Annotated in this window: 51 protein-coding genes, 16 tRNA genes and 3 rRNA genes (2 of these 70 running past the window's edge); 18 read left to right on the top strand and 52 right to left on the bottom strand. The window is 40.7% G+C overall.

Annotated elements, in window-relative coordinates; all coding sequences use genetic code 11:
- On the top strand, positions 1–978 hold the 3' portion of the coding sequence (gene serC, locus MKY07_RS16630; RefSeq protein WP_339263204.1) for a 3-phosphoserine/phosphohydroxythreonine transaminase. Its footprint begins 120 nt before the window's first position; the window shows 978 of its 1,098 coding nt (coding positions 121–1,098); its start codon lies off the left edge, out of view; it ends in the stop codon at positions 976–978.
- Positions 979–1,169: 191 nt separating this feature from the next.
- On the opposite strand, the gene yhaM is transcribed toward serC, so the two are convergent.
- Entirely contained in the window at positions 1,170–2,105 is a 936-nt protein-coding gene (gene yhaM / locus MKY07_RS16635) for a 3'-5' exoribonuclease YhaM (RefSeq protein WP_014822740.1), read from the bottom strand.
- A gap of 281 nt (positions 2,106–2,386) precedes the next feature.
- On the opposite strand from yhaM, the gene MKY07_RS16640 reads away from it, so the two are divergent.
- On the top strand, positions 2,387–2,572 hold the full coding sequence (locus MKY07_RS16640; RefSeq protein WP_008406474.1) for a YhzD family protein: 186 nt from the start codon (positions 2,387–2,389) through the stop codon (positions 2,570–2,572).
- Positions 2,573–2,708: 136 nt separating this feature from the next.
- Here the strand turns inward: MKY07_RS16640 and MKY07_RS16645 are convergent, their stop codons facing one another.
- The 3 genes from MKY07_RS16645 to MKY07_RS16655 all read right to left on the bottom strand — a co-directional run bounded on the left by MKY07_RS16645 (position 2,709) and on the right by MKY07_RS16655 (position 6,541).
- Positions 2,709–3,878, bottom strand: coding sequence for a hypothetical protein (locus tag MKY07_RS16645; RefSeq protein ID WP_339263205.1), 1,170 nt, complete (start codon positions 3,876–3,878; stop codon positions 2,709–2,711).
- Between the two features lie 127 nt (positions 3,879–4,005).
- Positions 4,006–4,788, bottom strand: coding sequence for an enoyl-CoA hydratase (locus MKY07_RS16650; RefSeq protein WP_339263206.1), 783 nt, complete (start codon positions 4,786–4,788; stop codon positions 4,006–4,008).
- 67 nt (positions 4,789–4,855) lie between these two features.
- A complete protein-coding gene (locus MKY07_RS16655; RefSeq protein WP_065216707.1) occupies positions 4,856–6,541 on the bottom strand; it encodes an FAD-binding dehydrogenase in 1,686 nt (561 codons plus the stop codon).
- 695 nt (positions 6,542–7,236) lie between these two features.
- Between MKY07_RS16655 and serA the strand changes: the two genes are divergently transcribed.
- Both serA and MKY07_RS16665 read left to right on the top strand, forming a co-directional pair.
- Positions 7,237–8,862 (top strand): phosphoglycerate dehydrogenase, encoded by a 1,626-nt coding sequence (gene serA / locus MKY07_RS16660; RefSeq protein ID WP_008406480.1) that lies wholly within the window; start codon positions 7,237–7,239, stop codon positions 8,860–8,862.
- A gap of 225 nt (positions 8,863–9,087) precedes the next feature.
- A complete protein-coding gene (locus MKY07_RS16665) occupies positions 9,088–10,350 on the top strand; it encodes a polysaccharide deacetylase family protein (protein WP_339263207.1) in 1,263 nt (420 codons plus the stop codon).
- A gap of 38 nt (positions 10,351–10,388) precedes the next feature.
- Here MKY07_RS16665 and MKY07_RS16670 read toward each other — a convergent pair whose 3' ends face one another.
- The 6 genes from MKY07_RS16670 to MKY07_RS16695 all read right to left on the bottom strand — a co-directional run bounded on the left by MKY07_RS16670 (position 10,389) and on the right by MKY07_RS16695 (position 15,687).
- Positions 10,389–10,763, bottom strand: coding sequence for a DNA polymerase III subunit delta (locus tag MKY07_RS16670; protein WP_339263208.1), 375 nt, complete (start codon positions 10,761–10,763; stop codon positions 10,389–10,391).
- Positions 10,764–11,087: 324 nt separating this feature from the next.
- Positions 11,088–11,876 (bottom strand): HAD family hydrolase, encoded by a 789-nt coding sequence (locus MKY07_RS16675; protein ID WP_339263209.1) that lies wholly within the window; start codon positions 11,874–11,876, stop codon positions 11,088–11,090.
- Positions 11,877–12,001: 125 nt separating this feature from the next.
- A complete protein-coding gene (locus MKY07_RS16680) occupies positions 12,002–12,247 on the bottom strand; it encodes a DUF3006 domain-containing protein (protein ID WP_008406484.1) in 246 nt (81 codons plus the stop codon).
- 259 nt (positions 12,248–12,506) lie between these two features.
- On the bottom strand, positions 12,507–14,009 hold the full coding sequence (locus MKY07_RS16685; protein ID WP_014822733.1) for a coproporphyrinogen III oxidase: 1,503 nt from the start codon (positions 14,007–14,009) through the stop codon (positions 12,507–12,509).
- Between the two features lie 165 nt (positions 14,010–14,174).
- Entirely contained in the window at positions 14,175–14,519 is a 345-nt protein-coding gene (locus MKY07_RS16690; RefSeq protein ID WP_008406486.1) for a YlbF family regulator, read from the bottom strand.
- Between the two features lie 22 nt (positions 14,520–14,541).
- Positions 14,542–15,687, bottom strand: a complete 1,146-nt coding sequence (locus MKY07_RS16695; protein WP_339263210.1) for a DUF445 family protein — start codon at positions 15,685–15,687, stop codon at positions 14,542–14,544.
- A gap of 108 nt (positions 15,688–15,795) precedes the next feature.
- On the opposite strand from MKY07_RS16695, the gene MKY07_RS16700 reads away from it, so the two are divergent.
- Both MKY07_RS16700 and MKY07_RS16705 read left to right on the top strand, forming a co-directional pair.
- The gene (locus MKY07_RS16700) at positions 15,796–16,005 is read left to right on the top strand and encodes a YheE family protein (protein ID WP_008406488.1); all 210 of its coding nucleotides are present in this window, start codon (positions 15,796–15,798) and stop codon (positions 16,003–16,005) included.
- Positions 16,006–16,443: 438 nt separating this feature from the next.
- The gene (locus tag MKY07_RS16705) at positions 16,444–17,754 is read left to right on the top strand and encodes a hemolysin family protein (RefSeq protein ID WP_173364530.1); all 1,311 of its coding nucleotides are present in this window, start codon (positions 16,444–16,446) and stop codon (positions 17,752–17,754) included.
- A gap of 75 nt (positions 17,755–17,829) precedes the next feature.
- Here MKY07_RS16705 and MKY07_RS16710 read toward each other — a convergent pair whose 3' ends face one another.
- The 3 genes from MKY07_RS16710 to MKY07_RS16720 form a co-directional block, all read right to left on the bottom strand.
- Positions 17,830–18,477 carry a response regulator transcription factor gene (locus tag MKY07_RS16710; RefSeq protein WP_008406490.1) on the bottom strand — a complete coding sequence of 216 codons (648 nt, stop codon included), beginning with the start codon at positions 18,475–18,477 and terminating at the stop codon, positions 17,830–17,832.
- 10 nt (positions 18,478–18,487) lie between these two features.
- On the bottom strand, positions 18,488–19,600 hold the full coding sequence (locus MKY07_RS16715) for a GAF domain-containing sensor histidine kinase (RefSeq protein WP_008406491.1): 1,113 nt from the start codon (positions 19,598–19,600) through the stop codon (positions 18,488–18,490).
- A 134-nt stretch (positions 19,601–19,734) separates the two neighbouring features.
- On the bottom strand, positions 19,735–21,276 hold the full coding sequence (locus MKY07_RS16720) for a bifunctional GNAT family N-acetyltransferase/carbon-nitrogen hydrolase family protein (protein WP_008406492.1): 1,542 nt from the start codon (positions 21,274–21,276) through the stop codon (positions 19,735–19,737).
- 153 nt (positions 21,277–21,429) lie between these two features.
- Here MKY07_RS16720 and MKY07_RS16725 point away from each other — a divergent pair, with 153 nt between their 5' ends.
- The 3 genes from MKY07_RS16725 to MKY07_RS16735 are packed head-to-tail and all read left to right on the top strand — an operon-like array spanning position 21,430 to position 23,214.
- Positions 21,430–21,855, top strand: a complete 426-nt coding sequence (locus MKY07_RS16725) for a disulfide oxidoreductase (RefSeq protein ID WP_339263211.1) — start codon at positions 21,430–21,432, stop codon at positions 21,853–21,855.
- A gap of 1 nt (position 21,856) precedes the next feature.
- Positions 21,857–22,324 carry a thioredoxin family protein gene (locus MKY07_RS16730; RefSeq protein WP_008406494.1) on the top strand — a complete coding sequence of 156 codons (468 nt, stop codon included), beginning with the start codon at positions 21,857–21,859 and terminating at the stop codon, positions 22,322–22,324.
- Positions 22,325–22,380: 56 nt separating this feature from the next.
- A complete protein-coding gene (locus tag MKY07_RS16735) occupies positions 22,381–23,214 on the top strand; it encodes an RluA family pseudouridine synthase (protein WP_008406495.1) in 834 nt (277 codons plus the stop codon).
- A 40-nt stretch (positions 23,215–23,254) separates the two neighbouring features.
- Here the strand turns inward: MKY07_RS16735 and MKY07_RS16740 are convergent, their stop codons facing one another.
- Complete coding sequence (locus MKY07_RS16740) at positions 23,255–23,803, bottom strand: acyl dehydratase (RefSeq protein WP_339263212.1); 549 nt, start codon at positions 23,801–23,803, stop codon at positions 23,255–23,257.
- A gap of 29 nt (positions 23,804–23,832) precedes the next feature.
- Positions 23,833–24,663, bottom strand: coding sequence for an aldo/keto reductase (locus tag MKY07_RS16745; protein ID WP_339263213.1), 831 nt, complete (start codon positions 24,661–24,663; stop codon positions 23,833–23,835).
- A 189-nt stretch (positions 24,664–24,852) separates the two neighbouring features.
- On the opposite strand from MKY07_RS16745, the gene MKY07_RS16750 reads away from it, so the two are divergent.
- Positions 24,853–26,466, top strand: a complete 1,614-nt coding sequence (locus MKY07_RS16750; RefSeq protein ID WP_339263214.1) for a long-chain fatty acid--CoA ligase — start codon at positions 24,853–24,855, stop codon at positions 26,464–26,466.
- Between the two features lie 225 nt (positions 26,467–26,691).
- Here MKY07_RS16750 and MKY07_RS16755 read toward each other — a convergent pair whose 3' ends face one another.
- Positions 26,692–26,868 carry a hypothetical protein gene (locus tag MKY07_RS16755; RefSeq protein ID WP_008406499.1) on the bottom strand — a complete coding sequence of 59 codons (177 nt, stop codon included), beginning with the start codon at positions 26,866–26,868 and terminating at the stop codon, positions 26,692–26,694.
- A gap of 368 nt (positions 26,869–27,236) precedes the next feature.
- Between MKY07_RS16755 and MKY07_RS16760 the strand changes: the two genes are divergently transcribed.
- Both MKY07_RS16760 and MKY07_RS16765 read left to right on the top strand, forming a co-directional pair.
- Positions 27,237–28,124, top strand: coding sequence for a VOC family protein (locus tag MKY07_RS16760; RefSeq protein WP_339263215.1), 888 nt, complete (start codon positions 27,237–27,239; stop codon positions 28,122–28,124).
- Between the two features lie 108 nt (positions 28,125–28,232).
- Positions 28,233–29,000: a sporulation protein gene (locus tag MKY07_RS16765; RefSeq protein WP_339263216.1), complete on the top strand. Its 768-nt coding sequence runs from the start codon at positions 28,233–28,235 to the stop codon at positions 28,998–29,000.
- 38 nt (positions 29,001–29,038) lie between these two features.
- On the opposite strand, the gene trmL is transcribed toward MKY07_RS16765, so the two are convergent.
- Both trmL and queG read right to left on the bottom strand, forming a co-directional pair.
- Entirely contained in the window at positions 29,039–29,512 is a 474-nt protein-coding gene (gene trmL / locus MKY07_RS16770; RefSeq protein ID WP_014822725.1) for a tRNA (uridine(34)/cytosine(34)/5-carboxymethylaminomethyluridine(34)-2'-O)-methyltransferase TrmL, read from the bottom strand.
- A gap of 16 nt (positions 29,513–29,528) precedes the next feature.
- The gene (gene queG / locus MKY07_RS16775; protein ID WP_339263217.1) at positions 29,529–30,662 is read right to left on the bottom strand and encodes a tRNA epoxyqueuosine(34) reductase QueG; all 1,134 of its coding nucleotides are present in this window, start codon (positions 30,660–30,662) and stop codon (positions 29,529–29,531) included.
- A gap of 99 nt (positions 30,663–30,761) precedes the next feature.
- On the opposite strand from queG, the gene MKY07_RS16780 reads away from it, so the two are divergent.
- Both MKY07_RS16780 and MKY07_RS16785 read left to right on the top strand, forming a co-directional pair.
- Positions 30,762–31,451 (top strand): phenylalanine--tRNA ligase beta subunit-related protein, encoded by a 690-nt coding sequence (locus MKY07_RS16780; protein WP_339263218.1) that lies wholly within the window; start codon positions 30,762–30,764, stop codon positions 31,449–31,451.
- Between the two features lie 13 nt (positions 31,452–31,464).
- Positions 31,465–31,974: a hypothetical protein gene (locus MKY07_RS16785; RefSeq protein WP_339263219.1), complete on the top strand. Its 510-nt coding sequence runs from the start codon at positions 31,465–31,467 to the stop codon at positions 31,972–31,974.
- Positions 31,975–32,208: 234 nt separating this feature from the next.
- Here MKY07_RS16785 and MKY07_RS16790 read toward each other — a convergent pair whose 3' ends face one another.
- Positions 32,209–33,120: an LD-carboxypeptidase gene (locus MKY07_RS16790; RefSeq protein ID WP_339263220.1), complete on the bottom strand. Its 912-nt coding sequence runs from the start codon at positions 33,118–33,120 to the stop codon at positions 32,209–32,211.
- Positions 33,121–33,247: 127 nt separating this feature from the next.
- On the opposite strand from MKY07_RS16790, the gene MKY07_RS16795 reads away from it, so the two are divergent.
- On the top strand, positions 33,248–34,126 hold the full coding sequence (locus MKY07_RS16795; protein ID WP_008406508.1) for a DMT family transporter: 879 nt from the start codon (positions 33,248–33,250) through the stop codon (positions 34,124–34,126).
- A 30-nt stretch (positions 34,127–34,156) separates the two neighbouring features.
- Here MKY07_RS16795 and nagB read toward each other — a convergent pair whose 3' ends face one another.
- The 21 genes from nagB to MKY07_RS16900 all read right to left on the bottom strand — a co-directional run bounded on the left by nagB (position 34,157) and on the right by MKY07_RS16900 (position 43,101).
- Positions 34,157–34,888 carry a glucosamine-6-phosphate deaminase gene (nagB, locus tag MKY07_RS16800; RefSeq protein WP_008406509.1) on the bottom strand — a complete coding sequence of 244 codons (732 nt, stop codon included), beginning with the start codon at positions 34,886–34,888 and terminating at the stop codon, positions 34,157–34,159.
- Between the two features lie 412 nt (positions 34,889–35,300).
- A tRNA-Leu gene (locus MKY07_RS16805) sits at positions 35,301–35,381 on the bottom strand.
- Between the two features lie 44 nt (positions 35,382–35,425).
- Positions 35,426–35,499, bottom strand: a tRNA-Cys gene (locus tag MKY07_RS16810).
- Positions 35,500–35,504: 5 nt separating this feature from the next.
- Positions 35,505–35,579, bottom strand: a tRNA-Gly gene (locus tag MKY07_RS16815).
- Positions 35,580–35,591: 12 nt separating this feature from the next.
- Positions 35,592–35,666, bottom strand: a tRNA-Gln gene (locus tag MKY07_RS16820).
- Positions 35,667–35,689: 23 nt separating this feature from the next.
- Positions 35,690–35,765 (bottom strand) — tRNA-His (locus MKY07_RS16825).
- 39 nt (positions 35,766–35,804) lie between these two features.
- Positions 35,805–35,880, bottom strand: a tRNA-His gene (locus MKY07_RS16830).
- Between the two features lie 32 nt (positions 35,881–35,912).
- A tRNA-Trp gene (locus MKY07_RS16835) sits at positions 35,913–35,986 on the bottom strand.
- 10 nt (positions 35,987–35,996) lie between these two features.
- Positions 35,997–36,080: transfer RNA gene (locus MKY07_RS16840), tRNA-Tyr, on the bottom strand.
- A gap of 6 nt (positions 36,081–36,086) precedes the next feature.
- Positions 36,087–36,162: transfer RNA gene (locus MKY07_RS16845), tRNA-Thr, on the bottom strand.
- 7 nt (positions 36,163–36,169) lie between these two features.
- Positions 36,170–36,245 (bottom strand) — tRNA-Phe (locus MKY07_RS16850).
- A gap of 22 nt (positions 36,246–36,267) precedes the next feature.
- Positions 36,268–36,343 (bottom strand) — tRNA-Asp (locus tag MKY07_RS16855).
- 3 nt (positions 36,344–36,346) lie between these two features.
- Positions 36,347–36,421: transfer RNA gene (locus tag MKY07_RS16860), tRNA-Met, on the bottom strand.
- 18 nt (positions 36,422–36,439) lie between these two features.
- Positions 36,440–36,515: transfer RNA gene (locus tag MKY07_RS16865), tRNA-Val, on the bottom strand.
- Positions 36,516–36,542: 27 nt separating this feature from the next.
- Positions 36,543–36,617: transfer RNA gene (locus MKY07_RS16870), tRNA-Glu, on the bottom strand.
- A gap of 17 nt (positions 36,618–36,634) precedes the next feature.
- Positions 36,635–36,726 (bottom strand) — tRNA-Ser (locus tag MKY07_RS16875).
- Positions 36,727–36,735: 9 nt separating this feature from the next.
- Positions 36,736–36,811 (bottom strand) — tRNA-Asn (locus MKY07_RS16880).
- Positions 36,812–36,825: 14 nt separating this feature from the next.
- Positions 36,826–36,941: ribosomal RNA gene (gene rrf / locus MKY07_RS16885) — 5S ribosomal RNA — on the bottom strand.
- Between the two features lie 120 nt (positions 36,942–37,061).
- Positions 37,062–39,990: ribosomal RNA gene (locus MKY07_RS16890) — 23S ribosomal RNA — on the bottom strand.
- 317 nt (positions 39,991–40,307) lie between these two features.
- Positions 40,308–41,864, bottom strand: a 16S ribosomal RNA gene (locus MKY07_RS16895).
- The 16S, 23S and 5S rRNA genes sit together here with 16 tRNA genes alongside, the layout of an rRNA operon.
- A gap of 343 nt (positions 41,865–42,207) precedes the next feature.
- On the bottom strand, positions 42,208–43,101 hold the full coding sequence (locus tag MKY07_RS16900) for a nucleotidyltransferase-like protein (protein ID WP_008405751.1): 894 nt from the start codon (positions 43,099–43,101) through the stop codon (positions 42,208–42,210).
- Positions 43,102–43,392: 291 nt separating this feature from the next.
- On the opposite strand from MKY07_RS16900, the gene MKY07_RS16905 reads away from it, so the two are divergent.
- Positions 43,393–43,734, top strand: a complete 342-nt coding sequence (locus MKY07_RS16905) for a YgzB family protein (protein ID WP_008405748.1) — start codon at positions 43,393–43,395, stop codon at positions 43,732–43,734.
- Positions 43,735–43,829: 95 nt separating this feature from the next.
- Here MKY07_RS16905 and perR read toward each other — a convergent pair whose 3' ends face one another.
- The 3 genes from perR to bcp form a co-directional block, all read right to left on the bottom strand.
- Entirely contained in the window at positions 43,830–44,276 is a 447-nt protein-coding gene (gene perR, locus MKY07_RS16910) for a peroxide-responsive transcriptional repressor PerR (protein WP_039966829.1), read from the bottom strand.
- Between the two features lie 176 nt (positions 44,277–44,452).
- Positions 44,453–45,400: a D-2-hydroxyacid dehydrogenase gene (locus MKY07_RS16915; protein WP_008405745.1), complete on the bottom strand. Its 948-nt coding sequence runs from the start codon at positions 45,398–45,400 to the stop codon at positions 44,453–44,455.
- 24 nt (positions 45,401–45,424) lie between these two features.
- The gene (bcp, locus tag MKY07_RS16920) at positions 45,425–45,892 is read right to left on the bottom strand and encodes a thioredoxin-dependent thiol peroxidase (RefSeq protein ID WP_339263221.1); all 468 of its coding nucleotides are present in this window, start codon (positions 45,890–45,892) and stop codon (positions 45,425–45,427) included.
- Between the two features lie 133 nt (positions 45,893–46,025).
- Between bcp and MKY07_RS16925 the strand changes: the two genes are divergently transcribed.
- Both MKY07_RS16925 and MKY07_RS16930 read left to right on the top strand, forming a co-directional pair.
- Positions 46,026–47,312, top strand: coding sequence for a glutamate-1-semialdehyde 2,1-aminomutase (locus MKY07_RS16925; RefSeq protein WP_339263222.1), 1,287 nt, complete (start codon positions 46,026–46,028; stop codon positions 47,310–47,312).
- Positions 47,313–47,380: 68 nt separating this feature from the next.
- A complete protein-coding gene (locus MKY07_RS16930; RefSeq protein ID WP_008405739.1) occupies positions 47,381–48,475 on the top strand; it encodes an aromatic acid exporter family protein in 1,095 nt (364 codons plus the stop codon).
- Positions 48,476–48,512: 37 nt separating this feature from the next.
- Here the strand turns inward: MKY07_RS16930 and MKY07_RS16935 are convergent, their stop codons facing one another.
- The 9 genes from MKY07_RS16935 to mutY all read right to left on the bottom strand — a co-directional run.
- Positions 48,513–49,403, bottom strand: coding sequence for an ABC transporter permease (locus tag MKY07_RS16935; protein WP_339263223.1), 891 nt, complete (start codon positions 49,401–49,403; stop codon positions 48,513–48,515).
- 16 nt (positions 49,404–49,419) lie between these two features.
- Positions 49,420–50,424: an ABC transporter permease gene (locus MKY07_RS16940; protein ID WP_008405736.1), complete on the bottom strand. Its 1,005-nt coding sequence runs from the start codon at positions 50,422–50,424 to the stop codon at positions 49,420–49,422.
- 83 nt (positions 50,425–50,507) lie between these two features.
- Positions 50,508–52,151, bottom strand: coding sequence for an ABC transporter substrate-binding protein (locus MKY07_RS16945; RefSeq protein ID WP_008405734.1), 1,644 nt, complete (start codon positions 52,149–52,151; stop codon positions 50,508–50,510).
- Positions 52,152–52,183: 32 nt separating this feature from the next.
- Positions 52,184–53,161 carry a dipeptide ABC transporter ATP-binding protein gene (locus tag MKY07_RS16950; RefSeq protein ID WP_014822717.1) on the bottom strand — a complete coding sequence of 326 codons (978 nt, stop codon included), beginning with the start codon at positions 53,159–53,161 and terminating at the stop codon, positions 52,184–52,186.
- Positions 53,136–54,155, bottom strand: a complete 1,020-nt coding sequence (locus MKY07_RS16955; RefSeq protein WP_008405730.1) for an ABC transporter ATP-binding protein — start codon at positions 54,153–54,155, stop codon at positions 53,136–53,138. Before MKY07_RS16955 ends, MKY07_RS16950 begins: the two co-directional genes overlap by 26 nt.
- Positions 54,156–54,307: 152 nt before the next feature.
- Entirely contained in the window at positions 54,308–56,032 is a 1,725-nt protein-coding gene (locus MKY07_RS16960) for an ABC transporter ATP-binding protein (RefSeq protein WP_339264665.1), read from the bottom strand.
- A 150-nt stretch (positions 56,033–56,182) separates the two neighbouring features.
- Positions 56,183–56,731, bottom strand: a complete 549-nt coding sequence (locus MKY07_RS16965; protein ID WP_014822714.1) for a DUF402 domain-containing protein — start codon at positions 56,729–56,731, stop codon at positions 56,183–56,185.
- 264 nt (positions 56,732–56,995) lie between these two features.
- Complete coding sequence (locus MKY07_RS16970) at positions 56,996–57,283, bottom strand: hypothetical protein (RefSeq protein WP_008405726.1); 288 nt, start codon at positions 57,281–57,283, stop codon at positions 56,996–56,998.
- Positions 57,284–57,329: 46 nt separating this feature from the next.
- A protein-coding gene (mutY, locus tag MKY07_RS16975; protein ID WP_339263224.1) for an A/G-specific adenine glycosylase crosses the window boundary here: on the bottom strand, positions 57,330–57,671 show its 3' portion. The gene runs 717 nt beyond the window's last position; the window shows 342 of its 1,059 coding nt (coding positions 718–1,059); its start codon lies beyond the right edge, outside the window — the gene reads right to left on this strand; its stop codon occupies positions 57,330–57,332.

Consider the following 57,671-nt stretch of genomic DNA (forward strand, 5'->3'; position numbering starts at 1 on the left):
ATGGAATTAAGTCACCGTAGTGCTGAATTTGAAGGAGTACATAATGAAGCGATAGCAAATTTACGCGAGTTATATGATATCCCTGAAAACTATGAAGTACTATTTTTACAAGGCGGAGCAAGCCTACAATTTTCAATGATTCCAATGAACTTCGTAAAAGAAGGACAGAAGGCAAGTTATATCCAAACAGGGGCATGGTCAGAAAAAGCCTTTGCAGAAGCGAAGTTATTCGGGACACCTGTAGAGGCAGCAAGCTCAAAAAGCAATAACTACAAAAATATCCCGGCTCTATCGGAGATCCAAATCGATGAAGAGGCTGCATACCTTCACTTAACATCGAACAATACAATTTTTGGTACTCAATGGAAAACGTTCCCGACTACTGGGGATCTTCCATTAATTGCAGACATGTCTTCTGATATTTTATCGAAGAAAATTGATGTATCAAATTTTGCCATGATTTATGCGGGTGCACAGAAAAACCTAGGACCTTCAGGTGTAACGGTAGTCATCATCCGCAAAGAGTTTCTTGAAAAAGCAAATTCAAATATCCCGACAATGTTGAAATACGCAACACATTCTAAAAATAACTCGCTGTACAATACCCCTCCTACTTTCGGAATTTATATGTTAGGTGAAGTATTGAAATGGGTGAAAGCTGAAGGTGGCTTAGAAGCAATCGAGCAGCGTAATGAAGAAAAGGCGAAGTATATTTATGATGTGATCGACAATTCCAATGGTTTCTATTACGGGCATGCAACTGAAGATTCTCGTTCATTGATGAACATTACGTTCCGTGTAGCAGATGAAGAGCTGGAGAAGAAATTCCTTGCTGAAGCAAAAACAGCCGGGTTTGTCGGTTTGAATGGTCACCGCTCTGTAGGAGGCTGCCGCGCTTCTACTTACAATGCGGTCCCACTTGAAACATGTAAAGCCCTAGCTGATTTCATGGTAAAATTTCAGCAGGATAATCAATAACAATTAAAGCCAAAATAATCCTCCCCATAATTAAAGGCCGTTCAAATTTACTCTGAGTAAAATTGAACGGCCTTGTTTTTATATCTGTCTTGTAGATGTTGTTCTCCGTTACGGAGGATGCTTTTCTTCGGACCGGGGTCAAAATACCTGTTGGTCACAAAACGTGAGCCACAGGATGGAACCGAGGCACCTTAAATCGTCGGCTTGTAGAATGAGCGGTTATCTAACGGGAATAGACGCTCTGTAAATTCACCAGGTTTTGTTTTATCAAGGGCACGAGTCAGCATATTCATCTTCGCATCAATATTATCAATATAATGTAAAATTTCCGCTTCTTGAATCATAGGTTTTTTCGGGCTGCCCCACTCTTCTTTACCGTGATGTGACAATACTAGATGCTTAAGCAGCATCACTTCTTCTCCTTCGATTTTCAGCTCATTGGCAGCTTGACCAATTTCATTGACCATAATGGATATATGACCAAGCAGGTTGCCTTCCACCGTATACATTGTACCTACTGGACCACTCAGCTCAATGACCTTACCGATATCATGTAAAATAACCCCAGCATACAGTAAATCACGGTTTAATGTAGGATATAGATCACAAATCGCCTCACTTAATTTAAGCATTGATACAACATGGTCAAGTAAGCCTGATGCATAGTCGTGGTGATTTTTGGTTGCTGCAGGGTAAATCAGTATTTGGTCTTGATATTTTTTTGTAAGATTGCGTGTAATACGCGATATATTCGGATTTTGAATTTGAAAGAAGTACTGTGTCAGCTGTTCAAATAACTCTTCCTTTGGTACCGCAGACGTCGGTAAAAGATCGCTGATTTGAACGCCTTCCTCTTCACGTGCAGGTCGGATTTGCTTCACACGCAGTTGGTTTTTTCCACGGTAGTCGTGAATCTCTCCCCCAACTTTTACAATTACCTGTGCACGGTATAAATTTTCATGTTCCTCGTTTGTATCCCATAGCTTGGCTTCAATATCGCCGCTACGATCCTGTAAAATTAGTGACATAAAAGGCTTGCCGACAGTCGTTACACCTTTTTTTGCTTCTTTAATCAATAAATATTGGTCCACTTGTTCACCAGGTTGGAGTTTTGTAATTCCATTCACAAGTAATCGCCCCTTTATAACTCTATTACAATTTATTGTAACATGTATATGCGATATTTACCGTTTAAAAGACTATCAATTGCGACTCCCGCTAACGAATGCTAAATTTTTTCGCGAAATAGCGTTTAACAAAATAAAGATTCGGGTATATATTGAAGGATTAAAATGTTCATGAGCCGTTCATAAACTGCAAATATTTCTTGAATTATGTTAGCTGCTTCGTGAATTATCGGAAAATTTCTAGTATAATTATATTATCTTGCTTATAAAGGGTGGTTTAAATGGAGAATTATCGTTTTACTGCATTTGAAAAAACTGGGGAAACATTATTTGATGAAGTGTGGAATTTCGCAAACGATGACGCAGCAAAAATCGAAGGTCAAAAGCAAATCGAAGAAAAAGGTATTGCTGAAAAAACTCACCGACTAGTAAATTCATCTGGTAAATTAATTTTATTCCACGTTTAAAAACGTACATAAAGCGTAACTTCAATTGGTGCGGCGGGGGTCCTTCCTCTGCCGCTGTGCTATCTAGAATACTAAATTACTCCCCGTTAATTTGGGGTAAATGAGAAGGTGCCCTGAAATTCAGGGCACCTCTTTTTTATACTAAACGTTTTATTGCCTCATATAGTTCTTCATTTGTTGGCACTTGCAAATACATGCGCAGCCGAACGATACGATTCAATTCCTTTTCGATCATAGTTCTAGCATAGGCAACACGATCCTCTGTTGCATACATCTTCCGAAACTCTTCCTGCATATTATACATTTCATTAAAATCGCTTAACACTAGTTGAAGCTCTTTTTCATTCAATAAATATTGCTCTACTAAATTGATAAGCTCCTCATTAAAAATTTCCAGCATTTTAACAGCATCATCTTTTATAAATAGATCAAGTACTTTTTTGACAAGAGTTGTCGTCAATATACTCCCTATAATAAGACCTATGATCCCGCCTATTAAACTGATGACCGTTGTACTAACATTCGGAATCGATAAGCCGATTCCTCCGCCAACGATTAAACCAATAATACTCCCTGCAACACTTGCAGCTGTTTTGGAAATATTTTTAAATAGTTGTGCCGGGGACATCTGATTTTTAATCGCACGGACAATATCGACGCTCGACATGACACCTGTTACGATGGCTCCTGTTACAACATTTGCATTTAGTAATGTGATGGCTTTTTTAGCGATCACAGAGCTGTACATCGCCTTTTTCGTCGCCGTACTAGCCATCCTCTTCACTACTGCCTTTGCACCGTTTTTCTTTACTGCACTAGCAATACCTTCATCCAGCTCAATATGGTCCACAATATTCAGATTATCAATTTGCTTTTCGATTATTTCTTCAGCAAACGGTTCTCCTATTACTGTTAGACCTGTCAGAACTGCATTTTCAACTGCGGTACTTCGTTCTGCACCATTCCATTTACTTTGGGCGAAAGAAATTGCGGTACTCATTCCGATTATTTCTTTCTTAAAATCGATACAACCTCTTTCATCAATTACTAGATTGTGGATATTACCAGCATCTAATATATGACGGACTTGCTCATATGTGAAAGCACCTTGTTTAATAATATCGCTATTATTAAAATGTGCATGTATTTCATGATATTGCTCAAAAGGCACTTCCAAATAATTACTCTGTTCCTGATCTAGCTGTTTTAGTTCAATTTCGCAAATTGCAATCGCATCATTTATATTGGGACAATACACATTGTGCACAATTTGTCGCCGGTTATTTGATAGCCAAATTTGGTCCATGAAGGTACCTCCATTTTTCGTCTTTCCCTATCATATAAGCATTCGGTAATGTTGTACAGTAAATATTTTATAGCCCAATAAAAAAGGAGGAGCCAGCGATGTTTCACTAGCTTCCTCCGACATGTATCTATTTTCCTTCAAATTGCGGCATTCTCTTTCCGACAAATGCCTGAATTCCTTCTATATGGTCCTGTGTTTGGCGCATTTTCACTTGCCCTGCAGATTCGCCTTCCAAAACTTTCTCTAAATGAGGCAAATTCGAATTATGCAAAATCTGCTTTGTTTCAATCATCGCCAAAATCGGTGATGCCAGCAGCTTACCTACAAGTTGATCCACTGTTACAGATGCCTGACCATCTTCCACGTTATAATCAATGAGTCCTAATGCTAACGCTTCATTCCCGTTTAACACTTTTCCTTCCCATATCATTTGCTTCGCTTTTGGTGTCCCTAGACGTTCCTTCATAAAGAAGTGTCCAGCACCGTCCGGAACCAAACCGATTCCAATAAAGTTCATCGCTAATTTACTCGATTGCTCCGCAACAATGATATCGCTTCCTAGTGCCAGGCTGAAGCCTAAACCAGCTGCAGCACCATGAATTTGTGCAATCGTAATCATCGGAAGTGTATAGTAAGCCTTCACTAAACGTGAAATGTCTTCCATAATCGTTCCAAAATCAGAAAAGTCGTCTGATGATACCATCATTTTAACATCGCCACCCGCTGAGAAGACTCTCCCCTCTCCTCTAATGATAAGAATTTGAACATCCGTTTCATTATGTAGCGATTCAAAGCAATCCGCCAGCTCTCGCATCATTGTAAAATCCATTGCATTCATAGCATTCGGGCGATTTAATGTTAATGTTGCTTTTCGCTCCGCAATTTCCAAGTTAATTGTTTCAAAGTTCAATTGTATACACCCCTTATTTATGAATAATCATTCATTTCGACAAATGCCTTCATATCTCCTTTATTTTTCATACTTCTATCGCTTTCGCTTTGTTCGGTACAGGCTTTAAAGTGCCTAAATATTTACCGACCTTCATTCCTGTAAATAAGCAACCGCCTAAAAATGTTCCTTCCAATGAACGGTAACCATGTACGCCGCCCCCGCCAAAGCCACTGACTTCCCCTGCTGCAAAGAGGCCTTGAACAGGGTTGCCCTCATCATTTAGTACTTGCCCGTTTAAGTTGGTTTGTAATCCTCCTAACGTTTTTCGTGTAAGGATATTTAAACGTACCGCAATTAACGGCCCGGCTTTCGGGTCCAAGATTTTATGAGGTGAGGCAGCACGAATCAATTTATCCCCTATATAGTTTCTCGCTCCATGCAATGCATTGATTTGTGCATCTTTTGAAAAGGGATTTTCGATTTCACGGTCGCGCGCCAAGATTTGCTCTTTAATGTGCATAAAATCAAGCATGTCATTGCCTGCCAGTTTGTTCATACCATCGACTAAATCTTTTAAACTATCTGCAATGACAAAGTCTTCTCCGTTTTCTTTGAATGCCTGAACAGCTTTAGGCGGCCCAGGTAAAACACGCTTCAGCACGTCCTTTATACTTTTATTTGTCAAATCCATATTTTGCTCAGAACCGGATAATGCAAATTCTTTTTCGATTATTTTTTCCGTCAAAATAAACCAGGAATAATCATAACCGGTTTTTTGGATTGCTTCGAGTGTGCTGAGTGTATCAAATCCAGGAAAATTTGGAGCTTTAAATCGGTCTCCTCTTGCATCAAACCACATCGATGACGGTCCGGGCAATATACGTATTCCATGGTTTTTCCATATTGGATCCCAGTTTTTTAAGCCTTCCGTATAATGCCACATACGGTCTCGATTGACGATCCGCCCGCCTGCTCGCTCGGTAATTTCGAGCATTTTCCCGTCGACAAATGCAGGTACGCCAGACACCATATTTTTTGGTGGCAGTCCTAGTCGTGATGGCCAATTTTCTTTGACAAGTTCTAAATTAGCTCCGATTCCACCACTAGCCACTACGACTGCATCTGCCGTATATTCAAATGTGCCAATGACTTCTCTGGAACTTTCTTCCCCGCGGCGAATGATACAGTTTTCTAAAATATTACCTTGAATACCAGTTACCGCCCCATCCTCCGTCAATAAATCCGTTACTTGGTGGCGCGGCAAGTAATCGATTAGACCGCTTTCCGAAGCTTGTAATACTTTACTCGCAAAAGCTTCTACAATTGCGGGCCCAGTACCCCAAACGATATGAAACCGAGGAACCGAATTCCCATGCCCGCCTGCTAAAGCACCCCCACGCTCCGCCCAGCCAACAACCGGGAAAAATTGAATGCCCTGTAATTTTAGCCATTGATATTTTTCTCCCGCTGCAAAATCTACATAGGCCTTTGCCCATTCATATGCCCAGTAATCCTCATCCTCTAATCGGTCGAATCCAGCAGAGCCGCGCCAATCTTGCCATGCGAGCTCCTTACTGTCTTTTATACCTAACCTCCTCTGTTCAGGAGTATCTACTAAAAATAGTCCCCCAAATGACCAAAATGCCTGACCCCCGATTGAATTTTCGGGCTCCTGATCAACAAGCAATACCTTTTTTTGCGCATCTATAAGCTGACAAACTGCAGTTAACCCTGCCAGCCCTGCTCCGATAACAATTGCATCATAATGCATTTCTACTCCCCCTTTGTCAGTGCACCTGTTATACAATTTCGTGTTATTTTTTATTTCCCCTTCTAATAATTTTTCTTTAAAGCACCGAAAATTTAAATTAAGGCAAAATTTTAGCGAAATAGTAAAACCGTTATTTTCCGATGAATGCGCTGAATCATAATTTTTCTGTAAATTCAAACAAATCCCTTCAAATCAATATCGTTAGCGCTTTCATACTTTTCCTAAATTACGAACATTAATATTAATAAATTTGAATATAGTTCGTAAAACAACCACATATTAGCTCATTAATTCACTAATTATTTATTAATTTTGAAAATTTCGTTGACAAAGATGAACAATCGGGTTTATGATGTTATCAAATTTAAAAACGACAAACTATTGTGATAGAGACATACTGTTTAGTTTTGTATAGCAAAGAGAGCTGGTGGTCGGTGTGAACCAGTGTATACACTAAATACGTTCCACTCTTGAATAGAATAGCCGAAAACCCCAAGTAAGTTATTCCGTCCCATGCACGTTACGCATATTGATAAGGTTGTATGACTATTTTTTCTATTAGTCGGCAACGAATAAGGGTGGTACCGCGATTTGTTTATTGAATGCCTTTCGCCCCTTACGTTATTCGTAAGGGACGGAAGGCTTTTTTTGTATAGATTTTTAAAAATAATAGTGAATTTTAAGGAGAGATTATTATGACAGCGACACAATTAATCGAAAAGGCGACAAAAACAATTAACGTATTTATTGCAGATCCATTAAGTGATGACGGTATTTTTCCGCTTCGTCAAGAAACAGAATTAGATTTAAATATCATTGTTGATACAGGGCTGGCACCTGAACAATTAATCGCTCGTATTGCGGATGTGGATGTATTACTTGTCCGCTCTCAAACAACGGTTACACGCGAAGTCATTGAAGCAGCGAAAAACCTGAAATTAATCGGGCGTGCGGGTGTCGGTGTTGATAACATCGATTTAAATGCCGCAACAGAGCACGGAATTATTGTTGTAAACGCTCCAGACGGGAACACGAACTCTGCGGCTGAGCATACAATTGCAATGATGACATCTCTTGCCCGCTTTATACCACAAGCATTCAATACATTAAAAAATGGAAAATGGGATCGTAAGTCTTATGTTGGGGTTGAACTTAAAAACAAAACATTAGGTGTTATCGGAATGGGCCGTATCGGTGCCGAAGTGGCTTACCGTGCAAAAGGTCAACGTATGGACGTAATTGCCTATGACCCATTTTTAACTGAAGAACGTGCAAAAGAATTAGGTATTACAAAAGGTACTGTCGACGAAGTATGTGCAGCAGCAGACTTTGTAACGGTTCATACACCACTTTTACCTGAAACACGTAATATCATTAACAAAGAACGTTTTGCCATTATGAAAGACGGTGTACGTATTATCAACTGTGCTCGCGGCGGAATCATTAACGAAGATGATCTATACGACGCGATTGTTGAAGGCAAAGTAGCAGGTGCCGCACTTGATGTATTCGTACAAGAGCCTGCAACAGACCATAAACTATTAACTTTGCCACAGGTGATTGCAACACCTCACTTAGGTGCATCTACAGTAGAAGCACAAGAATCAGTAGCAGTCGATGTATCAAATGATATTATTAAATTCTTTAAAACAGGTACTGTAACAAATCCAGTAAACATGCCATCTATTCCGAAAGAAAAGCTTGCTGAAGTAGAGCCGTTCTTCGCATTAGCTGAAAAGCTTGGTAAGTTTTTAATCCAAGTTACTGAAGAAAGCATCAAACAATTAAATATTTCTTATGCTGGTGAAGTTGCAAACTTTGATGTACGTCCATTAACGGCAAATGCCATTAAAGGACTGCTTTCAACGAACCACGGCTCTCACGTAAATGACGTAAACGCACGATACTTGGCTGAGCGTATTGGCATTCAAATTAATGAACATAAAACAACAACTGCTAAAGGCTTCACAAATTTAATCACGGTTGAAATCGTAACAGAAACAGAAACACATACAGTTGCTGGTACGTTATTAAATGGTCTTGGTGCCCGCATCGTTAAAGTAGAAGGCTTCGTGGTTGATGTCATTCCAAACGGCAACTTGCTTTACATTAAAAACCAAGATAAGCCAGGTTCAATCGGCCGTGTTGCTACTAAGTTGGCCGAAAAAGATATTAATATCGCAACAATGCAAGTAGGTCGCGATCAAATTGGCGGCTCTGCAGTCATGATGCTTGTCGTTGATAACGAAGTAACAACAGAAGATTTAATTTTTGTAGCACAACTTGAAAATATCGATGAAGTAAAAGCCATTACACTTTAATTATTCCCGCTACTGCTGAACGGAAATTTCATTCAGCAGTAGTTTTTTTGTTTTAACATATTTTCTATTCGCATACATAAGTTTAAAGGATGATTTTATCTCTTATTATTTGAAACTTCGATCGGATAAAATCTTACATAAAACTTGGCGAAAGTGAAGAATCCTACCCGATTCCCATCAACAGTTCACTCTATTCGCTCACTTTTAACTAAAAGGAGAGTTTAGTTGAGAAAAATACTTTATTTCATATTAATTGTTTTCTGTATCATTGGTGTTTCTCTAGTAAATAACGAGCGTGTTCATGCAGCAGCCCCTTCTGCCAAAATTAAAATTACAACAAAAGAGACCGAAGTGTTCGATGAGACGTTACAAAAAAAATTGATTATTTTGTCAAAAGCAACGCCCGTTATCGTACTTTCAGAAGCGGACGGATGGACTGAAATCCAATACAAAACGGTGATCGGCTATATTCCAAGTGAATATTTAAAGTCTGCATCCCCTCAATATATGCTCGTACAAGCGAAAGAAGAGCCACTTGTGCGTGTGACGAATAATCTACAGAGCGAAATTAAAGGAAAACTCCATTTAAATACAATTGTAGAGCTTTACGGGTCTGCAACAGCCGACTTTGTTTTCGTAAAATACGGAAAGCTTGCGGGCTTTGTAAATCAGCAGGCTCTTGTAAAACCTGTTTCAAAAGCAATGATAGTCAAAAGTTCAGCCGATTTAGTTGTAAGGGAAATCGCTAGTTCTTCGAGTCAGGAAATCGGTGTGTTACGTAAAAACAGCCCTGTTACAATGCTCACAAATTTAAAAGGCTGGGCATTTGTCACAACGGATAAATTATCAGGTTATGTGCTGACCAATGGACTGATTACACCGCCTGTCGAAAAAGAAAAACCGGTAAAACCAGTCACTCCTAAACCAGCAACCGATAAGAAAATCGCCTTAACCTTCGATGATGGACCCCATCCAAAAGTGACAAAACAAATTTTAAAAACATTAGAAAAATACGATGCAAAGGCAACATTTTTTGTTGTGGGGCAAGAGGTGAAGGAACATCCTGAAATTTTAAAAGCGGTCTATAACGCAGGCCATGAAATTGGCAATCATACATTTAATCATGAAAAACTGACAACATTGCAACCAGAGGATATGAAGCAGCAAATCCAGTCAACCGATGCAATTATTAAATCGACTATCGGTCAACGGGCAACCGTCTTCCGCCCGCCATATGGAAGCTATGACGAAACGATTACTGACCAATTAAATGTTCCGAATGTGCTGTGGACAATTGATACACTTGACTGGAAGCATCGTGACCCGAAAAAAACGGTACTTGCAGTAAAAGAAGGTGCAAAAAATGGCAGTATCGTATTAATGCATGATATTCACCAGACGACTGCCGATGCATTGGATGAGATTCTCGCTACACTCCAAAAACAAGGCTATGAATTTGTGACCGTCTCCGAACTGTTAGGGAAATAAATAAAAGGACCTGGTGAATGTTTCAACAGGTCCCTAACTTATTGATATTCTTTTAATTGTAAAAAGCTTAAGTGCTCATTTATTAGCATGGAGTCAGCTTCAAAAAGTGGCAATGTGACAAGTTCCGTGCTTTGCGCTACCCCTAATGCTGCAATCGCAACAAAAAATAAGACACCAACTGCAATAAATGCAGACAGTATACGGTGTATTCTTTGCATCTCAGGATTGGCCTGTTTTCTGTTTTTGCTGCGTACAAGGCTGAAAAATCGTTTTTTGTTTTCAGGTAAATGAAGCACATGTTCACATGCCAAACAAAGGTATGCTGTATGATGGTCAATCGTAACCCGATTGATCTGAACTAAGTTGTTTGTGCGGCCGCAGTTTTCACAGCGACAAGTATTATTATTTACCATAAAAAAACCTCTTTCATCCCTTTCATACACTTATTATAGCATGAATTTTTAGAAAATTCATTCATTTAATACAAAGAGGGTGGGACATAACCCAGAAATGCCATTTTTCTCTTAGAGAAAAATGGCATTTTTTTGCTGAGCGTAAAAATTGATTTCCATTCCGGGACGCTTTCCGCGGGCGTGGCCTGAGCCTGTAGTCTCAGGCGTCACGCTATTCCCGCAGGAGTCGCCCTCCATTCCAATCAATTTTATAAAATATCCGTTTCTTAATAAGGTTTTCTCCTTAGTTTATGAAATTTCTACTTCTGTCCCAGCCTCGCTAGTTTATAATGTTTTCACTAACTGTAAAAATTCTGTAAGCGAAGTTACTTCATATGTCGGGACAATATCCGGATTGTGCGGCTTACTTTCGCGGTTAATCCATACATTGCGCATACCGACACGCGACGAGCCTAAAATATCGGTCATTAAATTATCGCCGACCATTATCGCTTCATCTTTAGTAACCTGTGCTTTTTCCATTACAAATTCAAAAATAGAAGCATCCGGTTTCCCCTTACCAAAATCACCTGAAATAATGATATGGTCAAAATAAGGTACAATCTCCGGCGTAATCTCCAACTTTAAATTTTGTAAGCTCGGTGCACCGTTCGTTAATAAAACAAGCTCGTATTTCCCTTTTAATTCATCCAATACCGCAAATGTATCGTCATAGAAAAACGGTGCTTTTTTACGTTCCTCTACGAAACGCTCCCCTAGCTCTGCGCCTAATGCTGCATCTTCAATTCCGACTGCCGCTAAACCTTTTGTCCAAGCCTCAGTCCGATACGCAGGCACAATTTCTTTCATCTGCTGAAATTGTGGTGTCGGATCATCAAACGTCCCCCAAAGACCTTCAAATGGGTTAATGCCGATTAAGACTGTGTAGTCATATGTAGGGTAACTTTCATAAAGACTGCGTGCCGCTGATCTAACCGCCTCTTCCAATTGCTGAGAGTTGACGCTTGTCTTAGTCGCAGCATAGTCACATGTTTTTTCAAATGCCGTTTTTACCGAAAGTTGATCGAATAATAATGTATCATCCAAATCGAAAATAATTGTTTTGATAGCCATTGTTACGCTCCTAAAATTAATATATGTACCCATATATTTTACCATACTAAAGCGTAAAATTTCCGATACTTTTTTGACTTTTCAAACTTTTCGAGGTTAACTTCAATTTAGAATGAGAAGCACTTTTATTCTTTATTTCGTAATTGCTGCAACAGATTATTGACACGCTGTTTTTGGTTTGCCGTTTCTTCTCTCAATAATTCAATCTTATAGTCGAAACCATCGTCCTGAATACTTACAATATCGCCTTCTTTTAGCTCTGATGGAATTTCAGCATGATGGATCAGGAGCTGCTCCGTTTCGTTTGAGCGTTTTAAAAAAATCGCGTATTCCCCATCAAATCGGTCTAGCGTGTATTTATTGTAGTTCATTTACACCTTCCCCTTTCGCATTGACTAATTGACTGTGCATCTATTTCATATGTTACCCTATCTGCTTTGATCACAATCGTTCCCGCTTCGGCAGTACTAATATTTCACTATTTACATGTTGCCATATATCGATTACTTCCGCATGCGGGTGACCATACCTGTCCATTTAATCTGATATAAAAATCTTCTTCACAAAAAAGTCAAATAGCACATACCAATTGTTTGGCTGTGCTATTTGGTGATGTTTGAAGACTAACGATTAAGAATAAAGCTCATCTAAAATGGCGATTTTCTTGGCGATCGATTCTTCAAATGTCAGGATATATGCTGCTGGATCTTTCGGATTATGGAACTGTGTAATTTTGCCGGTCGTTGGATGTACGAACTTTGAAGAAGCCCCGCAGCCGATACCTAAAATTGTTTGCACTTCTTCCATAATGACAATATTGTAGATCGATTCTTCTTCCGGTTTACAATAGCCGACGTTTTCCAAGTTTCCTAAAATATTTTTCTGGCGGTACAAGTAATATGGAACATAGCCGTTTTCAGCTGTCCAGTCTGTTGCCATCTGCATCATTTTCCCTACTGTATCGCGGTCCGCTACTTTATATTTATCTTTGTTTCGCGTCATTTCTGATGCTCGCTTAAAGCTAAGTGTATGCACCGTTAAACTTTCAGGCTGCATTTTTGCCGATTCCGCTAATGAATGCTCGAATTCTTCGATACCTTCGTTGGGCAAGCCGATAATCAAATCCATATTGATATTATTCATACCGGAATTGCGTGATAGCCAAAACTTCTCGACCGTTTCTTCTACAGTATGGTGGCGTCCGATTGCTTTCAATGTTTCTTGTGTATAACTTTGCGGATTTACAGAAATGCGGTCAATGCCCCATTTTTTCAGCACTTCTATTTTTTCCGGTGTAATTGTATCCGGTCGCCCTGCTTCTACAGTAATTTCTCGAATGGACTCTGGATTCGGGAAAGCATCAAACATTGTTTTATATAATGCATCCATTTCATGTGCCTCGATTGAAGTCGGTGTTCCCCCGCCCCAGTAAATAGAAGTAATGCGCATATTCTTTTCCGTCAGCCATTTGCCCATTTCACGCAACTCGATATGCAGGCCATCGATAAATTTTTCTACACGACCCGCCTTACGATTTGACTGGATCGCATAGGCCGGGAATGTACAATAAGCACACATTGTCGGGCAAAACGGAACCCCAATATAAATAGAAATTTCTTTTCCAAGCTCGTCCAAATCCGGAATAACCGTAAGTTGGCGCTCAACAATTGCCTTCATCAATGCGATTTTCTGATCTGAAATACGGTAGTCCTCTTTCAGTACAGCGGCAATCTGCTCATCGTTCATACCTTCTTTACGATATTTATGATAAAGCTTAGTCGGACGTACTCCTGTTAAAATCCCCCACTGCTGAGTCATACCGGAATATTGTTCAAGTACATCAAGCATGACATGTGACAGTGCCCGCTTCATGCGGATGTTTTGCTCTTTTTCCGTTCCTTCTGTCGAATACTTAATCGAATAGTCGCTTGTATATTCCTGGCCCTCGACGATAAGCTTGGCAAATGTGGAAATCGTAAAATTTTCATCGATAGACTTGTTAAACTCAATCGACATATCCGAACCGTCCTGCTCGATTTGAATAACGGAATCCTCGTAAAATAAATTGGCTATATGATTAAGAACACGTGTCCAGTCTTCTTTGAATTGCTCATTAATATGAATCGTTTTCATGTTATTCTCTACCTTCTTATGATATTAAATAAAAAATCTATCTCATTGTAACAAATATTAAGGTAGAAGAAAAAAAACATGTTTATTGTTAGTAAATTTAATTGGGATATTGCCCTCATTATCCTCAAAATAAAAAGGAGCCACACATAGTGTGACCCCTGAATCTTATAGTCCGTCGTACATTGCTTGGATTGGCTGTGTGATAATACGGTTAATTTCTTGAATTACTGCACTTAAAGCCATCTCCGCTTCCAGCATACCAATAATTTTTGGATTTTGCTGAGCTAACTGTGCTGTTTTTTGTAAAAATACATACTCTTCTTCTGTAATTTCTTCACCAGCATTTTGTTTGTCCTGCATCTTTAATTGAACATCGCGGAAGTTTGTGAATAATACTTTAGCTTCCTCATCTGCACGTACAGTTTCCACTGCGTTCTTTAAATTTTGAAACTCATCAGTCTTGCGGAATGTTGCTTCAAGTTTATTAATATCTTCATAAATATTAATCATGTAATATTCCTACTTTCTCTTTTTAGTTCGTCATAAAGACGATTAACGCTTGAATGATCCCGACAAGACCACCAATAATGCCGCCCAGCCATGTGATTAATTTCAGCTCTTTACTAATAATACCTAGTACAAGCTCTTCTAATTTGGCGATAGGGAAAGAATCTACTTGCTCTCGAACGACTTCCGCTAAATTCAGTCGCTTCAGTACGTCTTCGATTTTTCCTTCTGCTGCAATAAATGTTTTATCCATCATTTTAGGGAGCAGATCATTTGTAGCCCAGTCTTTTCCTTGGGGCCAATAGTCATTAATCGTTTTATCCAGGCGTGCCTCCAATGCCAATGCATTTTTTGCATAGCTTTGGATACTCATTTCAATCGTATCAAAGTTTACATCATTCATAAAGTCCATTGCCGGGCGATTTTTAATTTTTTCCCATTCTGTTGTGAAAATCCGATTTAAAAGTGCAGCTGTTCCTGGAGCTTTTAAAAACTTTATAAGTTCACGCTGTACTTTATCAACGAGTGATGTGGAGTCTCCTAAAAACATCTGGATCATGCCGCCAAATGAACCTTTTGTCGATAAGAAGTCATCCAGCATATTTTTGATTGTCATCGTACCTTCCGGCGACAGAAAATAATCTTCACCCTTTTGCAAAATCTGTACGACTGCCTCATCGATTTTCTGGTCCAATACAGGCTCCAAATCATTCGGTAATAGTTCACGAATGGCTTTTGTAGATAACGTATTTTTTACTTTATGGAACTGCACGTGAATAAGTTCATCCACTTTCCCTTCGACTGTTTGCGGTAATTGTGTGAATCCTGCCAAACGAATCCAGTCATTAATCGTTTTTTCATTTGTAAATATTTCTTGCGTCACTTTATTTTGCGCAAAGGTTAATACATTTTCACGTATTTCCTTTGATAAAAATTTTTTCTTAATTGTTTCAGGTGTCAGTAAATATTCTGTAACGGTTTTCCCTAACTGAATAGCCAAATCCTCGCGGCGTTTTGGGATCAGACCCGGTGTTAATGGCAACTTCCATTTTTTAAAGTAGATTGGCTTATAAGGTCTAAACAGCATTTTGATTGCCATATAGTTCGTCGCTGCACCAACGACAGCCCCTACAACACCCAGCAGGAATATTAGCGAAATAAATTCTCCCATTTTGCTCACTCTTTCTTCATCATGTCTATGTTCTATTATTAATTTCAAAAAAGAAAAATTGCAACAATGTACTACTTTCTTGTACGATAAAAATGGGAGGGGAGTTTCATGATTCAACATTTTAGCTATAAGCCATTATTTGAAAACAGTCAAATTCCGGGGTGGTCCATCCGCTTTTTCTATGAACAGAAACGTTATGTAGCTGAATATTACAAAGACGGAAGCATCAAATTCTTTGGGGAAAGCCCTGCTGAAGAACAGAAAGAACAGCTTGAGAAAATGATTCACGAGTTAATGCTCTTTCACGTTTATGAATAAATAAAAAGAAATGGGAGCAATCGAATTTTTCGATGCTCCCATTTTTATGCGCGTTTCGAGTTAATCATAATTTAATAGCTGGCTGCAGGAAATTATTGCTGGCGTTTGCTAATTTTCCTGCCTATTAAATTATCATTATCTACCATTTCACAGTATCATAAATCTATTGTAATTTCAATTTTCTATCAATTTACGCTCATCTACTAATTATTTATTCCTTCAATATTAAAATTCAATTATCGAATGGCTATTCCAATTTCACTCCAATATTTTTTTCCTCAAATTTCAAATTGGAAAATTGTTTTTTTTACGCAAATATTTTATGATTGTAGTATTAAAATTTTTTTAGGAGGTGTACTCTTTATTTGCCACGCTCATTTGCGCCGCAGATAGGGAATATAGTTGGACGTAGACATAGGAATCGAACTAACCATTAGGTTGATAGCATTTGCTATCTTAATTGCCGCTACGGCATTTTTCGTTGCAACTGAGTTTGCAATAGTTAAAGTAAGAACGACAAAAATTGATCAGCTCGTTGCAGAAGGAAATAAATCTGCAATCCGGGCAAAAAAAGTAATTTCAAACCTTGATGAGTATTTATCTGCTTGTCAGCTCGGAATTACAATTACGGCATTAGGACTCGGATGGCTCGGAGAACCGACTTTCGAAATTATTCTTCATCCAATATTTGAGTTCTTTAACTTAAGCGGTAATGTCACAACTGTTCTTTCATTTATTGTTGCCTTCTCACTCGTAACGTTCATACACGTTGTCGTAGGGGAATTAGCACCAAAAACTCTCGCTATTCAGAAAGCAGAAGCCGTAACATTAAATCTATCTGGATTTTTAATTCTGTTCCATAACATCATGTACCCATTCATCCGTGCTTTAAACGGATCGGCACGTGGATTAACTGGGCTTTTCGGCTTAAAAATGATTTCTGAATCTGAAGAAGCACACTCTGAAGAAGAGCTTCGCATGATTTTATCAGACAGCTTTAAAGGTGGGGAAATTAACCACTCTGAATACGAATATGTTAATAGTATTTTTGAGTTTTCTGATCGAATAGCGAAGGAGATAATGGTACCTCGAACTGAAATTATCAGTATTGAAAGAGGTCAAACGATTCGCGAAGTATTTGAAGTAATGGGCATTGAACAATATACACGTTATCCGGTTACAGATGGTGACAAAGACCATGTCATCGGCCTTGTTAACATGAAGCATTTATTAACAGCTTATATTAAAGATGCTGCAAATGGCGATAAGCTTGTTGATGATTATATGCAACCGGTTATTCGAGTAATCGAAACAATTCCTGTCAGTGATTTATTATTAAAAATTCAAAATGAGCGTATTCATCTCGCAATTTTAATGGATGAATACGGCGGTACTTCCGGTTTAGTAACAATTGAAGATATTATCGAGGAAATTATCGGTGATATTCAAGATGAATTCGATGAAGATGAAATTCCGGAAATTCAGGAAATCGCTGAAGACCACTACATCTTTGACTCTAAAATGTTATTGCAGGAAATGAATGATATTTTAGGTACAACAATTGAAGATGAAGATATCGATACAATCGGCGGATGGTTCATGACTCAACGCTTTGATGTTCAAGAAGGCGATATAATTGAATCAGAAGGTTATCAGTTCAAAGTAACTGAACTGGACGGTCACCACATTTTGTATATTGAAGTAACAAAACTTCCACCGTCTGAAACGACAGACGAGGAAATTCTATAATTGATACAAAAAACCACACTTTTTCTCCAGTAGGGAAAGTGTGGTTTTTAATTCCGGTTATTTATTTACCCTTATTTAGCTTTCGTTCGTCTCAGTCAAATTATGCTTTACTGCATATAAAGCCGCCTGAGTACGGTCCTGTACATGAAGCTTCGCAAAAATATTCGATATATGGGTTTTAACCGTTTTTTCCGTTACATATAACGAAGAAGCGATCTCCCTGTTGCTCTTGCCCTTTGTCAGTTCAGCCAATACATCCTGTTCCCTAGGTGTCAGTGGATTTAAAATATGGGGCTTATTCTCATCTTCACGCAGCCCTTCTTCCAATTGCGAAGTCGCATCCGGATGGATCGTATTTTCACCGCGCATAATTTGCCGGATCGATTCAACTAGATCATCCGGTTCGATATCTTTTAGCTGGTAGCCTGAAGCCCCTGCATCAATTGCCGGCAGCACATGGTCTTTATCCGAAAAACTTGTCAGCATCAGTACTTTAATATGCGGCCAATTCTTTTTTATTTTTTTAGTTGCCTGGATGCCGTCCATCTCAGGCATGACGAGGTCCATTAAAACAATATCGGGAGAAAGTTGTTCAACAAGCTCTACTGCCTCTAATCCGTTTTTCGCTTCCCCTACAACTTCGATATCTTTTTGGGTTTTTAAAAAGAATAATAACCCTCGTCTTACTACATGATGGTCATCTGCTATTAGTACCCGTATCATCAAATCCCCCCTAGTATGGTAAACGGACAAGTAATTCTGTTCCTTTTCCTATTTTACTTACCCAATCCGCGGTTCCTCCAACTGCATGTGCCCGGTCAATAATTGATTGCATGCCAATTGATGGTATGCGGCGATGTGCCTCCACATTAAAACCATGGCCTGCATCGTTTACAACGAGTAATACATCGGTAGCGGTCACATTTATATATATTTCCACATTCTTTACACCTGCATGTTTCCGTACATTATTCAATGCTTCTTGAGTAATCCGGAAAAGCGTTTCCTCTACTCTTGACGGGAATTGAATGACCCCCGAAACATTGACCGTTAATTTCAGGTTCAGCATTTCTGCATACACTTTAATCGCTTCGATCAGTCCGCTTTCCAACCCTTTTGGACGGAGCTGCCAAATGAGTGCACGCATTTCCGTCAAAGCTTCCTGTGTAAGCTCTTGAATATCTTTAAACGTTTCTTTAATATCCTGCTCATCACTCATCTCAACTCCTGCACGGGCTGTCAGTGTTACCGAAAAGAGCAGCTGGTTGACAGAGTCATGCAAATCACGTGCTAACCGGTTACGTTCCTGAACAAGTGCAATTTCCTGCTGTTCATTTGTCAGGTAAATACGTTTAATCGCAGAACCCATCTGAAAGGCAACCGATTCAAGTAAATCTAGCTCCTCATCAGAAAAGCGCACCGTATTTCTTGAAGCGACATTGAGCAACCCGAAGCGTTCCTGACCTGATTGCAATGGTACAGTCGCATGATGGGTAATTTCGTTATGATCACCTACATTTGCTGCGATGGCACTTTCGATGCGCTGACATTCAATAATATTGGAAGCTTTTTTTAACTCTTCATTGCGGAACCGTGATACACACCAGCATCCGCCCTTCTTTAAATAGTGGCACTCGTTATAGTTCAGCGCATCCGGCAGATCCTGCTTCACGACAAGCTCCGATTTCCCTTTTTCATCGATAAAGAAAATCCAGCCCGTTTCGAATTTTGTCCCGCTTAAAAATTTCGACAGCGCACCCTTTAGCATCGGAATCATCTCTGTTTCCTCGTTTAACAGCTCAGCAATTTCTTTTAAAATGGCAATATTAGATTGGTCTTTTGTCATACTGGCTCTTCCTTTGCTACTTCACTTTTCTCTATCATACCATTTCAATTAAATTGTACGCACCGCTATCCCTCTCATACTTTTGAATGAAAAAAATTCTGCTATCGTTTACAATAGCAGAATTTCCCTTTACGTTATTTTAAATATTCCACGCGGTATACGTCATGGCGTCTGTCTTTAAGATGCTTAACAGTACCGTCTTGGCGTTGTCGGCGCAATATTTCAAGATCGACATCCCCGATCAGTACCATTTCCAAGTTTGGACTCGTCTCTCCGACGATCCCATCACGTGCAAATTCAAAATCGCTCGGTGCAAAAATCGCCGATTGTGCGTATTGGATATCCATGTTTTCCGTTTCAGGCAAGTTGCCCACAGTTCCGGAAATAACCGTGTAGATCTGGTTTTCGATCGCACGTGCCTGTGCACAATAGCGCACGCGTAAATAGCCATGACGATCTTCTGTACAAAACGGTGTGAAAATAATATTCGCGCCCATATCTGTTGCAATACGCGCAAGTTCCGGAAACTCGATATCATAGCAAATCTGAATGGCAATCTTGCCGCAGTCGGTATCAAATACACGGACCTTATCGCCGTTACTGATTCCCCACCACTTACGTTCATTTGGTGTAATGTGAATTTTATATTGTTTTTCAATCGTTCCGTCACGTCTGAATAAATAGGCGATATTGTAAATCTCCTCATCTTCTTCCTCAACGAAATGCGAACCACCGATAATGTTCACATTGTAGCGGACCGCCAGACTTGTAAACAGTTCGATATATTCAGGTGTATATTTCGTCAATTTACGAACAGCCTGAGACGGTGATTTATCATTTAAGAAACTCATGAGCTGTGTCGTAAAAATTTCCGGAAAGACAACAAAATCCGAGCCTGCATCAGACCCGACATCAACAAAGTATTCACACTGCTTCGCAAAGTCCTCAAAGGAATCAATCGCGCGCATCATATATTGAACAACACAAATACGCACTGGATAACTTGTCTTGAAATGACGCTTGGACAGCGGTCGGTAATCGACGTTGTTCCATTCCATTAATGTCGCATACTTGCCTGAAGCTGTATCATCCGGTAAATAGTTTGGATTAATACGCATTAAAATAAAGCCGTTCATCATTTGGAATGTCAGCACCGGGTCATATATTTTATGGCGACTTACCGCATCCACATAATCACGTGGACTCATCTCATCCGAATGGACATGATAGTTTGGAATACGGCCGCCAATAATGATAGATTTCAAATTAAGTGTTCGCGCCAGATCTTTCCGCGCCTCGTATAGTCTTTGACCGACCTTCATACGGCGGTATTCCGGGTGTACCATTACTTCAATACCATACAAATTATAGCCATCCGGATTGTGATTAGTAATAAAACCATTGTCGGTAATATCATTCCATGTATGACGATCATCGTATTCATCGAAGTTAATGCGCAGGCTCGAGCAGGAACCAATTACCTTCCCATCAAGCTCGGCTACCATTTGTCCTTCAGGGAAAATCGTTAAATGGCTGTATAAATGCGCTCGTTCCCACGGCTCCATACCCGGAAAACATATACGCTGTATCTCTAGTATCGAGTCAATATCCTCTGTAGTCATATTTCTTATTATCATAGGTTTTTCAAATTTGGACATATCTAATGAATCTGTCATGCAAAACTCCCCCTCCATATATAGACTTTCCTTTTAATAGCGATCAATAAACGTAGTAATTTACTTTTTCTCGAATTCAAACTATAATCAATGAGAATAAATATGAAAAACTTCTGCTGATAGAAGTTAAATTTTGAATATCGAGGTAGCACTATGTCCAAAAAACTTGAAAATGCCTTGCTCATTATTTGGGTTATATCGTTGACAGCAACGCTCGGATCATTGTATTTTTCTGAAATACGAGGATACGAACCATGTACATTATGCTGGTACCAGCGCATTTTAATGTACCCTATTGTGCTGATTTCAACGATTGCCTACATCCAGAAAAATGCGAAAATTGCATTAACAACAGCCGTTTTTTCTACAATTGGCGCGGCAACATCTTTATACCATTATAGTCTACAGAAGTTAGTTTTTATGCAAGATGCAGCACCTGCTTGTGGTCGTGTAGCATGTACAGGTCAGTATATTAACTGGCTGGGCTTCATTACGATCCCATTTTTGGCGCTTACTGCCTTTATTATTATTGCGGCAGTTAGTTTTTATATGTTAAAAGTTTTAAAGGGGGAGAAATAATTTGAAGAAGTTAGCGATTGTCGGTGCAGTAATTGTGTTATTATTCGCAGCAATTATCGTCCTGACAAACATGAAGAACAATGAAAAACTAGAAAACAATCCGTACGGTACAGACAACTTAAAACAATCAACAATCGACTTATTGGACGATGAAAACTATCAAAATATCATTTTACCAGATGCATTGGCAGAAAAAATCGAGTCAGGTGAAGGCGTTGTCGGCTATTTCTTCAGTCCAGAATGTTCTCACTGCCAAAACTACACTCCAAAACTTATGCCGATTGCCGACGAACTTGATGTTCAAGTCGATCAATTAAACATTCTTGAGTTTGATGAATGGAATACTTATAATATTACATCAACACCAACACTTATCTACTTCGAAGACGGCAAAGAGGTTGCCCGTCTGGAAGGTGACGCACCAGATGAAACAACGCGTCAATTCTTTAACGATGTTGTGTTAAAATAAGACTATATTTAAATCGTGTTCTTTACGAGCACGATTTTTCATTTGGAGGAAAATTAATGTTCACATATATCATTCACGAAAACGGACAAACCGTAGAAGACCTGCTGCGCGATAAATGGCGGTTAGGCAAAAAGCTAGTTCACGAATTACGTATGGCTAAAGCAGTAACAATTGATGGAGAGCCCATTATGTGGAAGGAGCCGTTTGAAAAAGGGACAAAAATCGAATTTGCATTTGATATTCCCGCTTCGAACTATACTCCAACGGACAGCTGCGATGTAAAAATCCGCTATGAAGACGAGCACTGCCTTATTGTTTCAAAGCCTAAAGGAATGGCGACACATCCAAACGAGCCAACTGACAACGACACATGCATGAATCATGTCATGCGTTATATTATGGATAACGGCGGGCATTACGCGGAGCATGTTCACCGTTTAGATCAAGGAACAAACGGCTTACTGCTTGTCGCAAAGCATCCGGTTGCAAAGTCTATTTTCGACCGTATGATCGAAGAAAAAACAATCGTGCGTACGTATGCCGCAGAAGTTCAGGGCAACCTTCGTACAGACAGCGGTACGATCAACGCTGGTATTGGTAAAGACCGCCATCATAATACTCGCCGTGTCGTATCACCTACCGGCCAGCATGCAGTGACACATTACGAGGTAGTGAATCGCTATAAAGGTACTTGTGTTGTCCATGTTGTTCTTGAGACAGGACGTACACACCAGATTCGTGTGCATATGGCGCATCTGGGCCACCCGATTGTTGGCGATACAATGTACGGTGCACGTGAAACCGCGTCAGGTGATTATGCATTGCACGCCATTCAGCTAGCATTTATGCACCCGTTTTTAGACGAGCAGATCATCGTGAAAGATAACTAAAAAAGAGGCGTTCGTAATTAAAATACGGACGCCCTTTTTCCTATCTTTTTTCACGCTCAATATAAGTTACTTCATTCGCTCTTGAAAATTGATAAATCAAGCTTTTACCGGTTGAGTGCAATTCTTTTTCTTTAATGACAAACTGATCCCCTGTTTTTGTTGTAAATGTGATATCTCCCTTGTTACTGCCTACGACATATTCATAAACAACTTCATCGAAATCTTCCCACCGATATTGTTGTTCCTCAAATAAATGATGTCGCTCCAATTGTTCCTGGCTAATCAACAAATAATTTTGAGTCGATAAGTAACCAATGCCAACACTCAATATAAAGAGTAATAAGCCAATCAAATAAACCTTTATATTACGCCTGTACGCTAAAATCCACAGCATCACTATCGCAAAAAGACACGCCACCAGAACTAGTCTTAAATTAATTGGATTCGGAATAAACGTAGCGGCTGTGTTATTATACTGAAAAAACTCCATCTGAAAAATCGGATGGAAAATCATAATAAAAGGTGCAACAACTACAATCGTTACTGCAGCCATCGAGAAAAACAAACTCGGTGAAAAGTTTTTAAACACAGTTTCACTCCCCCTAAGTAAAAACGATGTTAGAAATCAAACTTGAAATTATCAGGATTTTGTCCAAAACGTTCATTACGGTTCAATGCATTTAACTGCTGCATCGTTTCATTCGTTAATTCGAAATGATATAGTTCACTATTTTCTTTTATGCGTGAAGCTGTAACAGATTTCGGAATGATGATGACATCGTTTTGCAAATGCCAACGTAAGATGATTTGAGCTGGTGATACATTATATTCATCTGCAATACGAATAATCGTTTCATCGTTTAAAACTTTTCCGCGTCCAAGCGGTGACCATGCTGTTACCGCAATTTGCTGCTGTTCACAAAATGCACGTAGTGGTTCTTGGGTTAAATACGGGTGGGCTTCGATTTGGTTAACCATTGGCTCGACGTTGCAAGTTGCCAAAATTGTCTTTAAATGATGTTCATGATGGTTTGATACTCCCGTTACACGGATGAGTTTTTCATCATATAAGCGTTCAATTGCACGGTACGTATCTACATATTTATGTTCGACCGGCCAATGTGTTAAATAAAGATCCACATAATCCATATCAAGCTTTTTTAATGATGTTTCGAATGCACGTAAAGTATTGTCATAGCCTTGGTCGCTATTCCAAACTTTTGTTGTAACAAAGAGATCCTCGCGTGGTACAGAAGAATGGCGAATGGCTTCCCCTACTTCTTCTTCATTGTAATAAAGCGCTGCCGTGTCGATTGCACGGTAACCTAGATCAAGCGCTGCTTCAATCGCCTCAAGTGTTTCATCACGGTCTGTCATTTTATAAACGCCTAATCCTAAATAAGGCATTTCTGCGCCATTGGCTAATTTTTTCGTTGAGTGTAAATTCATTTTGTTCACCTCTTAGATTTGATTGTACTTATTATAACATTCTAATTATTTGCCGTTTATTAATCGCTATCAATTATTAATGCTTACTGGCCAGTAAACTTATTATCTACTATATTCCCATTACCAGAATAATCTTCCAGATACAGGAGTATATATTATAATATATTCTCTTGGAGGAGCTGAAAAACTATGATGGATACACAACTAGTTTTGACAAAATTTTTGAAGCGTGCACAACGGTATTTCCCGAACAAACAAATTATCTCACGTACAAGCCCCACTAAGACACATCGTATTACATTCAATGACTATGTAAAAAGAACACATCGATTAGCGGATGCCCTAACAAAACTTGGGATGAAGCGCGGCACAAAAGTCGGTACATTTGCCTGGAATCATCATCGTCATCTCGAAGCGTATTTTGCGATTCCGAGCAGTGGTGCAGTTTTACACACGATTAACATCCGACTTGCCCCAGAACATATTGTTTATATTATTAATCATGCCGAAGATGAAATTTTATTGATTGATAGCGACTTATTCCCATTAGTCGAGCCTGCACTAGACCACTTAAAAACGGTCAAGCATATTATTGTCATGGGTGATGAATTGAGCGCTCCTCAATCCAGTTTTCCGAATGTATATAGCTACGAACAGCTTCTTCAGGAAGCGGATGAAAATTTCGAGTTTCCGACAGATCTGGCTGAAAATTTGCCGGCTGGGATGTGCTACACTTCAGCAACGACGGGTATGCCAAAAGGTGTCGTTTATACACATCGAAGCATCGTACTGCATAGCTTGGCACTGGGTCTTGCTGAATCCTTTGCCATTAAAGAAAGCGACACTGCCCTGCCGATTGTACCGATGTTCCATGCAAATGCATGGGGCTTCCCGTTTGCTGCATTGAATTTCGGCTCAAATATTATTTTACCGGGACCGATGATGACACCTGGCTTAGTTTTGGATCTGATTGAACAAGAGAAAGTAACGATTACAGCTGGAGTTCCAACGATTTGGCTTGGTGCACTTTCTGAACAGGAAAAACAGCCACGAGATCTCTCTTCTGTCCGTTTAATCATTTCTGGTGGTTCCGCTTCCCCGAAAGGTTTAATTCAAGCTTACAATGAAAAACTCGGTGTTCCGTATATCAACGCTTACGGTATGACGGAAACTTCACCGCTTGTAAGTATGTCGCATCTTATAAGTGAGATGAACGACTATACAGATGATGAACAGTTAAACATTCGTGTATCCCAAGGATTGACGGTTTCGCTAATTGAAACAGAGGTCGTGAACGAAAACGGTCCGGTTCCATGGGATGGCAAAACAATGGGTGAACTACGTGTCCGCGGTCCATGGATTGCCTCAGAATATTATAATGATGAGCGGACAAAAGAAGCATTCCGAGATGGCTGGCTTTATACAGGTGACATTGCGGTATATACAAAAGAAGGCTATATCAAAATTACCGACCGCACAAAGGACCTTATTAAATCGGGCGGTGAATGGATTTCGTCCGTTGATCTTGAAAATGCCCTCATGTCACATCCTGCTGTATTCGAAGCAGCCGTAATTGCGGTCCCCCATCCAAAGTGGCAGGAGCGCCCATTGGCATGTGTCGTTTTAAAAGAAGGTGCAACGGCATCTAAAGAGGAGCTCATCGAGTCAATTGAACTGGAGTTTGCAAAGTGGTGGCTTCCGGATGATGTTGTATTTTTAAACGAAATCCCAAAAACTTCTGTCGGCAAATTTCTAAAAGCAACGTTGCGAGAACAATTAAAAGACTACGAGGTTCAAATTTAACTTAAAAAGTAAAAAAACTTAGTAAGAAACGGATATTTTATAAAATTGATTGAAATGAAGGGCGAGTGTTCGTGCTGACGGTTTCACCTTTCGCACTGTGAAAACATTAGCTGACGGCTACGCCTTTCGCTACAAGCAAGCTTCCTACGGGATTATGCATAGCAAAAAGACGCCACTTTTCTTTGAGAAAAGTGGCGTCTTTGGATTATGTCCAAACTAACTTTTTTATTTTCCCTCTTCCTGCTGTTCATCCTCTTCATCATCAAACTGCTGCGGATCTGAAATGCGTTCCGCTTCTTCCAATTGTCCGCCGTCTCGCAAGTTCTCCATTTGCTTCCCGAGAATTTTCAGCTCATCCATCGTATTAGCCATATTTCCATTAACGATTTCTTCTCTTTTCATATAAATCCCTCCAAATTAATTTAGTATTATTTTTTTCCAATTTTGACTGATTTCTGTCATAAATAAAGTATTCATTCAAATAATTTATGCTATACTGAAAAAAGAGATAATTAAAACATGAGGAGGATTCTTCCATGAAATTACTTTTAATTCTTGGTGTCAGCATATCATTTTTAATCGCTATTTTCACAGCTGGCTATGATAGCAAACCATTCTCAAAAGAAAGATAATTCCACTAGCTTTCCAGTAAAGGACAATCGTTAATTAGCGGTTGTCTTTTTCATTTGACTTTTATTGTTGCATATTTTATATTAGTTACATAAAGTAAGTTGATTATAAAAAATAACCATTAAGGGAGATCATATATTATGGCTACACATTTTCATAAAAAACCAAATCTTTATCCTGCTCATGTTCAATTAAAAGTTTCTGACTTAGTACGTTCGATCGAATACTACACAACAGTTATCGGCTTTAAAGTATTACAGCAAACAGAAACGGAAGCATACTTGACAGCAGACGGACAAACAAGCTTAGTATCACTAGTCGAAGTACAAAATGCTCAGCCACTTAAACAAGGCTTTGCAGGTTTATACCACTTAGCATTACTATTACCCTCTCGCAAGGACTTAGGAAACATCGTACAGCATTTTGTTAATCTGAATGTTCGAATCGGTGCTGCAGATCATGATGTTTCAGAAGCACTTTACTTAAACGATCCGGATGGAAATGGTATCGAAATTTATATCGACCGTCATGAATCGGAATGGACCTGGAATCAGGACGAACAAGTCCATATGGTGACAGAACAGCTGAATTTCCAGCCGATTTTAGCAGCTGCAGACGGCAACTGGAACGGCTTGCCTGCTGACACTGTTATGGGGCATGTACACTTATCCGTAGTAAACTTGGACAAATCGGAGCAGTTTTATACAAATGTATTGGATTATAATGTCGTGACTCGTTACGGTGCACAGGCGCTGTTCGTATCAACAGGTAAATATCATCACCATTTCGGCTTAAATACTTGGAACAGCAACAACGGCCATGCTCCAACAAACGATATGGTAGGTTTAAAATCCTTTACAGTCGTGTTAAAAGATGCGAAGTATGCTGAAGAAGTAAAACAAAACCTGACAACTAACGGCTTCATCATTGAAAACTTTGCAGAAGCACCAGCACACGGTGGTACCCAGTTATTCTCAACAGTAGATCCAAACGGTTTACGTATCGTATTTACATTAGACGGTGAATAATTACCGTTAACCTAAAGCAAGAGCCCGAAAAATTTTTCGGGCTCTTTTTGAAACTTTCTTTTCTATCCTACGTATACATAATTAATTACAATAAACGGAGGAATTCATTTGTCACTATTTAATAAAGTTTTAGCAAGTGTTGGTATAGGAGCTGCAAAAGTTGATACGAAATTGCACAAATCAACTTACACGTTGAATGAAAATATTTCAGGTGTTGTAGAAATCATCGGTGGTAGCACGGAACAGCAAATTGATGCAATCTATCTAACACTTCATACAAACTTTATCCGCGAAATCGATGATAAAAAGATTAAAGATGAAGCGGTGCTTCACAAATACAAATTAAATGAGCCATTCACAATTCAGGCAGACGAAAAACGCCAAATTCCATTTTCATTCTCTCTGCCCCCTGTTGTTCCGGTAACGACCGGCAACTCGCGTGTATGGATTCAAACAGGCTTAGATATTAAAAATGCGGTCGATCCTAAAGATAAAGACTTTATCGAGATTCAGCCGACTCGTCTTGCGAACAGTGTGTTAACTGCCATTCAAAACATGGGCTTCCGGTTGCGTAAAGTAGATAACGAACAAGCCCCTTCTTATTTACGCCGCCAAACACCGATTGTACAGGAATTTGAGTTTACACCGACAAACAACACGTATCGCCGGTATCTAGACGAACTTGAAGTTGTCTTTTTACATCAATCATCAAACTCAGTCGAAATTTTAGTGCAAGTAGACCGACGTGCCCGCGGGCTTGGAGGATTTTTATCCGAAGCGCTCGATATGGATGAGAGCTTCATCCGTCTCACATTATCCGAACACGACAATATTCAGGCAAAGCTTGAGCAAGTAATTAAAACGAAGATGAAATAATCAAAAGGCAAGAAGCATCAGTCGCTTCTTGCCTTGTTTTATTTTAAACCTGGATAGTTTTGTTGTCTTAGTACTTCGTAAATCACAATTGCCGCTGTATTTGATAAATTCAGTGAGCGGATATGGTCACTTTGCGGGATGCGCAGGCACATATCGGCACGTTCTTTTGCAAACTCCTTTGGCAAGCCAGTCGTTTCTCTTCCGAACATAAAGTAAAGGTCACGCTCTGAATTGCTGAAATCATGTGTCGTAAACGGCTCATCACTATATGTCTCAATTAAATATACATCGCCATCTTTACTGTACTCGATAAAATCTTCTAAAGAATCATGGTAAACGACATTCACGTGTTCCCAATAATCCAATCCAGCACGCTTCAGCATTTTGTCATCTGTTGAAAAGCCCAATGGACGGATCAAATGTAATGATGTATTCGTTCCAGCACAAGTACGGGCAATGTTGCCTGTGTTTGCCGGGATTTCTGGTTGATATAATACGATATGGTTTGGCACTTCTGATCCTTCTCTCTTAATGATTTAACATTGCTAGCCCTTTATCAATCTCCGCCAGCACTTCTTCATCCTGCTCTGTTTTTTTTGCAGCTATTAAAATCTCCACTGCCCCATCCGTTCCGATTTTTCCGATTGCCCATGCAGCGGTCCCTCTTAATACAGGACGCTCATCTTTTTGCAGTACTTGAACTAAATCAGGCATCGCCGCTTCTTCTTTAAAGTGGGCCAGCGCTAAAATGGCATTGCGCTGAATCGGCTTTTTGCCGCGCCATGAGCCGGATACATGACCAAACTTTGCCTTAAATTCCTTATTGGAAATCGATAAAAGAGGCTGTAGTAAAGGTTTTGCGATTTCAGGATCGGGAGTGAATTCATCATGGATCCAGTTCAGCTTTCCTTTATTTTTCGGGCACACTGTCTGACATGTATCACAGCCATACAAACGGTTTCCGATTTTTGCCCGAAACTCATCCGGTAAAAATCCTTTCGTTTGAGTTAAAAAGGCAATGCACCGCTGTGAATTCAGCTGCCCAGGCGCAACGATCGCTCCAGTTGGACAAACATCAATACATAATGTACAGTCTCCGCATTCATCCTCCATCGGTGTGTCAGGGGCAAACGGGATATTTGTGATGATCTCGCCTAAATAGACGTACGAACCAAACTCCGGTGTTATGATCGAACAATTTTTGGCGCTCCAGCCGATACCTGCCCGTTCTGCAACTGCACGATCTACTAGTTCCCCAGTATCGACCATCGATTTCACCTTTACATTTGGCACACGTTCATGCAGCCATGCTTCAATGAGCTGCAGACGTTCACGAACAGCTGTATGATAGTCAATCCCCCATGAAGCACGGCAAAAAATACCGCGGCGCTCCCCTTTTTTTCCCTGCGGGGCATCTTGCATGCGTGAAGGATAGGCAATCGCGATCGCAATAATACTTTCTGCTTCATCTAATAATTTTAAAGGCTCTGTACGCAGCTCTATATTTGCTTCTTCAAAGCCTGATTGGTATGCTAATTGTTGCTGACGACGCAGACGGTTTTTCAATTCATGAAACGGAGCAGCGGTCGTAAATCCGATTTTATCAACACCAATAGATGCTGCGTATTTCACTAAATCTTCTTGAAGTTGATGAACTTTCATTTCACATACTCCTTTCAAATGATACAATAATTATAAACTTATTCCGTATTACATATTTTAGTATTTCTCCCATTAAAAACAATGTAAGTAGGTGTTCTCATGAATATTTCAATAAATGAAGCTCTTTTTTCTGTCAATGAGCAATTAAAAATTGGCCTTATCCATTATAGCAAAATTATCGTCGAAGAATCTCCTCAAATGATTAAAGGTCGCACACAACTTTATCAGGAAAATCTATATTTGGAATTACAGGAAACACCTGTGACAGAACGTCCTGGTATTAAAGAGTGGCGCCAGCTTTGGAAGGCTTTTGGCGGGGACCCGAACCGGTACCGTCACTCTGCGGAAAGCTTAATGCGCCGTATCGCCAAACAGCAATATTTAGCACCGTTCCATTCGGCTGTTGATCTAAATAACTTCTTCTCCCTGCAATACGAAATACCTGTTGGCATTTATGATGCAGAAAGTATTGATGGTAATGTGGAAATCAATGTCGGCAATGCATCGACAGGCTATGAAGGAATTAATGGACGCTTTAATTCATTGGATAACATCATCCATACCAAGGATGCAATCGGTCCATTCGGCAGCCCCTTTGTTGATTCAAAAAGAACGGCAGTGACAGAAGCTACGACAAATGCGCTGCAAATCTTTTATTTACGCCCTTCCCTCAGTGGAAAGGAAGCTGCTGAACTACTAGGCAGTGCAGGAAACATGTTTACACAAATTAGCGGTGGCGAATATGAAGTACATATTCTTTCAAAGGAAAATCCAAAAGTTCATATTTAAGGAGTGAAATCGTTTGACTATTAACTTAGCTGAGGCAGTAAAACTAAAAAGTATCATTACGAAAAGAATCCAGGAACGAACAATACAAGTACATTCATTAACACATGCTATCATTGAAAAAGGCGAACAGCCGAAAACACCTGATTATACACTCGAAATGCTTGAAGCCGAGTTAAAAGAGCTTCGTTATGATTCACGTAAACTTGATGCCCTGATCTACCGGGCTAATATCGACAATACTATTGTGTTTAAAGATGAGGAAATGCCTATTGTAGAGGCGATTGAACTTGCGAGTCAATTACGTGCAGAAGCACAATTTTGCAAAAACCTTGGTTCTGAGGAAAAAGAGGCTTTCTACCATAATTCCGGTGATGCCATACTTTACCGTGTAGCATTGTATGATCCAATGACATACCGAAACCGTGCAAATGAGCTTGAAAAGGAAGCACATCGCCTTTCCAATTTAATTAATGCCAAAAACTATCAAGTTGAAATTGAATTTGATGACAGCAACTATTTCTAAACCTAGGGCGGTGAGACTCCAAACTAGGTAATAACGGGCGATTTTTGCTTCGGCATCCCCAACTAATGGTCAAACCGATGACCCTTTACCGTTTACACTGTTACCTTTCACACATAACCAACTATAGTAAAAGCTAACACAATCGTAATTGAGTATTTTTGCTCGCCCGTTATTAAAAGACACCTGCTCACTTACACGTGAAAAGGTGTCTTTGCTTTTTATCTCATCTGAATCCTACTCTACACCCGGTAAAATGCTTAATGTCTTATCATCTGCATCTAATAATACGTCCACACCTAATGGAATCGCAATATTAGGCTCGCAATGACCAATTTTGAACCCTGCTACTGCCGGTTTGTTAAACGGCTTCAAATATCCTTCTATTACCTTCAGCACATCTTCATAGCTGTATGTATCATCCGGCATATTAAAGTCTGCTATTACAAAGCCTGCTGCAAGCTCCAGCTTTCTTGAAAGACGAAGCTGATTCAGCATTAAATCAATTTGCTCGATTGTTTCACCTAAATCTTCAAGTAGTAAAATTTTATTGCGCACATCAATTTCAAATTTAGTTCCAAGTGTGCTGACAATACGGTTTAAATTTCCGCCTGTCAATTCGCCGCGTACAGCTCCCGGTATAATTGTCGTAAGAGGTGAAATGCTTTCTGTATACTGAATTTCAATCGGCTGGAATAGCTGCTGGAACATTTTTTTAGAAAGAGGGTCCAGTTCCCCTTTTGGACTAGACAGCATCGGACCATGGAATGTCACTAAATTTGCAAACTCGTTTACTTGTGTATGTAAAGTCGTCACATCGGAAAAGCCCCAAATTATTTTCGGATTGTCCTCGATTAATGGATAGCTTATCTTATCGATGATTCTTGAGATTCCGTAGCCGCCCTTCACTAAAAAGACTGCCTTCACTTCCGGATCAACAATCATTTGGTGGAAGTCTTTAATCCGCTCCTCGTCGGAACCTGCCAAATAGCCTTCGTATGCCTGTACCGTATTACCAAGCTTATACTTTAAACCTAATTCCTCTAAAAACGCTAATTTATCCCCTACTGATTCTATATTAAGCGGACTACTTAAATTAACTAATCCTACTGTATCGCCATGCTGTAACCTTGCTGGTCGAATTTTCATGCTAATGACCTCCTTTTGCTTCTGTCGTTATTGTATCATAGCGTTTTATGTAAAGCGCATTGCAAATTCCATGTGGTTGTCCCTATAATAGATAAAATCAATTTCCAATATAAGGAGATGCTCAATAATGAAATTTCCACCACAGCTACTGCTCATTTTGGCTACTTTATTGTGGGGCGGCAACTTTGTAATTGGACGAGCTGTTTCAGGAGATATTCCTCCGATTACACTTGCCTTTTTACGTTGGATTGTTGCCTTTCTCGTATTTTTCCCAATCGCTTACAACCGGACGAAAAAAGAATGGCCTGCGCTGAAACAGCATTGGGGTGCTGTCATCATTTTAGCAATAACAGGAGTTGCCGCATTCAATACACTCGTCTACATCGGCTTGCATGATACAACATCCATTAATGCATCTTTAATGAATTCATCAACACCGATTATTATATACATACTGAGCTTTATCTTTTTAAAAGAACGGTTAACGAAGTTCCAAATGATCGGCACACTGCTTTCTTTAGCCGGAGTGCTCTTTATTATATCCGGAGGCTCATTACAAAGCCTGCTTTCATTTTCATTCAACAAAGGGGACTTGATCGTTTTGATTGCGGTAGTGTGCTGGAGTTTCTATTCATTACTCATTAAAAAGTACGCAGGTAAGCTGCCGGGTTATTCTACGTTTTTAGTGACGATTGCAATCGGAGCTATTATGTTACTGCCGTTCGCAGTATATGAACTACTAACAACATCACAAGCAATCGTATGGAACGCTTCGACAATTGGGGCGATTTTTTATGTAGGGATCATTGCTTCGATAGTTGCCTTTTTAAGCTGGAACAATGGCGTTGTCTCATTAGGAGCAAACAAAGCAGGAATCTATTTAAACTTTATTCCTCTATTTGCCACAATCTTTGCTGTACTGTTTTTAAATGAGCAACTCCTCATCGCTCAAGTAATCGGAGGCATTGCGGTAATTACAGGAGTATTTATTTCATCGATCAAATAAAGGAGTGCACAATGTATGCACTCCTTTACCTTATTTTACATCTGTATAAATAACCGTCACATCTGGATGGTTGTGCAGTGCGCTCGCAGGGAAATCTTCTGTTACGACACCGCTGCGTAAACGTTCAAATGCCTCCTGTTTTGATGCACCTGAAATTAATAATACAATCTTTTTAGAACTTAAAATTGTTTTGATCCCCATTGTAATGGCATGTGTCGGCACATCATCAATAGAATCAAAATAGACTTGATTCGCTTCACGTGTAGACTGTGCAAGCTCTACAATATTTGTACCTAAATCAAAAGGAGTTCCAGGTTCATTAAAACCGATATGTCCATTTACACCAATTCCTAAAAGCTGTATATCAATATTTCCCGCCGCATTAATCAATGCATCATATTCAGCGGCAGCTTTTTCTAAATTCGACTTATTACCAGCTGGTAAATAAATATTTTCCCGTTTCATATCGATATGATTAAACAGGTTATAGTCCATATAATAATGGTAGCTCGCTTCATTTGCCGGATTAATACCGATATATTCATCCAAGTTGAAAGACTTGGCTTGTTTAAAAGATACTTCGCCTGCCTTATACGCAGCTACAAGCTTTTTATAAAAGCCTTCCGGGGTACCTCCTGTAGCCATTCCAAATACCGTTGAACTATCCTTTTTTAATTGATCTATAAAAATTGTTGCAGCAATTTTACTCAACTCACCATAGTTTGCCGCTTCAATCCACTTAAAATTTGTTGCTACATTCATTTGTTTAATTCCCTACTTCCTCGCTATATTCCATAATTTATATCACTTAAATAAAATGCGTTTTTTTAAAATTCATTCCTAACATCACTATGTTAATTTTATAGTAAATAATTTTAATACGCCAGAAAAAACGTGCAGGATTTTCTGGAAAACATACTAATTTCCTTTGTATATAATATGATATTCTCCCATACTAATTTCCCAATATTCCGTACGCAGACTTTATTTTTCTCATTATCATATAAAAGAATCGATGAATCTATTCTTTCCTAATTTCACTTATAAATACCACTGTTGAAGTCGGATTCTATAATCTATTCTATGCTCTTTAAAAAGATTATGGGACTTTATATATCGATTATAAAAATAAAAAAAGACCTCACAGTATGAACTGTGAAGTCTTTTTTTCAGATACCGAGTGTGGGACTTGAACCCACACGCCTCGCGGCAACGGATTTTGAGTCCGTCGTGTCTGCCATTCCACCAACTCGGCAAAATAAGGTAAAAAAAAATCGGTTTCTCCGATTAAATAAAATATGGAGGCGGCAACCGGATTTGAACCGGTGATAAAGGTGTTGCAGACCTGTGCCTTACCACTTGGCTATGCCGCCATATTTGGAGCGGAAGACGAGGTTCGAACTCGCGACCCCCACCTTGGCAAGGTGGTGTTCTACCACTGAACTACTTCCGCAAAATAAAAAAATGGCTGGGGTACCTGGATTCGAACCAGGGCATGACGGAATCAAAATCCGTTGCCTTACCGCTTGGCTATACCCCAAATATTTAAATTATGATATAGAATGGGGCGACTGATGGGAATCGAACCCACGAATGCCTGAACCACAATCAGGTGCGTTAACCACTTCGCCACAACCGCCACTATATTATAATTTTAACACTTAAACCTAAATAAAAATGGGGCGACTGATGGGAATCGAACCCACGAATGCCTGAACCACAATCAGGTGCGTTAACCACTTCGCCACAACCGCCACTATATTATTTTAAGTATTTTTAAGTTATTTGGCAGGGGCAGTAGGAATCGAACCCACACTGACGGTTTTGGAGACCGTAGTTCTACCTTTAAACTATGCCCCTATCAAAAGGATGGTGGAGGGGGACGGATTCGAACCGCCGAACCCTAAGGAGCGGATTTACAGTCCGCCGCGTTTAGCCACTTCGCTACCCCTCCAGGTAATGGTGCCGGCGAAAGGAGTCGAACCCTCGACCTACTGATTACAAGTCAGTTGCTCTACCAACTGAGCTACACCGGCAAAAATATGGTGGGTTTGGACGGAATCGAACCGCCGACACTTAGAGCTTCAATCTAATGCTCTACCAACTGAGCTACAAACCCACAAATTAATTTTTTTAAAAAATGGCGGTCCCGACCGGGATCGAACCGGCGATCTCCTGCGTGACAGGCAGGCATGTTAACCGCTACACCACGGGACCATTTGGTTGCGGGGGCAGGACTTGAACCTGCGACCTTCGGGTTATGAGCCCGACGAGCTACCACTGCTCCACCCCGCGATAATACTATTTGTTTAATGGTGGAGGATGACGGGCTCGAACCGCCGACCCCCTGCTTGTAAGGCAGGTGCTCTCCCAGCTGAGCTAATCCTCCAATGCTGGATACTACTTATGTATCTTTTGGTGACCCGTACGGGATTCGAACCCGTGTTACCGCCGTGAAAGGGCGGTGTCTTAACCACTTGACCAACGGGCCTCTTTATAAATTAAGCCTGGCGGAGAGTAAGGGATTTGAACCCTTGATGCAGGGTTACCCGCATACACGATTTCCAATCGTGCTCCTTCGGCCACTCGGACAACTCTCCAAGATTTAATGGCTCCGAAGGCAGGACTCGAACCTGCGACCTGCCGGTTAACAGCCGGATGCTCTACCAACTGAGCTACTTCGGAATAATTCTATAACAGCCTAGCGACGTCCTACTCTCACAGGGGGAATCCCCCAACTACCATCGGCGCTAAAGAGCTTAACTTCCGTGTTCGGTATGGGAACGGGTGTGACCTCTTTGCCATCATCACTAGACTATTTAATCGAAAGACATTATTTATTATATCATACTTTTCTTATTTGTCAAGTATTTATATAATAATTTTTCATTCTTTCAAAACTGGATAAACGTTTCATTGAATTGAGCAATAAAATGTGGTTAAGTCCTCGACCGATTAGTATTCGTCAGCTGCATGCGTCACCGCACTTCCACCTCGAACCTATCTACCTGATCGTCTTTCAGGGGTCTTACTTACTTGCGTAATGGGAAATCTCATCTTGAGGGGGGCTTCATGCTTAGATGCTTTCAGCACTTATCCCGTCCATACATAGCTACCCAGCGATGCCTTTGGCAAGACAACTGGTACACCAGCGGTATGTCCATCCCGGTCCTCTCGTACTAAGGACAGCTCCTCTCAAATTTCCTACGCCCACGACGGATAGGGACCGAACTGTCTCACGACGTTCTGAACCCAGCTCGCGTACCGCTTTAATGGGCGAACAGCCCAACCCTTGGGACCGACTACAGCCCCAGGATGCGATGAGCCGACATCGAGGTGCCAAACCTCCCCGTCGATGTGGACTCTTGGGGGAGATAAGCCTGTTATCCCCGGGGTAGCTTTTATCCGTTGAGCGATGGCCCTTCCATGCGGAACCACCGGATCACTAAGCCCGTCTTTCGACCCTGCTCGACTTGTAGGTCTCGCAGTCAAGCTCCCTTATGCCTTTACACTCTACGAATGATTTCCAACCATTCTGAGGGAACCTTTGGGCGCCTCCGTTACTCTTTAGGAGGCGACCGCCCCAGTCAAACTGTCCGCCTGACACTGTCTCCTACCCCGCTAAGGGGCATGGGTTAGAAGTTCAATACAACCAGGGTAGTATCCCACCGACGCCTCCTTCGAAGCTGGCGCTCCGAGATCTCTGGCTCCTACCTATCCTGTACAAGTTGTACCAAAATTCAATATCAGGCTACAGTAAAGCTCCACGGGGTCTTTCCGTCCTGTCGCGGGTAACCTGCATCTTCACAGGTACTATAATTTCACCGAGTCTCTCGTTGAGACAGTGCCCAGATCGTTACGCCTTTCGTGCGGGTCGGAACTTACCCGACAAGGAATTTCGCTACCTTAGGACCGTTATAGTTACGGCCGCCGTTTACTGGGGCTTCAATTCACAGCTTCGCTTGCGCTAACCGCTCCTCTTAACCTTCCAGCACCGGGCAGGCGTCAGCCCCTATACGTCACCTTACGGTTTTGCAGAGACCTGTGTTTTTGCTAAACAGTCGCCTGGGCCTATTCACTGCGGCTTCTCTAGGCTATGCACCCAAAGAAGCACCCCTTCTCCCGAAGTTACGGGGTCATTTTGCCGAGTTCCTTAACGAGAGTTCTCTCGCACACCTTAGGATTCTCTCCTCGACTACCTGTGTCGGTTTGCGGTACGGGCACCTCTCACCTCGATAGAGGCTTTTCTTGGCAGTGTGAAATCAGGAACTTCGCTCATACGAGCTCGTCATCACAGCTCAACGTTAAAGTATGCGGATTTGCCTACATACACGCCTTACTGCTTGAACACGCGCAACCAACGGCGTGCTTACCCTATCCTACTGCGTCCCCCCATTTCTCAAACGGTGAGGAGGTGGTACAGGAATATCAACCTGTTGTCCATCGCCTACGCCTATCGGCCTCGGCTTAGGTCCCGACTAACCCTGAGCGGACGAGCCTTCCTCAGGAAACCTTAGTCATACGGTGCATGGGATTCTCACCCATGTTTCGCTACTCATACCGGCATTCTCACTTCTAACCGCTCCACCAGTCCTTCCGGTCTGACTTCAACGCTGTTAGAACGCTCTCCTACCACGCATACTCAAAGTATGCATCCACAGCTTCGGTGAATCGTTTAGCCCCGATACATTTTCGGCGCAGCGTCACTCGACCAGTGAGCTATTACGCACTCTTTAAATGATGGCTGCTTCTAAGCCAACATCCTGGTTGTCTAAGCAACGCCACATCCTTTTCCACTTAACGATTACTTGGGGACCTTAGCTGGTGGTCTGGGCTGTTTCCCTCTTGACTACGGATCTTATCACTCGCAGTCTGACTCCCGTGTATAAATATCCGGCATTCGGAGTTTGTCTGAATTCGGTAAAGCGAGATGCCCCCCTAGTCCAAACAGTGCTCTACCTCCGGTATTCTCAATCACGAGGCTAGCCCTAAAGCTATTTCGGAGAGAACCAGCTATCTCCAGGTTCGATTGGAATTTCTCCGCTACCCACACCTCATCCCCGCACTTTTCAACGTGCGTGGGTTCGGGCCTCCAGTGAGTGTTACCTCACCTTCACCCTGGACATGGGTAGATCACCTGGTTTCGGGTCTACGACCACGTACTAATTCGCCCTATTCAGACTCGCTTTCGCTGCGGCTCCGTCTTCTCAACTTAACCTCGCACGTAATCGTAACTCGCCGGTTCATTCTACAAAAGGCACGCTATCACCCATTAACGGGCTCTAACTACTTGTAGGCACACGGTTTCAGGGTCTATTTCACTCCCCTTCCGGGGTGCTTTTCACCTTTCCCTCACGGTACTGGTTCACTATCGGTCACTAGGTAGTATTTAGCCTTGGGAGATGGTCCTCCCGGATTCCGACGGAATTTCACGTGTTCCGCCGTACTCAGGATCCACTCTGGAGGGAATGAACTTTTGACTACAGGGCTTTTACCTTGTTTCGCGGACCTTTCCAAGTCGCTTCGTCTAATTCATTCTTTTGTAACTCCGTATAGAGTGTCCTACAACCCCAAAGAGCAAGCTCTTTGGTTTGGGCTCTTCCCGTTTCGCTCGCCGCTACTCAGGGAATCGAATTTTCTTTCTGTTCCTGCAGGTACTTAGATGTTTCAGTTCCCTGCGTCTGTCTTCAACACGCTATGAATTCACGTGAAGATACTATCCGATTAAAGATAGTGGGTTCCCCCATTCGGAAATCCCCGGATCAAAGCTTACTTACAGCTCCCCGAGGCATATCGGTGTTAGTGCCGTCCTTCATCGACTCCTAGTGCCAAGGCATCCACCGTGCGCCCTTATTAACTTAACCAAAAGTTAACACTTAGATCAGAGATCTAAGATTTAAGTTTACACGTCAATTGCTTGACTTGTTTAAAAATCTATAAAATAGAAATTTGATTTATTGCTTTCAATGTCGTTTTATCCAGTTTTCAAAGAACGAAGCAGCTGACTTCAATCACATCGTGAGAAGCTTCACTGATTTTGCTTCATGCAGCTTTGCGACGTAAGCGCAAGCGTCAGGAGCAAGGTTTGAAGTATTTCATTCATTTAAGAATGAACCTTCAAAACTGAACAGCAAACGTTAATGTTTCATTCCCCGAAGGAATGATTCCGAAAAATCCTTAGAAAGGAGGTGATCCAGCCGCACCTTCCGATACGGCTACCTTGTTACGACTTCACCCCAATCATCTATCCCACCTTCGGCGGCTGGCTCCATAAAGGTTACCTCACCGACTTCGGGTGTTACAAACTCTCGTGGTGTGACGGGCGGTGTGTACAAGGCCCGGGAACGTATTCACCGCGGCATGCTGATCCGCGATTACTAGCGATTCCGGCTTCATGTAGGCGAGTTGCAGCCTACAATCCGAACTGAGAACGGTTTTATCGGATTAGCTCCCCCTCGCGGGTTGGCAACCGTTTGTACCGTCCATTGTAGCACGTGTGTAGCCCAGGTCATAAGGGGCATGATGATTTGACGTCATCCCCACCTTCCTCCGGTTTATCACCGGCAGTCTCCTTAGAGTGCCCAACTGAATGATGGCAACTAAGAATAAGGGTTGCGCTCGTTGCGGGACTTAACCCAACATCTCACGACACGAGCTGACGACAACCATGCACCACCTGTCACCGTTGCCCCCGAAGGGGAAACTATGTCTCCATAGTGGTCACCGGGATGTCAAGACCTGGTAAGGTTCTTCGCGTTGCTTCGAATTAAACCACATGCTCCACCGCTTGTGCGGGCCCCCGTCAATTCCTTTGAGTTTCAGTCTTGCGACCGTACTCCCCAGGCGGAGTGCTTAATGCGTTAGCTGCAGCACTGAGGGGCGGAAACCCCCCAACACTTAGCACTCATCGTTTACGGCGTGGACTACCAGGGTATCTAATCCTGTTTGCTCCCCACGCTTTCGCGCCTCAGTGTCAGTTACAGACCAGACAGTCGCCTTCGCCACTGGTGTTCCTCCAAATCTCTACGCATTTCACCGCTACACTTGGAATTCCACTATCCTCTTCTGCACTCAAGTTCCCCAGTTTCCAATGACCCTCCCCGGTTGAGCCGGGGGCTTTCACATCAGACTTAAGGAACCACCTGCGCGCGCTTTACGCCCAATAATTCCGGACAACGCTTGCCACCTACGTATTACCGCGGCTGCTGGCACGTAGTTAGCCGTGGCTTTCTAACAAGGTACCGTCAAGGTAGCGCCAGTTACTACGCTACTTGTTCTTCCCTTGCAACAGAGTTTTACGAACCGAAATCCTTCTTCACTCACGCGGCGTTGCTCCATCAGACTTTCGTCCATTGTGGAAGATTCCCTACTGCTGCCTCCCGTAGGAGTCTGGGCCGTGTCTCAGTCCCAGTGTGGCCGATCACCCTCTCAGGTCGGCTACGCATCGTTGCCTTGGTGAGCCGTTACCTCACCAACTAGCTAATGCGCCGCGGGTCCATCTTATAGTGACAGCCGAAACCGTCTTTCAACTTTCAAACATGTGTTAAAAAGTATTATTCGGTATTAGCCCCGGTTTCCCGGAGTTATCCCAATCTATAAGGTAGGTTACCCACGTGTTACTCACCCGTCCGCCGCTAAAATTTTAAAGGTGCAAGCACCAATAAAATTTCCGCTCGACTTGCATGTATTAGGCACGCCGCCAGCGTTCGTCCTGAGCCAGGATCAAACTCTCCATAAAAGTAGTTTGAAAGCTCATTTGCTTTGCTAGCGATTCAACTTCGTTAGAAGTTGAAATCTATTGTTTGCTTCATTTAAGAAGCTTGTTTCATTAACGTTGCTTGTTCAGTTTTCAAGGTTCATTTTGTTTCGTTGTCGTTTTAGCGACTTCTCTAATTTAACATCTCTGTTTCTTTTTGTCAACAACTTTTTCGAAAAAGTTTTTTGAAGAAATTCGTGAAGGTAATTTAGTTGTTTTCGAGTACGTCTTAGCGACATTTAATATATTACAATACTTCTTATAATTTCGTCAACACTTTTTATAAAAAAATTTCAGAGCGTTTTTAAACGCTCTGATTAATATACTATAACCCATACTCAGATTCAATATATTGTCTGTCTACATAATAGTTCCTGTGGAATATCGCTTCGTTTTTGGCAATAACCGTTTCAACCAATATTAACTCTCTTTCAATTAAATATTCAACGAACACTTCCAAGTCAACAGAGTAATAACTTAACTCCGGATGGTCATGCAGCTGTTGAATCGTCCACGAAGGTTGTGCAAGCATTGTTTCCAGAATATGTTGCGCCCCATCAGTAGTTCTGGAATTAATTAAAAACTCGCCAGCTAAAAATAATAACTCCAGACGCTTTTCTAGACTTTCGTTACTCATAATCAATTCTTCATATAATTTATAGATGGCTGGATCATTTCGTTTTACCTGGGCCCATACTGTAACTTCCGGGTAATGCCCACTATCGATAATCGATAATCTCCCTAAATGATGCAATGAAGCAACTACATGATTGTAAGCATCTAAAAAATGACCATCTTCAAATAATTCTTTTCCTTCTTTATAACGGCGGATTAACTTGGCAAACTGTATACCTGTTTTTAATTTACGACCGAAGAATGGGAACTCTTGCAATTCAGAACGCAGCTTATATAGAAACTCATTGCGGTCAAACATAACTTTTCCGTGGAAAAGCCAATCGACCAAGCGCTTATTTGAACCAATGAAAATCCATTTACGCAACCGTTCCTCCGTTAAAATATGCATCACCATTTTTGCTTCACCATATGAATAGTGTTTCGAATAAATAGGCTTATCACTTTCTTTTACAATAATTAAAAGAACCGAATCAAATGTATCGGTCATATTCTCAGCACCTTCACGCTTGTTTATCAATATTACTCCAAGCGTTTCCGGCTGACTTGCACGTTCCTGATAAATCGGTCTTAAAATATGTTCCATTGTTATCCCCCTATAAAATTTACCTTCTATATATTGTCATTGTAGATGCTATAAGATAAATTAACTATTGTTACGTCGATAAACTTTCAACCATGCTGAAAGTCCATCATTTCCTTAAATTAAATAATAGAAATCTCGTTATTTTTTCTTTCGCCATTAGTTTATAAAAACCCTTCATTTAAACATTTTAAATAGTATTACAGGATATTTAAAAGCCGCCTAATTCTTTCCTGTCTACTAATTTATATCCAATTTATGTTATAGTATATTTTAGATTAGGAGGCAATTGAAATGAAAAAATATAATAGTAAAATTAATAAGATCCGCTCTTTTGCATTATCCCTTATTTTCATCGGCTTCGTTATTATGTATGGTGCAATCTTTTTCAAAAATAATCAAATACTTGTATTAATCTTCATGACAATTGGACTTCTTTGTATAATCGGCAGTACAGCTGTATACGGCTGGATAGGATTGCTGTCTACAAAGGCCGTGCAAGTCGTCTGTCCGGAATGCGGGAAATGGACAAAAGTTTTAGGTCGTGTGGATATTTGTATGTATTGCAATGAACCACTCACTTTAGATCCTGCATTGGAAGGAAAAGAATTCAATCAAGAGTACAATAAAAATTAAATGTTCGGCAATGCTGGAGAAAAAGTATTCAAACTTTTTGCTCCAGCTTTTTTCATATAAAAAAACCTAGCAACAACCGTTACTAGGTTAAACTATTATTGAACTTTTGTTGCACCGACTGCAATACAGTCAGGACATGTACCATAGACTTCTAAACGGTGCGAATTAACTTGAAAGCCTGTTACTTGCGAAGCAAACTGCTCCACTTCATTTAATCCGGGATAGTGGAAGTCTACAATTTTACCGCAGCCATCACAAATCATGTGATAATGGTCGCCCGTTACGAAATCGAAACGACTCGCTGCATCTCCATAATTAAGCTCTTTTACTAAGCCTACTTCACGAAAGACACGTAAATTATTATAAACTGTTGCTACACTCATATTAGGAAACTTATCGCAAAGCGCCTTGTATATATCATCAGCTGTTGGGTGAATCATACTTTGAATTAAATATTCCAAAATCGCATGACGCTGAGGAGTAATTCGTACACCAGTAGTCTTTAACGTGTCCAGCGCATCCTTCAAATGCAATTCAGACATCGTCATGCACCCCTTTTCATACATATTATTAATTTGTAATTGTTATAATTAGTGTAGCGAATTTGTCCATGCATTGTCAACAATTGCTTATTCCAATCGAAATAAAAGTATTTGATAGAAAGGCTAATTGAAAATGAAAGCGATTAAAGGCTTATTCTTTCATATAATATTCTCAATTAGTACCCTCTTAGAATATCCATCTTATTTTCTAAATCACGTTCCCCGTTCAACCATTTTTTCAGGCTTGGTTTAAAAATATCGAGACTGCGCTCTAAGTAACGCGATGAATGACTAGAAAAATGTGGTGAAAGTGTTACATTGTTCAAGTCCCATAGCAGGCTATCTGCCGGTAATGGCTCAATTTCATATACGTCCAATACAGCATGCCCAATTAGCTTGTCTTGCAAAACACCGACAAGTGTATCTGTTTCTACTAAGTCTCCCCGCCCGAAATTCATAAAGATAGCAGAACTTTTCATCAGTTCAAAATGCTCTCGAGTCAGCATATGCTTCGTTTCCTTTGTAGATGGCAGCATTGAAAGAATAATATCCGCTTTTGGTAGCTGCTCTTTTAAATCATCCAGCTTATACGTCTCATTCATATACGGTGCTTCTTTGCCTGAGCGGTTACAGCCAATTGTATGAACATCAAATGCCTGCAGAATCCGTCCTACTTCTCCACCGATTGCACCCGGACCGATAATTAAGGCTGTACTTCCATTTAACTCTGTCGGACGCGCCTTTTTATTCCATTCTTTCTTCTGCTGTTGCTCGTAAATAAACGGCAATACACGTTTCAAGGATAAAATATGAGCTAAAATTGACTCAGTCATCGGCTTCTTATGTATCCCGCGCACATTCGAAACGAGTATATTACGTTTCGCGATTGCTTCTGCCGGCATCTTTTCGATTCCAGCAGATGCTACAAAAATCCATTCCAATTTGTCTGCATGCTGCAAATGCTCTTCCTTTAAGTCTTCCCCATAGGTTACTAAAATTTCTGATTGAGCAAGTTTCTCCACATCCAGTTTCGTATCAAATAAAAAATCTGCTTGAGGAAACTCCGCCAGAAGCGGCTGTTTCAGATCCTCGCGTGGTTCAAATGTAAAATAAATCGTTACCATCAGTGATCCCCCTTTGTGTACATATTATTTTGTGCCATTTTTTAAATAGTTTAACACATCTTCAATATGGTTTTTCACCCGTACTTTTCGCCACTCTTTTTCAACAATACCCTCTTCATTAATTAAAAACGTTGTACGCTCAATGCCCATATATTCTTTTCCGAAGTTTTTCTTCAATGTCCATACACCATATTTCTCCGCAACTTCATGGTTCTCATCCACTAATAACGAAAACGGTAATCCGTGCTTTTCAATAAACTTGGTATGTTTCGCTGCATCATCCAAACTCACACCTAAAATTACAGCATTCAAATCTGAAAAGTCCTCATATTTGTCGCGGAAGTCGCAAGCCTGTGTTGTACAGCCCGGTGTTAAATCTTTCGGGTAAAAATAGAGAATAACATTTTTGCCTTTATAGTCTTCCAGCGAAATCAATTTCCCCTCCCCGTTTTGCAATGTAAATGCTGGTGCTTGTACTTTTTCTAATGTCATGTATTTTCCCTCCAAATTTTCTTCTATGATACAAAACAATGCCCGTTGCTTCAATTTCTTTGGCGTTCCCTTTCATTACATACTACAATAGAAATGAAATCATTTCATGTAACCTATTTTGGAGGAATAAATTATGAATCATACTAAATCTGAACAGCTTCATGCAGAAGCACTCGAACATATCGTTGGCGGGGTTAATAGTCCATCCCGTTCTTATAAAGCAGTGGGCGGCGGCGCACCTGTTGTCATGGTCCGCGGTAAAGGAGCATACTTTTGGGATGTGGACGGTAATCGTTACATCGATTATTTAGCAGCCTATGGACCGATCGTTACAGGGCATGGTCATCCGCATATCGCAAAAGCTATCGCCCATGCCGCAGAAACAGGTGTATTATTCGGTACACCGACAGAGCATGAAATCAAATTCGCAAAAATGTTAAAAGAAGCAATTCCTACATTGGATAAAGTACGTTTTAACAACTCCGGTACAGAAGCCGTGATGACATGTGTCCGTGTAGCACGCGCATTTACAGGCCGTACAAAGATCATTAAATTTGCCGGCTGCTATCACGGTCACTTCGACCAAGTACTTGTTGCTGCGGGATCAGGTCCAGCAACATTAGGTTCGCCTGACTCTGCCGGTGTTCCTCATGCTGTCGCTACGGAAGTAATTACAGTTCCTTTTAACAATAAGGAACAATTCACATTAGCAATGGAAAAATGGGGTAATGATGTTGCAGGGATTTTAATCGAGCCAATCGTTGGTAACTTTGGAATTGTTGAACCGCATAAAGGATTTTTGGAACATGTACATGCATTGGCAAAAGAGTATGGTGCCTTAACAATCCACGATGAAGTTATCACAGCTTTCCGTTTCCACTACGGGGCAGCACATACAATGCTCGGCTTAACTCCGGACTTAGTCGCAATGGGGAAAGTAATCGGCGGTGGTCTGCCAATCGGTGCATATGGTGGTCGTAAAGAAGTAATGGAAACAGTCGCACCACTAGGTCCTGCATACCAAGCAGGTACAATGGCTGGAAATCCTGCAAGTATGCAAGCAGGGATTGCATGTCTTGAAGTGTTACAGCAACCGGGGATTTATGAAGAAATGGATCGCTTAGGTGCTCTTCTAGAAGAAGGTATTTTAGCTGCTGCTAAAAAACAGAATGTTACGATTACATTAAACCGTTTAAAAGGTGCGTTCGCTATTTACTTTACTGATGTAAAAGTGGAAAACTATGAGCAAGCGGAAAATACGGACGGGGAAAAGTTCGGTCGCTTCTTTAAATTAATGTTATCTCAAGGCATCAACTTAGCCCCTTCAAAATATGAAGCATGGTTCTTAACGACAGAACATACAGAAGCAGATGTAGAAGAAACATTAAAAGCAGTAGATTACGCATTTTCTCAACTTTAATAAAACTGCCGCTATATATTTTATAGCGGCTTCTCTTCATTGACTCCCTCAGAAAGGAGGAAAAGAACATGAAACTAGGTGCACGCGTTTTAAAAACGGGTGTTGCAATTGTTTTCGCCTTATTTTTAGCTCAAATACTAAATGTACCCTCACCTGTGTTTGCTGCAATTGCTGCTGTATTCGCAATCCAGCCTTCTATTTACCGCTCTTATCTTACAATATTAGAGCAAATACAGGGTAATATAATCGGCGCTACCATTGCTGTCCTATTCGGTCTCATTTTCGGACATCATATCGTGGCTGTCGGTATTGCCGCTATTGTTGTCCTTGGCATTATGATGAAGCTAAAGCTCGAAAAATCCGTTTCACTGGCACTCGTAACGATGATTGCCATTATGGAAGTACCGGGCGATGATTTTCTAATGTTTGGTTTAATCCGATTTAGTACTGTCATGCTGGGTGTTTTTGCTGCTTTCGTTGTCAATATGTTATTTGTACCGCCTAAATACGAAATAAAATTATTTAAAATGATTAACTCTGTCCAGGATGATATCATTCGCTGGACACGTTTAGCCGTTCGCCAGGCTAGTGAACATACTTCAACAAAAATGGCTGTAAGTAAATTGCAGTCCCGACTAAATGAAATTGATACAATGTATGGTTTTTTCAAAGAAGAACGCAGCTATTTCAAAAACCGGAAGTATGTGAAAGCCCGAAAACTGGTTATTTACCGCCAAATGTTATTAACTTCGAAAAAAAGCTATGAGTTGCTCGTTCGTCTGCATAAACATGAAAATGAGCTCGGGAAGTTACCAAGTAAATTCCAAGTAATTATTCAAGAACGTTTAGACTTCTTGCTAACCTACCACGAACAACTGTTATTGAAGTATACCGGGAAGCTGAGGCCAGAACATTCAAAATGGACACGTCACGAGGAATATTTGCAAGGCAGTGAGCTAATGGAGCAGTTTATCAAACAGATCGCCCTTGCTCAGGAAGAGGCGGCAGAAGATGAGCAGTTTTCAAGCTACCATCTGCTTTATATTTTATCGCGGATATTAGATTACGAGGAAAACCTGGAGCATCTTGATACGTTGATCGTTTCTTATCGCAGCTTCCATAGTGAAGAAAAAAACCTCGACTTGGAATCAGAGTTCTACTAAATAAAAAGAAGGTGTGCATTTTTCGCACACCTTCTTTTTAACTTTTCATCTTCGGATCAAGTGCATCCCGCAATCCGTCACCCATAAGGTTAAAGCCGATTACTGTGAGCATAATCGCAAGTCCCGGGAAAATCATCGCCCATGGTGCGTTCATTAAAAACATCCGCGCATCTGCAAGCATTTTCCCCCACTCCGGCTGAGGAGCTTCTGCACCAAGTCCTAAAAACCCGAGTGCTGCCGCTTCGATAATCGCTGTCGCAATCGCCAATGTTCCCTGAACAATTACGGGAGTCATTGAGTTCGGCAAAATATGCTTCCATAATATCCGAGAGTTTTTCATACCGATAGCTTTTGCGGAATGAATATACTCTTCTTCTTTTATACTAAGCACCCGCGACCGGATCAGTCGGCCAAAGTTCGGTATATTAATAACCGCAATCGCAATTAATGCATTTTGCAATGATGGGCCTAAAATCGATACAATTGCGATCGCCAATAAAATACTTGGAAACGCAAGCATAATATCAAAGATTCGTGAAATAATCGTATCAACCCAACGACCATAATAGCCTGCAATAATCCCTAAAAAACTGCCGGCAACTGCAGAGATTAACACAGCCGATAAACCAACCGTTAACGAGATGCGTGCCCCATGTAAAATTCGCGAAAATATGTCGCGGCCTAAATCATCTGTTCCAAACCAGAAATCAGCAGATGGAGGCTGCAGACGCATACTTAAATTTTGCTCATTTATACCTTGTGGTGCAAACAAAGGGCCGAATATTGCCAGAAGCACAAAAAATAACACAATTGCACTGCCGAACAGCGCAGACTTACTTTTCTTGAAATTCGTCCACGCCTCTTGCCATGGTCCTTTTACTCGTTCTTCTTTAATTCGCTGAACTCGATTTTGTATAATTTCAGCCATGCTATGCGCCTCCTCTCTAGTTGTATTTAATGCGCGAATCAATCACCGTATATAAAAGGTCAACAATCAGGTTAATCATTACGAATAAAAAGGCAACAATTAAAATACCTGACTGGATGACAGGATAATCACGGAATCCTATCGCTTCGTATATATAGCGGCCAATTCCCGGCCAACTGAAAATCGTTTCCGTTAAGATGGCACCACCTAACAGCATGCCCGTTTGTAAGCCGACTACCGTCAAGACAGGAATCAACGCATTTTTCAATGCATGCTTATAAACAACGACAAACATTTTTTGACCTTTTGCCCGCGCTGTACGAACAAAATCAGAACGCATTACTTCCAACATTGAGGCTCTTGTCATTCGTGCAATAATCGCTGTCGGAATTGTTGCAAGTGCAATGCCAGGTAATAATAAGTGCTTTAACACAACAATAAATTGATCAAACCGGCCTTGCCATAATGTATCAATCAAGTAGAAGTGGGTAATGGCCATAACAGGATCCCGCACTTCTTCCCGTCCCGATGTCGGTAACCAGCCCAGCTGAATACCGAATGCCCATTGCTCCATTAAACCTAACCAGAAAATCGGCATCGAAACACCGATTAAAGCAATCACCATCGCTAAGTAATCAAACCATGAATTTTGAAACCATGATGAAATAATCCCTGCATTTACTCCAACGATAATTGCGATAATCATCGCGAAAAATGCCAGTTCAAATGTAGCTGCTAAATAAGGCCACATTTCAGAAGAGATCGGCTGCCTCGTTCTTAATGACTCTCCCAAATCTCCCGTTACAATCCCTTTCAAATAATCGAAATATTGAATATACCACGGATTATCAAGGCCAAGTTTCAGGCGAAGTGCCGCGATTGCATCAGCAGTAGCTTGCTGTCCTAAAATGACTTGTGCTGGATCCCCGGGAATGGCACGGATAATAAGAAATACTAAAAAAGTCATTCCAAGTAATACAGGAATTAAATGCAGTAGACGTTTGCCAATGTAGTGAAGCATGCTCTTCACCCCTTTTATGAATGTATGGTTCTACTAGTTGAAAAAAGGAGAGGAATATTCCTCCCCTTTCAAAGAATTCTCTATTACTCCATTGAAACTTTATCCAATTTATCAGAACCTGTTGGATGAGGCTTGAAGTCCTTTACACCTGCTTTTGCTGCTAATAACGGTGTAGAGTGAGCAAGCGGAACCCATGGAGCATCATCATGAATGATTTCCTGTGCTTTTTTGTATAACTCATTACGCACATTTTCATCTGTTTCCGACTGTGCCTGAATTAATAACTCATGCACTTCTTCATTAGAATAGAACGCATAGTTGTTTGAACCGATATTATCTTTGTCTAATAATGTGTAAATGAAGTTGTCAGCATCTCCATTGTCACCAGTCCAGCCAAGCATGAATGCATCTGCTTCACCGTTTTTCGCTTTTTCTAAATATGTTGCCCATTCAAAAGTAACGATTTTCGATGGGATTCCAACATCTTCTAAGTTCTTCTGGATAACTTCCGCCACTTTCGCTCCGTCCGGCATATATGGACGAGGAACCGGCATTGCCCATAACTCAATTTCTTTTCCGTCATAGCCAGCTTCAGCTAATAAAGATTTCGCTTTTTCCGGATCATACGGATATGGAGAAATTGCATCATTGTAACCGCTAATTGAAGATGGCATCGGGTTTGCCGCTACTTCTGCACGTCCTTCAAAGAACGCATCAACAATCGCCTGTTTATCGATTGCATAGTTAACTGCTTGACGTACCAGTTTGTTATCAAACGGTGCGCGTGTATTCGTTAAACCTAAATAACCAATGTTCATTGATGGACGTTCAATCAGTTGTAGAGTAGAATCACCTTCCACTGTTTTACCGTCTGAAGGGTTAATACCATCAGCTAAATCGATATTGCCTGCCATTAATTCATTTAAACGAGCAGAGTTATCCGGAATTGAACGGAAGATAACTTTATCTAATTTCGGTAAACCTTCTTGCCAGTAATCTTCAAACTTCTCAATCGTGATTGAGTCATTACGTTTCCAGTCTGTAAATTTAAATGGACCTGTACCTACAGGATTGTCGCCGAATTTATCGCCTGCTGCTTCAAATGCAGTTGGCGAACCAATTCCGAACGGGCTCATCGCCAAGTTTTTAAGGAATGGTGCCTGCGGACGAGAAAGTGTGAATACAACTGTATGATCCCCTTCTGCCGTTACATCTTTAATAATATCTTCGCCCTCTGCTTTAAACATAGAGTTGAAATAGTAGAAATCTTCCTCTTTTCCACCTTTCCAGCGATTGATATTTTTAATAACCGCGTCTGCATTGAAGTCTGTGCCATCATGGAATTTGACGCCTTCTTGAAGCTGGAATGTATAAGTTAAACCATCTTCACTTACTTCCCATTCTTTTGCCAGTCCAGGGTTGATTGTTGTATCTTGCTCCCCAAAGTTTAGTAATGTTTCAAATACGTTTTGTGTAACTTTAAACGATTCGCCATCTGTTACGATACCTGGATCAAGTGAAACAGAATCTGCTCCACGACCAAATACTAATACTTGAGGTGTTGAAGAACTTGAATTGTCTGTCGTATTGCTGTCTGTATTTGTACTTGAATCGTTATTTGTTTCTGATGATGACGTTTCTGCATCGTCAGCACCACAAGCAGCTAAAAATAATGACATTATTAATAGCATCATTAGACTTACTAAATACAATTTACCTTTCCTCAATAAAAAAACCCCCTAGACTTTTTAATCTATTATCATTGCGGCGTTTCATATAAATGACACGCAACAGAATGACCTGGTTTAACTTGCTGGAGCATCGGAATTTCTTGTTTGCACTTATCCATCGCAAAAGGACAGCGTGTATGGAATGTGCATCCTGTCGGCGGATTTGACGGGCTCGGTATATCACCTTTCAGCAATAGCTGTTCCCGTTCAAACTGCGGATCCGGAATTGGTACAGCCGATAATAGTGCCTGTGTATAAGGATGTAATGGCTCATGATATAACGATTCGCTTTCCGCAATTTCGACAAGCCTCCCTAAGTACATCACGCCTACTCGGTCACTAATATGTCGCACAACCCCTAAATCATGGGCAATAAATATATATGTCAGTTTCAAATCTTCCTGCAATCGCTGCATTAAATTTAAAACTTGTGCCTGAATGGATACGTCCAGTGCAGATACCGGTTCATCTGCAATAATCAGTTTCGGATTAGTCATTAAGGCTCTAGCGATACCGATTCGCTGTCTTTGTCCGCCGCTAAACTGGTGAGGATAACGCTTCGCATGATAGGAGCTTAAACCGACGATTTCCAAGTATTCATGGACTTTCTTTTTTCGTTCCTTCGCATTCCCAATTCCGTGGACAATTAACGGTTCCTCTAAAATTTTTTCAACTGTATGTCTTGGATTTAATGAGGCATACGGGTCCTGAAATACCATTTGAATCTCTCGTCGAACTTTTCGCATTTGCTCGCTGGTTAACTCCGTGAGCTCAACGCCATCAAATGTCACCTGGCCATCTGTAGGTTCATGCAATCGCATAATCGCCCGGCCAGTAGTAGATTTCCCGCAGCCGGATTCTCCGACAATGCCTAATGTTTCTCCTTCATAAAGCTCAAACGATATATCATCGACCGCCTTTACATCACCGACATGGCGTGAAAAAATCCCATGTCGAATTGGGAAATATTTTTTTAAGTTGTCAACTTTCAGCAGCACTTTCGACATGTGTAACTCCCCCTTCCTCCATATCCAATAAGAAACATCTTGCTTTATGTGTACCGGATGATTCATATAGCGGAGGGTTATTTGTTAAACAACGGTCAAATGCGTATTCACATCGTGCTGCAAAACGGCAGCCTTCCAAAATGGAGCCCGGTTTCGGAACATTCCCAGGAATTGAATAAAGCGTATCCTTTTTATAACGCATATCGGGTACAGACTGGATGAGTCCTTTCGTATAAGGATGCTGCGGGTTTTTAAATATTTCATTGACCGGCGCTTCTTCAACGATTTGTCCAGCGTACATGACAATGACGCGCTCACAGGTTTCCGCAACAACACCTAAATCATGTGTAATGAGTAAAACAGCAGTGTTCAGCCTTTCATTTAAATCCCGCATTAACTTTAATATTTGGGCTTGGATTGTAACATCGAGGGCTGTTGTCGGTTCATCGGCGATAAGCACTTTTGGATTACATACAAGGGCCATTGCAATCATTACACGTTGCCGCATTCCTCCTGATAGCTGATGAGGATAATCTTTAAGCAACTGTTCTGCGCGCGGCAAGCCGACCAACTTCATGATTTCCACCGCTCGTGCACTTGCTTCTTTTTTCGACCATTTTGGATGGTGGATTCGGATTGCTTCGATCAATTGGTTCCCGATTGTAAACAAAGGATTTAGCGAAGTCATCGGTTCCTGGAAGATCATCGCGATTTCATTGCCTCGAATTTTGCGCATTTGCTTATCTGAAAGCTTCGAAATGTCTTGCCCTTTCAATAAAATTTCTCCATTTGTTATTTTTCCGGGAGGACTCGGTACCAGCCCCATAATAGAGAGGGAAGTAACACTTTTACCACAGCCAGATTCCCCTACGATAGCGAGAATTTCCCCTTCATGAATTGAAAAGCTTATCCGATCGACAGCTGCAACCTTTCCACTGTCTGAAAAAAATGTCGTTTCTAACTCTCTCACTTCAAGCACAGCTTTTCGACTCATTTAAACACCTCAGTTTTCTGAAGATTAAAAGTATTTGAAAATATGATATTATAACTTCTACTAATTTACAACATTATCGTAAAAAAATGTATTTTAAAATATACATAAAAAAAGTGACCATGCTGATTTTTTTTCAACATAGTCACTCAAATTTAATCTAATTTTTGTACTTGGAATAAGTTATAATATGCTCCTTGTTGCTCCATTAGTCGTTGATGAGTCCCTGATTCTACAACTTCTCCGTGATCGATAACGAAAATGTTGTCGGCATGGGTAATTGTGGACAGTCGGTGAGCAATAATGATCGTCGTCCGCTCATGTGCTAAACGGTCAAGCGAGTCTTGGATAAGTGCTTCACTTTCCAGGTCAAGTGCAGAAGTCGCCTCATCCAATACAAGAATTGGGGGATTTTTAAGAAATACTCGTGCGATTGCCACACGCTGCTTCTGCCCGCCTGAAAGTTTAACACCACGTTCTCCCACTTTCGTGTCATAGCCTTCCGGTAAACCCATAATAAAGTCATGGGCATTCGCCGCTTTGGCAGCAGCAACTATTTCCTCATCCGTCGCATGCGGATTCCCCATTAAAATATTCTGCTTCACTGAATCGCTAAACAAAATATTATCCTGTAATACTATCCCGATTTGCGAGCGTAATGATTCAATCGTAACATCTTTAACGTTTAGATCATCAATTTTCACCGCTCCCTCCGTCACATCATAGAAGCGCGGAATTAAGCTGACGATTGTCGATTTCCCCCCGCCGCTCATACCTACAAAGGCGACAGTTTGTCCAGGTTCAATCGTGAAATCAACTTCATTTAAAATTGTGTTTCCATCTTTATCATACTTGAATGTAACTCGGTCAAATTGAAGTTTCCCTTTTGCTGCGGGTAACACCATTGCGTCAGGCTTGTTTTGAACTTCATATTTCTCGTCCATCAGTTCAAACATGCGGTCCATTGACGCAATTGACTGAGTCAATGTTGTCGATGAGCTTACCAATCGGCGAAGCGGTCCATACAGGCGTTCAATATAGGCATAAAATGCAACAAGTACACCGATGGATAAGTCACCTTGTAAAAATTGATAACCTGCATAGCCAATTACGATCAGCGGCGCCATATCCGTAATAGTATTAACTACAGCAAAAGATTTGGCGTTCCAGCGTGAATGGTCCAATGCTTTATTAAGAAATTCTCCATTCGTTTCATCGAAAATTTTCTGCTCATGCTTTTCCAATGTAAAACTTTTAATAATGCTCATACCGGCAACACGTTCGTGCAGATAACTTTGAACACCAGCCAGAGCCTGTGACCGTTCCTTCGTTAAACTTCGTAGTCGTCCGAAGAAATACTTTACACTAAATGCGTAAAATGGCAGAGCAATAAGCGAAACAAGCGTCAGCTTCACATCCATCGCAAACATGACGGCAATCACGATTAAAATCGTCGCTAAATCCAGCCATAAGTTCATCAATCCTGTCATAACAAAGTTCTTCGTCTGCTCAACATCATTGATGACACGCGAAATCACCTCTCCAGCTCGGGTATTCGCATAATACTTTAAGCTTAATTTTTGCAAGTGCCCATACAATTCTTTACGTATATCAAATAAAATATTGTTACTCAAGTTTTGTGCAAAGTATTGGCGGTAATATTCGATTGGTGGACGAATAACAAAAAACAGTACAAGTGCAATTCCGATCCATGTAAATAATTGCTTTGTCTTCTCCTCAGTAGACATACCATCGTTCAACAATATATCATCGATAATTATTTGCAGGAGCCACGGTAAAAATAACGGAATGGCAAATTTTAGTATGCCGATTACGATTGTTAAAAATAAAAGCATTTTATACGGCTTTACGAACCGCATATAACGTTTAATACTATCCAATGCAAAAAACACTTCCCCTCAGAAATTTTGCAACAGCAATTATCATATCATAATTCCCCATTTAACATTTACACATGTACTTTACCCAAAAGAAAAACACAAGCAACCTAAAAAGCTGCTTGTGTCCCACTACTCTTTATTTGCCTGAATTTCACTCAATAAGATATAACGATTCGTCCAAGACTCTATGAAATCCTGAGCGAATGGTCCACGGCGTTGTTCAATCCAGCTTACCAATGTTTTAACATTACGCTGTAAAATTTTATCTATGACTTCGGGATAATTCATTTCCAACCTGTGCTGCTCATATTCATCTTCATCCAGTAATGCATGACTCATATCAGGAAACACCTTTACGTCCAAATCATAGTCAATATATTTTAAGCAATTGTTATCAAACACAAACGGTGAACTGATGTTGCAATAGTAGTACACGCCGTCGTCCCGCAGCATACAAATAATATTGAACCAATGCTCTGCATGAAAGTAACAAATCGAGGGCTCACGTGTCAGCCAAGTGCGACCATCTGATTCCGTAACAAGTGTTTTTTCATTCGCACCGATAATAATATTTTTCGTTGCTTTTAATACCATCGTTTCTTGCCAGACACGGTGGATATTACCATTGTGCTTATAACTATGTATTTGGATTTTTTCTCCTTCAACCGGTAATGCCATCATAAAGCCCACCTTTTCGTCTCAGCTAAAAATTCTAGCAGTCTTTATTGTATTATAACAATGCTTTGGCAAAACTTGTAGTTCGAATACAATTATTTTCAATTTTGCGTGAAAATTATTACGATGCCTTAATGTTGCACGTTTTAAACAAAGAATTAATTAGTAGTATGTGACACTTCTTTTATAACTTCCCCGCTCTTTCATTTTAAAACAAAAAAAGATGCTCTGAAAGTTTGCACTTTCAGAACATCTTTCTACACTTCATTAGAAGTTGTTATTGTTACGTTTCGCGAATTGTGCGTTACGCTGCTCTTGTTCACGTTGTTGTTTTTGGTTTTGTTGTTGAACCTCGTTGAAATTTTCGTCTTGGCCGAATTCTTCAAGGTTGTTTTGTCGGTTATTGTTTTGACGGTTATTCTGGTTTTGATTTTGGTTTTGCTGGTTGAAATCGTTGAAGTTTAGGTCTTGACCAAACTCTTCACGGTTGTTTTGTTGGTTGTTACGTTGGTTTTGGTTTTGTTGTTTGTTGCGGTTTTGTTCATTGCGACTCATTTTTTGTCACCTCCATGACCATTATTGTGGTCTGGTGGCAAATTAATTATGCATTTATTTTCCCCCATATTTTTAACATCGGCACAGGCATTGGTAAATTGGCAATTTGCTCTTTTGTAAAGTATGCTGTATTTTCCGGATTTGCATTCGTTTCAACTGCATCGACCAAATAGCTGTCAATATGCCATTTCAAGTGAGAAAAAACATGGCTGAAACTTAAAATTGTTTCCTTAGAATTGTGCTCCAAAGTAACGTTATATTGTTTTTCCACTTTGGTTAAACTATTTTCATCTGCCTGGCGTTCAATCATAATAAACTGCCACATATTCGCGAGCAGACCTGCTTGCGGTCGTTTTTCCATTAAAAAACGTCCTTGCTGATCACGGAT

It is taken from the genome of Solibacillus sp. FSL W7-1472, assembly GCF_037969775.1.
Lineage (GTDB): Bacteria > Bacillota > Bacilli > Bacillales_A > Planococcaceae > Solibacillus > Solibacillus silvestris.

What these genes read in the sequence shown, in the direction of transcription:
- MKY07_RS16640 (WP_008406474.1), top strand. Translation starts at nt 2,387, where the DNA reads ATGGAGAATTATCGTTTTACTGCATTTGAAAAAACTGGGGAAACATTA.
- MKY07_RS16645 (WP_339263205.1), bottom strand. Translation starts at nt 3,878, where the DNA reads ATGGACCAAATTTGGCTATCAAATAACCGGCGACAAATTGTGCACAAT.
- MKY07_RS16655 (WP_065216707.1), bottom strand. Translation starts at nt 6,541, where the DNA reads ATGCATTATGATGCAATTGTTATCGGAGCAGGGCTGGCAGGGTTAACT.
- serA (WP_008406480.1), top strand. Translation starts at nt 7,237, where the DNA reads ATGACAGCGACACAATTAATCGAAAAGGCGACAAAAACAATTAACGTA.
- MKY07_RS16670 (WP_339263208.1), bottom strand. Translation starts at nt 10,763, where the DNA reads ATGGTAAATAATAATACTTGTCGCTGTGAAAACTGCGGCCGCACAAAC.
- MKY07_RS16675 (WP_339263209.1), bottom strand. Translation starts at nt 11,876, where the DNA reads ATGGCTATCAAAACAATTATTTTCGATTTGGATGATACATTATTATTC.
- MKY07_RS16680 (WP_008406484.1), bottom strand. Translation starts at nt 12,247, where the DNA reads ATGAACTACAATAAATACACGCTAGACCGATTTGATGGGGAATACGCG.
- MKY07_RS16685 (WP_014822733.1), bottom strand. Translation starts at nt 14,009, where the DNA reads ATGAAAACGATTCATATTAATGAGCAATTCAAAGAAGACTGGACACGT.
- MKY07_RS16690 (WP_008406486.1), bottom strand. Translation starts at nt 14,519, where the DNA reads ATGATTAATATTTATGAAGATATTAATAAACTTGAAGCAACATTCCGC.
- MKY07_RS16695 (WP_339263210.1), bottom strand. Translation starts at nt 15,687, where the DNA reads ATGGGAGAATTTATTTCGCTAATATTCCTGCTGGGTGTTGTAGGGGCT.
- MKY07_RS16700 (WP_008406488.1), top strand. Translation starts at nt 15,796, where the DNA reads ATGATTCAACATTTTAGCTATAAGCCATTATTTGAAAACAGTCAAATT.
- MKY07_RS16710 (WP_008406490.1), bottom strand. Translation starts at nt 18,477, where the DNA reads ATGATACGGGTACTAATAGCAGATGACCATCATGTAGTAAGACGAGGG.
- MKY07_RS16715 (WP_008406491.1), bottom strand. Translation starts at nt 19,600, where the DNA reads ATGACAAAAGACCAATCTAATATTGCCATTTTAAAAGAAATTGCTGAG.
- MKY07_RS16720 (WP_008406492.1), bottom strand. Translation starts at nt 21,276, where the DNA reads ATGACAGATTCATTAGATATGTCCAAATTTGAAAAACCTATGATAATA.
- MKY07_RS16725 (WP_339263211.1), top strand. Translation starts at nt 21,430, where the DNA reads ATGTCCAAAAAACTTGAAAATGCCTTGCTCATTATTTGGGTTATATCG.
- MKY07_RS16735 (WP_008406495.1), top strand. Translation starts at nt 22,381, where the DNA reads ATGTTCACATATATCATTCACGAAAACGGACAAACCGTAGAAGACCTG.
- MKY07_RS16745 (WP_339263213.1), bottom strand. Translation starts at nt 24,663, where the DNA reads ATGAATTTACACTCAACGAAAAAATTAGCCAATGGCGCAGAAATGCCT.
- MKY07_RS16750 (WP_339263214.1), top strand. Translation starts at nt 24,853, where the DNA reads ATGATGGATACACAACTAGTTTTGACAAAATTTTTGAAGCGTGCACAA.
- MKY07_RS16755 (WP_008406499.1), bottom strand. Translation starts at nt 26,868, where the DNA reads ATGAAAAGAGAAGAAATCGTTAATGGAAATATGGCTAATACGATGGAT.
- MKY07_RS16760 (WP_339263215.1), top strand. Translation starts at nt 27,237, where the DNA reads ATGGCTACACATTTTCATAAAAAACCAAATCTTTATCCTGCTCATGTT.
- queG (WP_339263217.1), bottom strand. Translation starts at nt 30,662, where the DNA reads ATGAAAGTTCATCAACTTCAAGAAGATTTAGTGAAATACGCAGCATCT.
- MKY07_RS16780 (WP_339263218.1), top strand. Translation starts at nt 30,762, where the DNA reads ATGAATATTTCAATAAATGAAGCTCTTTTTTCTGTCAATGAGCAATTA.
- MKY07_RS16790 (WP_339263220.1), bottom strand. Translation starts at nt 33,120, where the DNA reads ATGAAAATTCGACCAGCAAGGTTACAGCATGGCGATACAGTAGGATTA.
- MKY07_RS16795 (WP_008406508.1), top strand. Translation starts at nt 33,248, where the DNA reads ATGAAATTTCCACCACAGCTACTGCTCATTTTGGCTACTTTATTGTGG.
- nagB (WP_008406509.1), bottom strand. Translation starts at nt 34,888, where the DNA reads ATGAATGTAGCAACAAATTTTAAGTGGATTGAAGCGGCAAACTATGGT.
- MKY07_RS16900 (WP_008405751.1), bottom strand. Translation starts at nt 43,101, where the DNA reads ATGGAACATATTTTAAGACCGATTTATCAGGAACGTGCAAGTCAGCCG.
- MKY07_RS16905 (WP_008405748.1), top strand. Translation starts at nt 43,393, where the DNA reads ATGAAAAAATATAATAGTAAAATTAATAAGATCCGCTCTTTTGCATTA.
- perR (WP_039966829.1), bottom strand. Translation starts at nt 44,276, where the DNA reads ATGTCTGAATTGCATTTGAAGGATGCGCTGGACACGTTAAAGACTACT.
- MKY07_RS16915 (WP_008405745.1), bottom strand. Translation starts at nt 45,400, where the DNA reads ATGGTAACGATTTATTTTACATTTGAACCACGCGAGGATCTGAAACAG.
- bcp (WP_339263221.1), bottom strand. Translation starts at nt 45,892, where the DNA reads ATGACATTAGAAAAAGTACAAGCACCAGCATTTACATTGCAAAACGGG.
- MKY07_RS16925 (WP_339263222.1), top strand. Translation starts at nt 46,026, where the DNA reads ATGAATCATACTAAATCTGAACAGCTTCATGCAGAAGCACTCGAACAT.
- MKY07_RS16930 (WP_008405739.1), top strand. Translation starts at nt 47,381, where the DNA reads ATGAAACTAGGTGCACGCGTTTTAAAAACGGGTGTTGCAATTGTTTTC.
- MKY07_RS16935 (WP_339263223.1), bottom strand. Translation starts at nt 49,403, where the DNA reads ATGGCTGAAATTATACAAAATCGAGTTCAGCGAATTAAAGAAGAACGA.
- MKY07_RS16940 (WP_008405736.1), bottom strand. Translation starts at nt 50,424, where the DNA reads ATGCTTCACTACATTGGCAAACGTCTACTGCATTTAATTCCTGTATTA.
- MKY07_RS16950 (WP_014822717.1), bottom strand. Translation starts at nt 53,161, where the DNA reads ATGTCGAAAGTGCTGCTGAAAGTTGACAACTTAAAAAAATATTTCCCA.
- MKY07_RS16955 (WP_008405730.1), bottom strand. Translation starts at nt 54,155, where the DNA reads ATGAGTCGAAAAGCTGTGCTTGAAGTGAGAGAGTTAGAAACGACATTT.
- MKY07_RS16960 (WP_339264665.1), bottom strand. Translation starts at nt 56,032, where the DNA reads ATGCGGTTCGTAAAGCCGTATAAAATGCTTTTATTTTTAACAATCGTA.
- MKY07_RS16965 (WP_014822714.1), bottom strand. Translation starts at nt 56,731, where the DNA reads ATGGCATTACCGGTTGAAGGAGAAAAAATCCAAATACATAGTTATAAG.
- MKY07_RS16970 (WP_008405726.1), bottom strand. Translation starts at nt 57,283, where the DNA reads ATGAGTCGCAATGAACAAAACCGCAACAAACAACAAAACCAAAACCAA.